This is a genomic window from Kosakonia pseudosacchari (assembly GCF_015167415.1).
GTDB classification, from domain to species: Bacteria; Pseudomonadota; Gammaproteobacteria; order Enterobacterales; family Enterobacteriaceae; genus Kosakonia; species Kosakonia pseudosacchari.
Genome location: NZ_CP063425.1, coordinates 4376045 through 4433715, shown reverse-complemented (window position 1 = coordinate 4433715; position 57671 = coordinate 4376045). Strand labels below are relative to the sequence as shown.

Genomic DNA, 57671 nt, shown 5'->3' with positions numbered 1-57671 from the left:
GAAAAACAGCAAATGATGGATCATGAGGTCAGAACGGAAGGCGGATTTCGTCTTTATACGGATAAGGATCTGCAACGGCTCAAATTTATTCGCCATGCCCGGCAATTAGGATTTACCCTCGATTCCATCCGCGAACTATTGTCGATCCGTATTGATCCGGAACACCATACCTGCCAGGAGTCGAAAAGTATTGTACAGGCTCGCCTGAGCGAGGTTGAAGCTCGCATCGAAGAGTTACAGTCCATGCGTCGCTCGTTGCAAAAACTGAACGATGCATGTTGTGGTACAGCGCATAGCAGCGTTTATTGTTCTATTCTTGAGGCGCTTGAACAAGGAGCGAGTGGTAATCCAAATGCAACGGTCTGTTGATCTTCTGCGTCGAGAGATCTACACTCCTTGCCGTTTTAATACACAATCTGGAGAAATTATGAGCCGCTATCAGCATAAGAAAGGGCAGATCAACGATAACGCGATTGAAGCTTTGTTACATGATCCGTTATTTCGTCAACGTATTGAGAAGAATAAGAAAGGGAAAGGAAGTTATCTACGCAAAAACAAACACGCGAAAAAGGGCTTTCAGGAGGCCAGTGGCAAGCAAGCGAATCGCTTATTTACCACTGGCCTTCTTGCATTTGCTTAACTGCGATTATTTTGCTCTTTCAGCAAGTCGCGAATTTCACTCAGCAGCAGTTCCTCTTTACTCGGTGCCGGTGGCGCTTTCGGTTCTTCTTCTTGCTTACGCTTCAGCTTATTGATCAGCTTAATCGCGATGAAGATCGCAAAAGCGACGATGATGAAGTCAAAGACGTTCTGAATAAACACGCCATAGTGCATGACAACAGCGGGAACGTCGCCTTGCGCGCCGCGTAGCGTCCATGCAAACGATTTAAAATCTATCCCGCCAATTAATAGCCCCAACGGCGGCATAATGATATCGGCAACCAATGACGACACAATTTTGCCGAAAGCTGCACCGATGATGACACCAACTGCCAAATCCACTACATTTCCGCGCATCGCAAATTCACGGAACTCTTTCAAAATACTCATATCCCTTCTCCATGTGCAGACTGTCGGATTAAGTCTAACAAATTACCGATCAATTTCCATTTGGGCAGGGCGATTGTAATGATTTCTTAAACCCTGATAAAAGCGGGGAATAATATGCGGGCGCATATCATTGCGCCCGGGTTATTACAGGAAGAATGGGCTTGGCTGGAATAAACGCTCGACGTCGGTAATATATTTTTTGTCCGTTAAAAACATAATCACATGATCGCCTTGCTCGATACGTAAATTATCATTGGCAATCATGACATCATTCCCACGTACTACAGCCCCGATGATTGTGCCGGGCGGCAATTTAATATCATCAATAACGCGGCCGACAACGCGGGATGTCGTTTCGTCTCCGTGCGCAACCGCTTCAATTGCCTCTGCGACACCGCGACGTAACGATGAAACGCCAACGATATCCGCTTTACGCACATGGCTAAGCAGAGCTGAAATAGTCGCCTGTTGCGGCGAAATGGCAATATCGATCACACTGCCCTGAACTAAATCGACATAAGCGCGACGCTGAATGAGCACCATCACTTTCTTGGCGCCCATCCGTTTGGCCAGCATTGCAGACATAATGTTGGCTTCGTCGTCATTGGTAACAGCGATAAAGAGATCCACCTGATCGATGTGCTCTTCGGCCAGTAATTCTTGATCTGAGGCGTCGCCATAAAAAACGATCGTATTTTGCAGCTTCTCGGCCAGTTCCGCAGCTCGTTGTTGATCGCGCTCGATCAACTTCACGCTGTAGTCTTTTTCCAACTGACGAGCCAGACCGGCGCCGATATTACCCCCGCCAACCAACATAATGCGTTTATACGGTTTTTCCAGCCGCTGAAGTTCACTCATAACGGCACGGATATGCTGCGATGCGGCAATAAAAAATACCTCATCGCCTGCTTCAACAATCGTTGATCCTTGCGGGCGAATAGGTCTGTCGTGGCGGAAAATAGCCGCAACGCGCGTATCGATATGCGGCATATGCTCACGCATGGTTGATAACGCATTTCCAACCAACGGGCCACCATAATACGCTTTCACCACCGCCAGACTGACTTTACCTTCAGCGAAATTCACGACCTGCAATGCGCCGGGATATTCAATGAGGCGGTAGATACTGTCGATAACCAATTGCTCTGGCGCGATCAGATGATCGATGGGAACGGCTTCTGAGTGAAAAAGCTTATCCGCGTCGCGAACGTAATCTGGCGAGCGAATGCGGGCGATACGGTTCGGGGTGTTAAACAGCGAATAAGCGACCTGGCAGGCAACCATATTGGTTTCATCTGAGCTGGTCACCGCAACCAGCATATCGGCATCGTCAGCGCCAGCTTCGCGTAGCACGCGGGGATGAGAACCGTGGCCTTGTACGACGCGGAGATCAAATTTGTCCTGCAAACTACGCAGACGATCGCCATTGGTATCAACAACGGTAATATCGTTATTCTCTCCGACCAGGTTCTCTGCCAGCGTTCCACCAACCTGCCCTGCACCCAGAATAATTATTTTCATCTGTTGTGACCCGTTGTTCTCATCACTGTTTGATTATCTTAGCGTAAAAGAAACCATCGCCTTCTTCCGCACCAGGCAGCTTCTGCAACCCAGGGTTTTCCGGCGTACCTGTTTCGCTCAGCTGCGCATCAGTTGTGCGTTTGAGAAAGGCGGCCACCTGCTGGCTGTTCTCTTCTGGCAAGATAGAGCATGTTGCATACACCAGCGTACCGCCTGGTTTCAAATGCGGCCAGATAGCATCCAGAATTTCAGACTGTAACTGCGCTAACTCTGGAATATCGCGATCGCGACGCAGCCATTTGATATCTGGATGGCGTCGAATAACACCCGTCGCTGAGCAAGGCGCATCCAGCAGGATACGATCGAATTGTTCATCACCGCACCATTGCTCCGGGAAACGCCCATCGCCCTGTTTTACCTGCGCTTTCATGCCCAGCCGTTTCAGGTTGTCGTAAACACGCGACAAGCGCTGGTCGTCGATATCTACCGCCAACACGTTGGTCTCTGGAGCGGCCTCGAGAATATGAGTGGTTTTGCCACCGGGTGCTGCACACAGATCGAGAATGAGTTCACCGTTTTTCGGCGTAAGGAAAGCAATGCAACCCTGAGCAGAAGCATCCTGTACGGTAACCCAACCTTCGACAAAACCCGGCAGAGCAGTGACGGGCGCCGGGCTCGCAAGGCGCACCGCATCGGGATAATCCGGATGCGGGAATCCTTGCAAACCGGCCTCTTCCAGCAATGTTAACCAGCTATCGCGTGAGTTATGCTGACGATTCACACGCAGCCACATCGGCGGTCGCTGATTGCTGGCTTCGACAATATGTTGCCATTGATGTGGGTAGGCTTTTTGCACACGGTTTAACAGCCATTTTGGGAACAGAAAATGATTTTCGCTTTGGGCGAACTCTGCCAGTAATTCTTCCTGCTGGCGCTGGAATTGACGCAATACGCCGTTAATCAAGCCCTTAAGCTGCGGGCGCTTAATGACCACCGCGCCTTCCACGGTTTCTGCCAGCGCAGCATGCGCAGGGATGCGCGTATGCAAAAGCTGATAAAAACCAACCATGATCAGATAGTGCACCGTGCGCTGTTTGCCCGTCATCGGGCGTGACATCAATTTATTGATGAGCCAATCGAGCTGTGGCAATACGCGCAAAACACCAAAGCACAGCTCTTGCAGCAGCGCTTTATCTTTGTCAGAAACTTTTTGTTGCAACGGCGGCAGGATATTGCTGAGCGATTGCCCGTGTTCTATGACCTGCTCAACTGCCTGCGCAGCCATGCTGCGTAAATTTATTTGTTTTTTCATCGCGATAAAAATGCCCGGCAAGCCGGGCTAAAAATACTCTCAGGCCAGATGGTTGCCAGGGACAAACCATTCCCGCCGCGAATTCAGCAGATCCTGCGCGCTCATGGCTTTCTTACCGGCAGGCTGCAGCGATTCAAGATTCAATATTCCGTCAGCAGTTGCAACCTGAATACCCGCTTTCGACACTTCTACGATCGTACCGGGTTTCTCTGTTGGCTTAGATGGAATAACCGACGCTTTCCAGACTTTCACCGGTTGCTCATCAACCGCAAACCAGCTCATTGGCCAGGGGTTGAAAGCACGAATGCATCGTTCAAGCTGAGCGGCGCTGAGCGACCAGTCCAGGCGTGCTTCTTCTTTGCTGAGCTTCTCTGCGTAAGTGACCTGCGTTTCGTCTTGCACCTGCGGTTGTGCTGTGCCCTGAGCAAGTTGTTGCAATGTCGCAATTAACCCCTGCGGACCGAGCTCTGCCAGTTTGTCATATAGTGTGGCGCTGGTATCTTCATCGGTAATCGGGCATGCGAGTTTAAACAGCATGTCGCCAGTATCCAGACCCACATCCATTTGCATGATAGTGACGCCCGTTTCCGTATCACCTGCCCATAGCGAGCGCTGAATAGGTGCCGCGCCGCGCCAGCGTGGTAGCAGTGAACCGTGAACATTAATGCAACCCAGGCGCGGCATGGCCAGCACTGCTTTTGGCAGGATCAGACCGTATGCCACCACCACCATCACATCGGCGTTAAGATTGGCAACCAATTGCTGGTTTTCCTCTGCACGTAACGATGCGGGTTGAAACACTGGCAGGCCTTTTTCTTCCGCCAGCACTTTTACTGGGCTTGGCATCAGTTTTTTACCGCGACCAGCAGGGCGGTCGGGCTGGGTAAAAACCCCTACAACTTGATGCTCAGAAGACAACAGCGCGTCAAGATGACGCGCTGCAAAATCCGGAGTGCCGGCGAAAATAATACGTAGAGAATCTGACACGTTTATCCTTTTCAGCCCGTTTTATGCGCGGGCGTTCATGCGATCCAGTTTTTCAACTTTCTGGCGAATGCGCTGACGTTTCATCGGCGACAGGTAATCAATAAACAACTTGCCGACCAGATGATCCATCTCATGCTGAATGCAGATTGCCAGAAGACCGTCGGCTTCCAGTTCGAACGTTTTTCCGTCACGATCCAGTGCGCGGATTTTTACTTTCTCTGCACGAGGCACCAGCGCACGTTGTTCCGGAATAGACAGGCAACCTTCTTCAATACCAGTTTCCCCGCTTTTTTCCAGCAGCTCAGGGTTAATCAACACGAGTTGCTCATCGCGATTTTCGGAAACATCAATCACGATGATGCGCTGGTGAATATCAACCTGTGTTGCTGCCAGGCCAATACCTTCTTCTGCGTACATCGTTTCAAACATATCATCAACGATACGTTGAATGTCCGCATTCACTTCTTTTACCGGCTCGGCGACTTTGCGAAGGCGCTCGTCCGGAATATGTAACACATGCAAAACTGCCATAAATATCCAGAGTCGTGTTCAGGAGTTGGTGAGAATATTACCTCTATTCTAGACAAATCCCCCCGCGATTGACAGCATCAGTGACCAATCGCAAGGATTGCTACAGCGGCTTATGGCAGGGGATAAAGGATGACGAGCACGGAGATTTGGCTGCGGTTGTTACAGGTGACCACACTGTGTGGCGATCAATGGCTGAATGCAGCGCGGTGGCTGGAACAAAACCAAAACGCATCCGTTGCTGAACTTCGACTCATCGGATTTACAGAAGCGCAGACGCAGCGCTTTTTCTCTCTTTCGGCAACTGAGCTTGAAAAGAGCCTTAACTGGCTTGCACAACCCGGAAATCATTTAATTGTTGCCAGCGATCCGGCGTATCCTGCTCCTTTGCGCGCTATTACGGATTACCCCGGCGCCATTTTTGTCAAAGGCAATCCAGCGGTACTGGCAACACAACAACTGGCCGTTGTCGGGAGCCGCGCACATTCATGGTATGGCGAGCGGTGGGGGCGGATTTTTTGTGAAGCGCTTGCACGTGCGGGGTTAACGATTACCAGTGGTATGGCGTTGGGGATCGATAGCGTGGCCCACCGGGCTGCTTTACAGGTTAATGGAAAAAGCATTGGTGTACTGGGGAATGGTCTCTACAGCCTCTATCCGCGCAAGCATGCTTCGCTTGCTGCGAAATTAATTGAAAGCGGTGGTGCATTAGTTTCCGAATTTCCCCTCGCGGCAACGCCGAAACCGGGTAATTTTCCACGCCGCAACCGCATCATCAGTGGGCTCAGCCGTGGAGTACTGGTTGTAGAAGCTGCTTTGCGTAGTGGTTCGCTGGTGACCGCGCGGATTGCGCTAGAACAAGGTCGGGATGTTTTTGCATTACCCGGTCCTATTGGTAGCCCCGGCAGTGAAGGACCGCACTGGTTAATCAAGCAAGGGGCAATACCGGTAACATCGGCTGATGAGATCCTCGAAAATTTGCAATATGGGCTGAATTGGTTGTCTGACATACGCGAAAATGCAATTTATTCTCCAGATCAAGAAGAGGTGGCATTGCCATTTCCTGAGCTCCTGGCTAACGTAGGAGATGAGGTAACACCTGTTGACGTCGTCGCTGAACGTGCCGGCCAACCTGTGCCAGTCATCGCCGCTCAATTGCTTGAACTGGAGTTAGCAGGATGGATCGCAGCTGTACCCGGCGGCTATGTCCGATTGAGGAGGGCAAGCCATGTTCGACGTACTAATGTACTTGTTTGAGACTTACATCCATAACGAAGCGGAATTGCGTGTGGATCAGGACAAACTGGAACGGGATCTTACCGACGCCGGATTTGATCGTGAAGACATCTACAATGCACTTTTGTGGCTGGAAAAGCTGGCTGATTATCAGGAAGGCCTCGCCGAACCGATGCAGCTTGCTTCTGATCCGCTTTCTGTTCGTATTTATACGGCTGAAGAGTGTGAAAGGCTGGATGCCAGTTGCCGGGGATTCTTGTTATTCCTGGAGCAGATTCAGGTGCTAAACCTCGAAACGCGAGAAATGGTGATTGAACGGGTGCTGGCGCTGGATACGGCAGAGTTCGAGTTAGAAGATCTGAAATGGGTCATTCTGATGGTTCTCTTCAATATCCCTGGGTGTGAAAACGCCTACCAGCAAATGGAAGAATTACTCTTTGAAGCGAATGAAGGTATGCTGCACTAATCATTTTTGCAGCTTCAAGAGTCGTTATGGCCAAATCAGCACTCTTTTCGGTGCGTAACAACGAGCCCTGCCCACAATGCGGGGCTGAACTTGTTATTCGTTCCGGGAAACACGGTCCGTTTCTCGGATGTTCTCACTATCCGGAATGCGATTATGTTCGCCCGCTGAAAAGCCAGGCGGATGGACATATTGTTAAAGTTCTGGACGGGCAACAGTGCCCTGTGTGCGGAGCCGCGCTAGTGCTGCGTCAGGGACGCTTCGGGATGTTCATTGGGTGCAGCCAGTATCCTGAATGCGAACATACCGAGCTGATTGATAAGCCCGACGATACCGCAATCACTTGCCCACAGTGTCGAAGCGGACACCTTGTTCAACGCCGCTCCCGATATGGCAAAACCTTTTATTCCTGCGATCGTTACCCTGATTGCCAATTCGTTATTAATTTCAAACCGGTAGCGGGTGAATGTCTTATATGCCACTACCCGCTACTTATCGAGAAAAAAACCGCGCAAGGCATGAAACGCTTCTGCGCAAGTAAACAATGTGGACAGCCGGTAACGGCGGAACAAACTCGTGAAGAATAACCTGCCAACAGATCCTATCGCTGCGGCGGTAGAGATCCTGAATAAAGAACACGTCATCGCTTATCCAACAGAAGCTGTTTTCGGTGTCGGCTGCGACCCGGACAGCGAGATTGCTGTTCATCGCTTGCTTGAACTAAAACAACGCCCGGTTGATAAAGGCCTTATCCTTATTGCTGCCAGTTTTGAACAACTAAAACCTTATATTGATGACAGCATGCTGACCGACGAGCAGCGCCAGACGATTTTTGACTGCTGGCCCGGACCGGTAACGTTTGTCTTCCCGGCAAAACCGAACACGCCGCGCTGGCTAACTGGGCGCTTTGACTCGCTGGCCGTGCGCGTGACCGACCATCAAACGGTGATTGCGCTGTGTGAGGCTTACGGAAAACCGCTGGTATCAACGAGCGCTAATTTATCGGGCTTGCCGCCTTGCAGAACAGCGCAGGAAGTTATTGACCAATTTGGTCCAGACTTCCCGGTCGTTGATGCCCCGACCGGAGGCCGGCAAAATCCTTCTGAAATTCGTGACGCTCTTACCGGCGAGCTTTTTCGCCAGGGGTAACTGTATGGAATCCTACGCGGTCTTTGGCAACCCTATTGCTCACAGCAAGTCTCCGTTTATCCATCAGCAATTTGCTCAGCAACTGGGTATTGAATATTCTTATGGTCGAGTTCTGGCTCCGGTGGATGGTTTTGTGCAGACTCTGGATGCTTTTTTTACCGCTGGTGGAAAAGGCGCGAATGTTACCGTGCCTTTTAAAGAGGAAGCATTTGCTCGTGCGAACGAACTCACAGAACGTGCCGCGATGGCTGGGGCGGTAAACACGCTTAAACGCCTTGAAGGTGGCCGTCTGCTCGGTGATAACACGGATGGGATTGGCTTGTTGAGCGATCTCGAACGCCTCTCTTTTATTAGCCCGGGGTTTCGCATTCTGCTTATCGGGGCGGGTGGGGCGGCGCGCGGCGTTATTCTTCCTTTACTGTCGCTGGATTGTGCCGTGACGGTTACCAACCGCGCTTTTTCTAAGGCGCAAACGCTGGCTAAGCTCTTTGCTCACACCGGTAGCATTGATGCTGTCGCTATGGATAATTTAGCGAGCCATGAGTTCGATTTGATTATTAACGCGACGTCCAGTGGTATAGGCGGGGAGATCCCCGCGTTACCGAATGCGCTTATCCATCCCGAGCTTTATTGCTATGACATGTTCTATCAGAAAGGAACGACGCCATTTCTGAGTTGGTGTGAAAATTCAGGTGCGAAAAAATGTGCGGATGGTTTAGGCATGCTGGTCGGGCAGGCTGCGCACGCGGTTTTGCTATGGCATGGTGTATTGCCAGATGTTGAACCAGTCATCAACCTGCTGAAACAGGAACTGGCAAAATGAATCAGGCCATTCAGTTTCCGGATCGCGAAGAGTGGGATGACGCGGCTGGTGCGGTCTGTTTTCCTGCGTTGGTTAATGGTATGCAAATTACGTGTGCCATTAAAGGAGAGATACTGGCAAAGCGCTTTGGTGGTGAAACATCGGAACACTACCTGGCGGTATTTCGTGAACATCGTTGGGATCTGGAAGAGGAGGCGGAACAGTTGATCCGCCAGCAAGAAGAGGATGATCAGGGAATAGTCTGGTTATCTTGATCCAGATATTCATCTTTCCATTTCACGTAATTTTGGGCTGAGTATTTCAACCCTTCAAGCTCCGCTTGCGTCAGGGGGCGGATCTGTTTTACCGGGCTGCCCAGATAAAGGTAGCCACTTTCCAGACGTTTATTTTGGGGAACCAGGCTTCCTGCGCCGATCATCACATTATCTTCAACAATAGCCCCGTCAAGTAAGATCGATCCCATGCCGACAAGTACACGGTTACCAATAACGCAGCCATGCAACATCACTTTATGCCCAACAGTAACATCTTCGCCAATGAGCAGCGGATCGCCTTCAGGGTTATAAGATGATTTGTGCGTGACATGGAGAACGCTGCCATCTTGAATGTTGCTGCGTGCGCCAATCTCAACATAATTCACATCACCGCGAATCACGACTAATGGCCAGATACCCACATCGTCAGCAATTCTGACGTCACCAATCACCACGCTGGTGGCGTCAATCATTACCCGCTGACCTATTTGGGGCCGCAGATCCTTATAAGGACGTAAAACGGTAGACATAATGACCTCTTCAAAAACAGACCGGGATAATGACTTTGATCGCAAGAAAGGCCTTCTGCAACCCTTTTACGCACCATTATTTGAGCAGATCGTACGGGATCACAGCGAAAAGAATGAAAAAACAGCAGTCAGAAAAAAAGATCGCAAAAAGACTTGTGCAAAAAATTGGGATCCCTATAATGCGCCTCCGTTGACCCGACAACGTGAATCACTTCACGAGATAGTCGGGGAAACGAAAGAGAAAAAATCCTGAAAATCAGGGTTGACTCTGAAAGAGGAAAGCGTAATATACGCCACCTCGCGACAGAGCGCTGAAGCGCGTCGCACCTGCTCTTTAACAATTTATCAGACAATCTGTGTGGGCACTCAGGGTGACTGGATTCTTGACGTCGCAAGACGAAAAATGAATACCAAGTCTCAGTGAGTGAACACGTAATTCATTACGAAGTTTAATTCATCGAGCATCAAACTTTTAAATTGAAGAGTTTGATCATGGCTCAGATTGAACGCTGGCGGCAGGCCTAACACATGCAAGTCGAACGGTAGCACAGAGAGCTTGCTCTCGGGTGACGAGTGGCGGACGGGTGAGTAATGTCTGGGAAACTGCCTGATGGAGGGGGATAACTACTGGAAACGGTAGCTAATACCGCATAACGTCGCAAGACCAAAGAGGGGGACCTTCGGGCCTCTTGCCATCAGATGTGCCCAGATGGGATTAGCTAGTAGGTGGGGTAACGGCTCACCTAGGCGACGATCCCTAGCTGGTCTGAGAGGATGACCAGCCACACTGGAACTGAGACACGGTCCAGACTCCTACGGGAGGCAGCAGTGGGGAATATTGCACAATGGGCGCAAGCCTGATGCAGCCATGCCGCGTGTATGAAGAAGGCCTTCGGGTTGTAAAGTACTTTCAGCGGGGAGGAAGGCGATACGGTTAATAACCGTGTTGATTGACGTTACCCGCAGAAGAAGCACCGGCTAACTCCGTGCCAGCAGCCGCGGTAATACGGAGGGTGCAAGCGTTAATCGGAATTACTGGGCGTAAAGCGCACGCAGGCGGTCTGTCAAGTCGGATGTGAAATCCCCGGGCTCAACCTGGGAACTGCATCCGAAACTGGCAGGCTTGAGTCTCGTAGAGGGAGGTAGAATTCCAGGTGTAGCGGTGAAATGCGTAGAGATCTGGAGGAATACCGGTGGCGAAGGCGGCCTCCTGGACGAAGACTGACGCTCAGGTGCGAAAGCGTGGGGAGCAAACAGGATTAGATACCCTGGTAGTCCACGCCGTAAACGATGTCTATTTGGAGGTTGTGCCCTTGAGGCGTGGCTTCCGGAGCTAACGCGTTAAATAGACCGCCTGGGGAGTACGGCCGCAAGGTTAAAACTCAAATGAATTGACGGGGGCCCGCACAAGCGGTGGAGCATGTGGTTTAATTCGATGCAACGCGAAGAACCTTACCTGGTCTTGACATCCACAGAACTTGCCAGAGATGGCTTGGTGCCTTCGGGAACTGTGAGACAGGTGCTGCATGGCTGTCGTCAGCTCGTGTTGTGAAATGTTGGGTTAAGTCCCGCAACGAGCGCAACCCTTATCCTTTGTTGCCAGCGGTTAGGCCGGGAACTCAAAGGAGACTGCCAGTGATAAACTGGAGGAAGGTGGGGATGACGTCAAGTCATCATGGCCCTTACGACCAGGGCTACACACGTGCTACAATGGCGCATACAAAGAGAAGCGACCTCGCGAGAGCAAGCGGACCTCATAAAGTGCGTCGTAGTCCGGATTGGAGTCTGCAACTCGACTCCATGAAGTCGGAATCGCTAGTAATCGTGGATCAGAATGCCACGGTGAATACGTTCCCGGGCCTTGTACACACCGCCCGTCACACCATGGGAGTGGGTTGCAAAAGAAGTAGGTAGCTTAACCTCCGGGAGGGCGCTTACCACTTTGTGATTCATGACTGGGGTGAAGTCGTAACAAGGTAACCGTAGGGGAACCTGCGGTTGGATCACCTCCTTACCTTAAAGAACCGTTCTCTGCAGTGTCCACACAGATTGTCTGATGAAATAACGAGCAGTAAAAATCTCTGCAGGCTTGTAGCTCAGGTGGTTAGAGCGCACCCCTGATAAGGGTGAGGTCGGTGGTTCAAGTCCACTCAGGCCTACCAAATTCATGCTGATACTGCGTTGTGGCAACGCTCACATACTGATGTATGCTTCGCGTCACCCCGCCTTGTCTCAGAATGAATTACGGGTATACGGGATTTAACTACGATGGGGCTATAGCTCAGCTGGGAGAGCGCCTGCTTTGCACGCAGGAGGTCTGCGGTTCGATCCCGCATAGCTCCACCATCTTTACTGCAGAAACCAAGAAAACTTCAGAGTACACATTCTGTGTGTGCTGCGAAGTTTTGCTCTTTAAAAATCTGGATCAAGCTGAAAATTGAAACACTGAACAGTGCGAACTGTTCTGTGAGTCTCTCAAATTTTTGCGACACGCGGATGTTTCACGAAACATCTTCGGGTTGTGAGGTTAAGCGACTAAGCGTACACGGTGGATGCCCTGGCAGTCAGAGGCGATGAAGGACGTGCTAATCTGCGAAAAGCGCCGGTAAGGTGATATGAACCGTTATAACCGGCGATGTCCGAATGGGGAAACCCAGTGTGACTCGTCACACTATCATTAACTGAATCCATAGGTTAATGAGGCGAACCGGGGGAACTGAAACATCTAAGTACCCCGAGGAAAAGAAATCAACCGAGATTCCCCCAGTAGCGGCGAGCGAACGGGGAGGAGCCCAGAGCCTGAATCAGCTTGTGTGTTAGTGGAAGCGTCTGGAAAGTCGCGCGATACAGGGTGACAGCCCCGTACACAAAAGCACACAGGCTGTGAGCTCGATGAGTAGGGCGGGACACGTGGTATCCTGTCTGAATATGGGGGGACCATCCTCCAAGGCTAAATACTCCTGACTGACCGATAGTGAACCAGTACCGTGAGGGAAAGGCGAAAAGAACCCCGGCGAGGGGAGTGAAAAAGAACCTGAAACCGTGTACGTACAAGCAGTGGGAGCATCCTTCGGGGTGTGACTGCGTACCTTTTGTATAATGGGTCAGCGACTTATATTCTGTAGCAAGGTTAACCGAATAGGGGAGCCGAAGGGAAACCGAGTCTTAACTGGGCGTTAAGTTGCAGGGTATAGACCCGAAACCCGGTGATCTAGCCATGGGCAGGTTGAAGGTTGGGTAACACTAACTGGAGGACCGAACCGACTAATGTTGAAAAATTAGCGGATGACCTGTGGCTGGGGGTGAAAGGCCAATCAAACCGGGAGATAGCTGGTTCTCCCCGAAAGCTATTTAGGTAGCGCCTCGTGAATTCATCTCCGGGGGTAGAGCACTGTTTCGGCTAGGGGGCCATCCCGGCTTACCAACCCGATGCAAACTACGAATACCGGAGAATGTTATCACGGGAGACACACGGCGGGTGCTAACGTCCGTCGTGAAGAGGGAAACAACCCAGACCGCCAGCTAAGGTCCCAAAGTCATGGTTAAGTGGGAAACGATGTGGGAAGGCCCAGACAGCCAGGATGTTGGCTTAGAAGCAGCCATCATTTAAAGAAAGCGTAATAGCTCACTGGTCGAGTCGGCCTGCGCGGAAGATGTAACGGGGCTAAACCATGCACCGAAGCTGCGGCAGCAACACTTATGTGTTGTTGGGTAGGGGAGCGTTCTGTAAGCCTGCGAAGGTGGCCTGTGAGGGTTGCTGGAGGTATCAGAAGTGCGAATGCTGACATAAGTAACGATAAAGCGGGTGAAAAGCCCGCTCGCCGGAAGACCAAGGGTTCCTGTCCAACGTTAATCGGGGCAGGGTGAGTCGACCCCTAAGGCGAGGCCGAAAGGCGTAGTCGATGGGAAACAGGTTAATATTCCTGTACTTGGTGTTACTGCGAAGGGGGGACGGAGAAGGCTATGTTAGCCGGGCGACGGTTGTCCCGGTTTAAGCGTGAAGGTGTGTGCTCCAGGCAAATCCGGAGTGCTTTAACACTGAGGCGTGATGACGAGGCACTACGGTGCTGAAGTAACAAATGCCCTGCTTCCAGGAAAAGCCTCTAAGCTCCAGGTAACACGAAATCGTACCCCAAACCGACACAGGTGGTCAGGTAGAGAATACCAAGGCGCTTGAGAGAACTCGGGTGAAGGAACTAGGCAAAATGGTGCCGTAACTTCGGGAGAAGGCACGCTGGTGCGTAGGTGAAGTGACTTGCTCATGGAGCTGAAACCAGTCGAAGATACCAGCTGGCTGCAACTGTTTATTAAAAACACAGCACTGTGCAAACACGAAAGTGGACGTATACGGTGTGACGCCTGCCCGGTGCCGGAAGGTTAATTGATGGGGTCATCCGTAAGGAGAAGCTCTTGATCGAAGCCCCGGTAAACGGCGGCCGTAACTATAACGGTCCTAAGGTAGCGAAATTCCTTGTCGGGTAAGTTCCGACCTGCACGAATGGCGTAATGATGGCCAGGCTGTCTCCACCCGAGACTCAGTGAAATTGAACTCGCTGTGAAGATGCAGTGTACCCGCGGCAAGACGGAAAGACCCCGTGAACCTTTACTATAGCTTGACACTGAACACTGGTCCTTGATGTGTAGGATAGGTGGGAGGCTTTGAAGCGTGGACGCCAGTCTGCGTGGAGCCGCCCTTGAAATACCACCCTTTAATGGCTGGTGTTCTAACGTGGACCCGTAATCCGGGTTGCGGACAGTGTCTGGTGGGTAGTTTGACTGGGGCGGTCTCCTCCTAAAGCGTAACGGAGGAGCACGAAGGTCAGCTAATCCTGGTCGGACATCAGGAGGTTAGTGCAATGGCATAAGCTGGCTTGACTGCGAGCGTGACGGCGCGAGCAGGTGCGAAAGCAGGTCATAGTGATCCGGTGGTTCTGAATGGAAGGGCCATCGCTCAACGGATAAAAGGTACTCCGGGGATAACAGGCTGATACCGCCCAAGAGTTCATATCGACGGCGGTGTTTGGCACCTCGATGTCGGCTCATCACATCCTGGGGCTGAAGTAGGTCCCAAGGGTATGGCTGTTCGCCATTTAAAGTGGTACGCGAGCTGGGTTTAGAACGTCGTGAGACAGTTCGGTCCCTATCTGCCGTGGGCGCTGGAGAATTGAGGGGGGCTGCTCCTAGTACGAGAGGACCGGAGTGGACGCATCACTGGTGTTCGGGTTGTCATGCCAATGGCACTGCCCGGTAGCTAAATGCGGAAGAGATAAGTGCTGAAAGCATCTAAGCACGAAACTTGCCCCGAGATGAGTTCTCCCTGAGCCTTTAAGGCTCCTGAAGGAACGTTGAAGACGACGACGTTGATAGGCCGGGTGTGTAAGCGCAGCGATGCGTTGAGCTAACCGGTACTAATGAACCGTGAGGCTTAACCTTACAACGCCGAAGGTGTTTTGGCGTGAGAGACAGAAAAGATTTTCAGCGTGATACAGATTACGTCAGAGTGTGAGAACGTTCTGACAGACAGAATTTGCCTGGCGGCACTAGCGCGGTGGTCCCACCTGACCCCATGCCGAACTCAGAAGTGAAACGCCGTAGCGCCGATGGTAGTGTGGGGTCTCCCCATGCGAGAGTAGGGAACTGCCAGGCATCAAATTTAGTGTGCTGATATGGCTCAGTTGGTAGAGCGCACCCTTGGTAAGGGTGAGGTCCCCAGTTCGACTCTGGGTATCAGCACCAGTTATAACGGTTAAAGTTCGGCATTTAGAAAAGAATTTGCCTGGCGGCACTAGCGCGGTGGTCCCACCTGACCCCATGCCGAACTCAGAAGTGAAACGCCGTAGCGCCGATGGTAGTGTGGGGTCTCCCCATGCGAGAGTAGGGAACTGCCAGGCATCAAATAAAGCAAAAGGCCCAGTCTTTCGACTGGGCCTTTTGCTTTTCTACTGCAACATCAAACTTGATGGTCGCACCGTAGTCATTTGCCTCTATAGCCAACAGCCTTTGAGCATGGACAGGGTTAAGTACCACAGCCCTTGAGAGCTAGTGATCAAGCCGTTCCTCTACAACAGCCAGACATCAAACACACTAAGTCAGAAGTGAAACGCGTCGTGCCGATAATAGTGTGAGGTCTCCCCCGCGATAGCAGGGAACGTCGAGCAAATAAGCAAGTACATAAGAAGCAAAGAACCACATGCATGCAAGGCAGTAATATTTGGCGTGTCCCTGAATTCTTAAAAATCGAACTTGGTCAGCTCAGTGAGATAGGCAGCCAAAGCAATAAGGCCAGCCCCCAACTTTTTGTTAAGCATGCTTGCACGAGGAGGTTTTACGTGGTCAATAAAAAAGGCCACTCGTATGAATGGCCTGTAAGAAATCATATAGAGATCAATGGATAACCTGCGACAAAAACGCACGAGTACGTTCTGATTTCGGATTCGCAAAGAACTCTTCCGGTGGTGCCTGTTCAACGATTTCACCCCGATCCATAAAGATCACGCGATCGGCAACGGTGCGCGCAAAACCCATTTCGTGGGTGACACACAACATCGTCATGCCGGATTGCGCTAGCCCAATCATGGTATCCAGCACCTCTTTTACCATCTCCGGATCCAGCGCTGAAGTTGGTTCATCAAACAGCATGATTTTAGGTTTCATACATAATGAACGGGCAATCGCTACACGTTGCTGCTGGCCACCGGAAATCTGCCCCGGAAACTTATGTGCATGCTCGGCAATGCGCACACGCTCAAGGTAATGCATCGCCAGCGCTTCAGCCTCTTTCCGGGGCATTTTGCGTACCCAAATCGGCGCCAGCGTACAGTTTTGCAGGACGGTCAGATGCGGGAAGAGATTAAAGTGCTGAAACACCATTCCCACTTCCTGGCGGATCTTTTCGATATTGCGGATATCTTCATTTAACTCTATACCGTCAACGACAATGCGCCCTTGTTGATGCTCTTCCAGATGGTTAATACAGCGGATCGTTGTCGACTTTCCAGAACCGGACGGGCCACAAAGCACAATGCGCTCGCCCTGTTTCACATTGAGGTTAATATCTTTCAGCACATGGAACTGACCGTACCATTTATTCACATTTTCGAGCGTAATCATCGCGTCGCCAGATTGCATAGTTGTATTACTCATGGGGATCCTCAGTGCGGTGTACGCCCGGTGTTAAAGCGCTTCTCCAGATACTGGCTATAGCGCGACATGCTAAAACAGAAAACCCAATAAACTAAGGCAGCAAAAACATAGCCTTCGGTGGACATCCCAAGCCATGCAGGATCGACCGTGGCTTGCTGTACGCTGCTGAACAGATCAAACAAGCCGATGATGATCACCAGACTCGTATCTTTGAACAGAGCAATGATGGTGTTCACAAGCCCAGGGATCACCAGCTTCAGCGCCTGCGGTAAAATCACCAGCCCTTGTGTTTTCCAGTATCCCAGCGCCAGAGATTCCGCCGCTTCATATTGCCCCTTCGGCAGTGCTTGTAAGCCACCACGCACCACTTCCGCCACGTAAGCGGACTGGAACAAGATCACACCGACCAGCGCACGGATCAGCTTATCAATACTGGTTCCTTCCGACATAAACAGCGGCAGCATCACTGAGGACATAAACAGCACGGTGATTAAGGGAACGCCGCGCCAGAACTCAATGAAAATGACCGATAACACGCGAACCACCGGCATTTTCGAACGGCGTCCAAGCGCCAGCAGAATCCCCAATGGTAATGCGCCAGCAATACCCACAGAGGCGATGATCAATGTCAGGGTCAAACCGCCCCACTGGCGGGTTTCAACCCGTTCCAGCCCCAGGAAGCCGCCAAATAACAACCACCACACAACAAGCGGATAAATAACCGCCCAGCACGCGATGTAGCGCCCGCGACGCGGCAGCGCCTTCCAGAACATCGGCGCGATAGAGAGCAGGCCAACAAGTAGCGCCACATTAATGCGCCAGCGTTGATCATGCGGGTAGAGGCCATACATAAACTGGCCAAAACGCTCGTGGATAAACACCCAGCACGCACCTGCTTTCGTACAATCGGCGCGCGTCGAACCAAACCAGTTCGCCTGAAACAGCGCCCAGTCCAGCAAAGGGGGAATCAACTCCCACATTAACCACAGACACAGAAGCGTCAGCAGCGAGTTAGACCAACTGGAGAACAGATTTTTTCGTACCCACACTATCGCGCCATTGCTTCCTGCGGGTGTCTGGCGCGTGGAGGGAGACAGAATGGCTTTTGTCATCAAGGTTCCTTAGCGCTCAATCAGGGCAATGCGGCGGTTATAGATATTCATCAGCAATGAAATCGACAGGCTGATGAGCAAGTAAACCGACATGGTAATAGCGATAGTTTCAATCGCCTGACCGGTCTGATTCAGCACCGTGCCGGCAAACAGCGACACCATATCCGGATAACCAATTGCCGCGGCAAGCGAGGAGTTTTTGGCGATATTCAGATACTGGCTGGTCAGCGGAGGGATAATCACGCGCAGCGCCTGCGGAATAATCACCTGCCGCAGCGTTACCGGATTAGGCAATCCGAGAGAACGTGCAGCTTCATGCTGCCCATAGGGCACTGACTGAATGCCTGAACGAATAATCTCGGCGATAAACGCAGAGGTGTAGACCGACAGCGCAATGGTGAGCGCGGCGAGTTCCGGGATCAGCACCATACCGCCCTGGAAGTTGAAGCCGCGCAGTTGCGGAACATCCCAGTGCAGCGCTGCGCCAAACACCCAGTGCGCGACCAGCGGCAGCAGAATAATCAATCCCAGCGCGGCAGGCCATGTGCGGCGTAACTGACCGGTTTTGATTTGATGCATTTTATTAAAGCGAAACAGACCAATGGAGATAGCCACTGCCACGATTATCGCACCCACGAACGCCAGCATGCCCTCGCCCATTTGCGGGGAGGGTATATACAGGCCCCGGTTGCTCAGAAACACCAGTTCCATTGCGTTGACCGCCTGGCGCGGGCCGGGTAGGTTACGCAGCACCGCGAAGTACCAGAAAAAGATCTGCAACAGCGGCGGGATATTACGGAACGTTTCGATATAAATGGTCGATAGCTTCCGCAGTAGCCAGTTTTCTGACAGACGAGCGAGTCCAAGGAAAAAACCGAGGAATGAGGCGAACACAATACACAGCGCTGAAACCAGCAGCGTATTAAGTAAACCTACAAGAAATACACGACCATAGGTGTCACCTTGTTCATAATCAATAAGATGCTGAACAATACCAAAACCAGCGGCGCGATCCAGAAAGGCAAAACCGGAAGTGATGCCGCGGTTATTCAGGTTAGTAACGGTGTTGTGTATCAAATAAATTGCGACAACGACCACGGCGACAATCGCAAGGATTTGAAACAGCCAGGCACGAACCGCAGGGTTAGAAAGGGAAATAGCACCTTTCACGGTTGGGCGGCGATGGGACATAGGAAAACCTCAGTAACCATGACTCTGGGCTGGGCGCCACGCAAGCGTAGCGCCCGTTACAGCACTTACGTATTAGCGCACTGGCGGAGCGTACTGGATACCGCCGTTATTCCAGAGGTTGTTCTGGCCGCGTTTGATTTTCAGCGGGCTTTCAGAACCGACGTTACGTTCAAAGATTTCTGAATAGTTACCGACTTTCTTAATGATGTTGTAAGCCCACTTGTTATCCAGCTTCAGGTCTTTACCGAAGTCTCCTTCTTTACCTAACAGGTGTGCCATATCCGGCGTTGCTGGGTTAGCGGCTTTCTCATCAACGTTTTTCGAGTTAACACCCATCTCTTCTGCGTTCAGCATGGCGAACAGCGTCCAGCGAACAATCGAGAACCAGTCATCATCACCACGGCGAACCACCGGCCCCAGCGGCTCTTTCGAGATCACTTCCGGCAATACGATCCACTCTTCCGGGTTGCTCAGTTTGATACGCAATGCATACAGCTGAGACTGGTCGGAAGCGAGCGTATCGCAACGGCCTGATTCCAGCGCTTTCGCGGATTCATCGGAACGGTCGAAGGTCACCGGCGTATATTTCATTTTGTTGGATTTAAAGTAATCCGCCACGTTCAGCTCAGTATCGGTGCCCGCCTGAATACAAACGGTTGCGCCGTCCAGTTCTTTAGCGCTTTTCAGGCCTGCTTTGTTGTGGGTCAGGAAGCCGATACCGTCGTAATAGGTTACGCCAGTGAATGACAGGCCCATGCCGCCATCGCGGGAAGAGGTCCAGGTGGTATTACGGGAGAGCATATCCACTTCGCCAGATTGCAGAGCGGTGAAACGCTCTTTGGCAGTCAGCGGGGTATATTTAACTTTCGTGTCGTCACCGAATACGGCAGCGGCAACGCCGCGGCAAACATCCACGTCGATACCGGTGAATTTACCGCTCGCGTCCGCGTAGGAAAAGCCAGGCAGACCGTCGCTGATACCGCATTGTACGAAACCTTTCTTTTTAACGGCATCCAGCGTTGCGCCTGCATGTGCCTGATTTGCGACAGCAAACAGTACACCGGCAGCGGCCAGGCTGGCGATCATCATCTTTTTCATAATGCATCCTGTGTGGCGAAAATTTATCGTTATATAAGGCGTTCGGGAAACGCCTGAACCTGTCTGTGGCGATGGCCATACTCTTTAAAGCAAAGGTAGTGCCAGTTTTGCGCGTGGCGTTATTTGGCTACCGTAGGCGCAATATTGAGAGTGTAGACAGGAAAAAATAAAACCATTGCCCCGTCATGGTGCAAAAATACAACCTGCGCCACAAAACAGAGCAAAAAGAGCATGCAATAAGAGGGCATTAACAGATAAGTTTCCTGCGTGAATATAAGCAATATATTGATTGGCATCGCTTTGTGAAATGGGTCACGCAAAAAAAGAGAAAAAACGGTGCGAGTGATAACCCGTCGGTTTAAATGAAACAAAGCGCGTGTTTGCTTTTTTATTTCTGCCTGTTAATGGGGCTGAAAATTTACTTATGCAAAATTAACTGCACCTAAATAAAGCAAAAGCGCGGCAAACCGCGCTTTTTATAACTATTTGGCTATTTAATACTATTTAGTCAGCGCTACGATACCGAGCGTCAGACCGGCAATCGCCGCTGCGCCGCCAGCAATGGCTCCGGCTGTTTCCCAGTTATCCTGTGTTGTGCCTTTCATACAGGTATTGGTATGTACCAGACGGCCTTGATCATCATACACCGGTACACAAGGAGAATCGTGGGCACAGCCAGCCAGAAACGTCGCCAGTAATGCCACGGAAATGAATTTTTTCATAATATTACCTCGAAATAATCACGATTCCCGATATCAATAATTGCGATACCTGTCCAGAACCGATAAATCATATTTTACCATTCGCCGGTGCAAATTCCCCGGTGCAATAATCTCAAATTATGTTCTTTGTAAAAATCATGAAGAGAAAACCGTGTTGCGGGTTAAATAGTGCAGAAAAGATGAAGAGTGAAATAAAAAAATTCGTTGCAATGCGTAAGAGCTTGATTAAATAGAGATGGCACATAACTTTATTTTTATAAGAATAGTCTAGTTTACTGACCGGGTAAAACAAAAGCGCCTGCAGGCGCTTTATTTAAATGGATCCCACTTCAGGAAAGCGCCTCGGGCGGAGGAAGTTTATTTCCGTAAGAAGTAATGGATTCCGCACTCACCGGTTTACCTAATAAATACCCCTGCAGCGTATTACAGCCCAGCTCGGTAAGAAATTTTTGTTGTTCTTCTGTTTCCACACCTTCCGCGACAACTTTTAAATTCAGCGTCCTGGCTAATGCCACGATGGCGGAGACGATAGTGGCATCTTCGCCTTCCCGGCTTAACTCACGAACAAACGCGCGATCAATCTTTAATTCGCAGGCCGGAAGGCGTTTCAGATACAGCAGGCTGGAGTAGCCTGTACCAAAATCATCGATTGAGGCTTTAACGCCCGCATCCGTCAGCGCCGTTAACACGCGCACGCTCTCATCCGGGTTGCTCATTGCTGTGGTTTCAGTTACTTCGAGGATTAACTTTTGCGGCGGCACGCCATGCTTTTTCAGCGCCTCCATAATCGTTTCCACCAGGGTGCTCTGCTCAAACTGCAGGGTGGAAAGGTTCACCGCCACTGACCAGTCAGGGAGCCCCATTTTGCGCCATTCGCCAAGCTGACGGCAGGCTTCATCCACTACCCAGTTACCCAGTGGCACAATCAGGCCGGTTTTCTCTGCCAGTGGCAAAAAAACATCCGGTGTGAGTACACCCTGGTAGGGGTGATGCCAGCGCAACAGCGCCTCAAAGCCGATAACCGGCCCCGCAGGGGCTTTAAATTTGGGCTGGTAAACCAGCCGGAACTCCTGGCGCTCCAGTGCCATCCAGAGATCGTTGAGCAGTTGCAATTGCGTTTGCGCCAGCGTGTTCATCGATGGCTGGAAAAAGTGGTAACCGTTACGGCCCATATGTTTGGTGTGATACATCGCCGCATCGGCGTTGAACATCAATTCCCGTTCGTTCTTGCCATCATGCGGATAAAGCGCAATACCGACGCTCAACGTCACCATCACGTCATAGGGATCGATAGTGAAGGGCTTATCAATCACCCGTACCAACGAACTGGCTAGCGTTGCCGCTTCATCTGGCGCGCTGACTTCAGCCAGCAGAACAAACTCGTCACCACCAATGCGCGCCAGCGTATATTGCCCTGTTAATTTTTGTGTCAGGCGATCGGTCACCGCGACCAGCAATTTATCGCCGACATCATGGCCCCAGGCATCGTTAACGGTTTTGAAACCATCAAGATCCATAAACATCAGCGCGAAGAAAGAGCCTTCGCGTTTCGCTTTGTTGATGGCCTGCTCAAGGCGGTCTTCCAGCAACACACGGTTAGGCAGACGCGTTAAGGTATCGTGCAACGCCAGCCGCGCCAGTTCGCGGTTCGCGGCCGCCAGTGACGTTGCCAGTAGCGAGGTTCGCGCTTGCAGACGCGCATCGAACATCGACACCAGTAGCGTAATGCCCAGCACCGAGAAGGCCATCATGCCGACCAATACGGCTAACCAGTTATTGTTAAAACCGTTATGCCCCATGGCATGTTGAGGAGGGATTTGAGCCGCCATCATGCCGGTGTAATGCATACCCGCAATAGCGATGCCCATCAAAATCGCCGCACCAAAACGCATCAGCGCAACCTGGGCGGCGTCATGACGTAAATGGAAGGTGAGCCACAGGGCGGCGAAAGAGGCGACTAGCGCGATTGCTAAAGATAAAGCGACCCAATGCAGATTCCAGATGATGGCCGGCGAGACCTGAAGCGCCGCCATGCCGGTATAGTGCATCGCCGCAATGCCCAGACCCATGACAATTGCGCCCGGGATCAGGCGGCGCAGATGCAGATGCGGGGCGCTCACCAGCCACAGCGCGAACAATGAAGCGCCAATCGCGATAGCCATTGAGAGGGCAGTGAGAATCGGTTCGTAGCGCATGTTCATAGACATGTTCATCGCCAGCATGCCGATAAAGTGCATCGCCCAGATGCCTATCCCCATTGCTACGCCGCCGCCGCTAAGCCAGACCCATGACGATCCCTGGCTGCTGGTGGAAACACGGCCAGCCATATTCAGGGCGGTATAAGAGGCCAAAATGGCTACGATAAAAGAAACAACAACAAGGATATAGTCGTATTGGCTATCCAGCATGGTGTCATCAACTCATTCACTAAGGGCGTTACGCATTACTACGATCGGACTGGCGAAAAGGGCTGAGACATTAGCATCGTATGGGGATGGCTCAAAATGATTTAAATCCCTGCTTTAATCAGGGTGATGGCTGCATTTTCGCGAATTTTCGCTACAAGCAATCACTTACAGATTATTACAGTTAACCAGTTTGAGCGGATTTACGGAGTTCATATTGCGGCACTTATCGATCTCGGTGGTCATATACTCAATCCAGTACATGATTAAGCTATCCAGCATGAGGATCGACAGGGCGAAAGCCACCAGCCACCAATACTTGCGAAACATTCCGTATCTCCCTTTCTTGCAACCATTTGTTGAAATATACACGACTCCGTAACCCCGGAATGACAGGGAAAGCGGGGTTTTTAGCGCTATTTCAGACAATAAAAAAGGCGCTTTCCCATGCCGGTTAGCGCCTTTTTATCAATACAACTCACTGATTAAAAATCAGTTCATGCCGTATTTTTTCAGTTTTTTACGCAGCGTACCGCGGTTGATGCCCATCATCAGCGCCGCGCGGGTCTGATTACCACGGGTGTATTGCATCACCATGTCCAACAGTGGCTGTTCTACTTCAGCCAGTACCAGCTCATACAGGTCATTAACATCCTGACCATTCAGTTGAGCAAAATAGTTCTTCAGTGCCTGTTTTACCGAGTCACGGAGCGGTTTTTGGGTTACCTGATCCTGAGAGTTAACGGTAGAAACGGTCAGTACGTCAGAATTTACGCGTTGTTCGAACATAGTTCTGTCAGCTCTTTATTTCTGTTTACGCAAAATTTTCGAAGTATGCCTCCAACGCCTCCAGCTGTTCGCTGGCATTCTCAATGGCGTTGAATGTGCGCCGAAACTGGTCATTCGGAGCGTGCTCCTGGAGATACCAGGAGACGTGTTTACGTGCGATTCGGTAACCTTTCGCCTGACCGTAAAAGTCATGCAGTTCCCGAACGTGCGCGCAAAGCAAGCGCTTAACCTCTGCCAAAGGCAGCGGGGCCAGCAGCTCCCCAGTGTCCAGATAATGCTGGATTTCCCGGAAGATCCAGGGTCTTCCCTGAGCTGCGCGGCCTATCATCAGGGCATCCGCCCCTGTATAGTCGAGCACAGCTCTGGCTTTAAGCGGGTCAGTAATGTCGCCATTCGCGATAACCGGAATGGAAACTTTCTGCTTAACTGCCCGAATACTGTCGTACTCAGCGTCTCCGTTGAACAAACAGGCGCGGGTGCGTCCATGAATGGTCAGAGCCTGAATACCACACTCTTCAGCCAGTTGGGCAATTTCTACGCAGTTACGGTGTTCTGGAGCCCAACCCGTGCGAATCTTCAGAGTGACAGGAACATCCACTGCATTAACTACCGAGGTCAGGATCGACTTCACCAGATCCGGGTATTGCAGCAGGGCGGAACCTGCAAGCTTGCGATTCACTTTTTTAGCCGGGCAACCCATATTGATATCAATAATTTGGGCGCCGCTTTCCACGTTAATACGTGCGGCTTCCGCCATTTCATCCGGGTCGCTGCCGGCAATTTGCACGGTGCGAATACCGGGTTCATCAATGTGCACCATCCGCAGTCGGGACTTGTCGCTTTCCCACACTTGCGGGTTAGAAGACATCATCTCGGATACGGTTAAACCGGCTCCCATCTCGTAGCACAACGTCCGGAATGGTCTGTCAGTAATGCCAGCCATGGGCGCTGCGATCAGGCGATTTCTGAGCTGGTGATGTCCGATGCGCATGAGTTAAGAAATGACCATACTGTGACTGCAAGGCGGCGTATATTACGCATTTTTTGCACGAGATGAAAGGCCAAACTTTGAGCAATCCTCTGTTGTAGATCAAGGAATAGCCAGTCCACCAGAGCAATAAACCTATTAAATCATGTTTTTCATAGGGTTATGTAAAAGATAAAAATTTCACATAACGCATAAATTCGCACAAGTTATCGTTTTTTCATCGGTGATAAGCGGCTGAACTGCTGTTTTTTCAGACAAAAAAGACGGTTTTTGCGAAGCTACTCGCAATTTTTTGATCGACCTTCTGGCTGCTTTTTTCGACAGTTCAGCACGCGGGCTCCGCGAAACGTGGCCCGCAGGCCGCGTTCCGTTTTACCTTTTCTGTCCCGTAATACGGCACCACTCTTCTTTCTCGACCACCGGGTCAAGAGTAAAGAGTTCGGCATAGGCTTCGCATACGCTCTCTGCCTGGCTGGCAAGGATACCAGAGAGCCCCAGTAAACCGCCCTCGACGGGCAATACGCTGATTAACGGCGCCAGTTCACGCAACGGGCCAGCCAGAATATTGGCGACCACCACATCGGCTTTCATCGCGTCTGGCTGGTCTTTCGGCAAGTACAACTCGAGACGTTCGGAAACACCGTTGCGCTCGGCGTTATCACGGCTGGCCTGAATGGCTTGCGGATCAATATCAATCCCGATCGCTTTCGCCGCACCCAGTTTCAGCGCGGCAATCGCGAGGATCCCGGAGCCGCAGCCAAAATCGATCACCGTTTTGCCGACAAGATCCAGACCATCGAGCCATTGCAGGCACAACGAGGTGGTGGGGTGCGTGCCAGTGCCGAAGGCCAGACCCGGATCGAGCATCACATTTACCGCATTCGCATCCGGCACGTCGCGCCAGCTCGGGCAGATCCACAGGCGTTCGCCAAAGCGCATCGGGTGGAAGTTATCCATCCATTCGCGCTCCCAGTCTTTATCTTCCAGTTGCTCAATTTTGTGGGCAAAACCTTCGCCGAGCAGCGGGTGAAGCGCGAGTTGGGCAACAACGTCCGCCATCTCGGTTTCTGCATCGAACAGGCCTATAACGTCGGTATCACCCCACAGGCGGGTTTCACCCGGCAGCGGTTCAAACACGGGCGTGTCGTGCGTGTCCTGGAAGGTAATGGACACCGCGCCCGCTTCCATCAGAGCATCGCTCAGATCTTCCGCATTCGCGCCGGTGGTGTTCAGTTTCAGTTGGATCCAAGGCATGGCATAACTCTTTATTCATTAACAGAAATAGTCGGGGCCTGCGGCGCGGGTTGACCGAAACGGTTCCCGACAACGAAGGCCAGCAAACTTAACAGCAGCGAGGGCACAATCGGATGGAAGCCCAGGTACTGAATATTAAAGGTGGCGAGCGCGGCATACAGCGCGCCGCCAACAATCATGGCGCTGAGCGCGCCGGCGGAATTAGCGCGATCCCAGTAAAGACCCAGCACCAACGGCCACAGGAATACCGCCTCCAGCCCGCCAAACGCCAGCAGGTTCAGCCAGATGATCATCTCTGGCGGACGCCATGCGGCCAGCATCATCAAAATGCCGAGCACCAGCGTGGTGACGGTGGAAATGCGTTTTAAGCGTGGCTCATGACGAATTTTAGTCGGCTGCGCGCTTAACCACAGATCTTTGATGATCGTTGCGGAAGCCTGCAGCAGATGCGCGTTGACGTTGGACATGATCGCGGCCATAGGTGCGGCGAGGAACAACCCTGCGGCCCACGGTGGCAACACTTCGACCATCAGCGTGGGAATGACCTGATCCGGCACCGACAGATTCGGCAGCACTGCTCGACCCAGCGCGCCCGCCAGGTGCATTCCCAGCATCAACAGTGCGATGACGATGGTGCCGATAATGATCCCACGGTGCACCGACTTGCTGTCTTTATACGAAATACAGCGCACAGCGGTATGCGGCAGACCGATAACGCCAAAACAGACCAGTACCCAAAACGAGGTCATAAACGCCGGGGAGAGAATATCGCTCGCGCCGTGCGGACTCACCAGTTTCGGATCGATATGCTGCAAGGTGTCAACGGCGTTATGTAAACCGCCCGCCGCATGGATCACGCCGACCAGCAACACCAGCGTACCGATCAGCATCACCAGACCTTGCATCGTGTCGTTCAACACACTGGCGCGAAAACCGCCAAACGCTGTGTACAGCGCAATGGTAATGCCGAAGATCAGCAGGCCAGATTCGTATTTGATGCCGGCCGCCGTCTCCAGCAGACGCGCGCCGCCGATAAACTGCACGGCAATTGCGCCGACAAAGGCCACCAGCAGACTGACGCTGGCAATCCACACCACCGCGCGGCTCTGGTAGCGAGCCATCAGCATGTCGTTGAGGGTAATCGCATTGTAGCGACGCGCCAGAATCGCGAATTTCTTGCCAAGAATGCCCAGCGACAACCAAATGGTAGGAACCTGGATCATCGCCAGCAGTACCCAACCAAGGCCGAATTTGTACGCGGCTCCCGGCCCGCCAATAAACGAACTGGCGCTGACATAAGTGGCGGTCAGCGTCATCGCCAGCACGAATCCACCCATGGAACGACTACCGAGGAAATACTCGCTCAGGAAAGTACCGCTGCTACGCTGGCGCATCGCATAGAAAGAGAGGCCGAAGACGACGATCAGGTAGATTATCAGTACGGCGATAATTTCAGTTTGCATCGTTATCCTCCAGAGAGATATCACGGAAGATAAAACGCACCATCGCCCAGCAGAGTAAAACAAACACCAGTGGCGTAAGCAGGCAGGCCAGTTCAAACCAACGCGGCAGCCCGGTGAAGCCCTGCTCTGTACCCGGTAGGTAAGCACACACTAACCAGGCGGCAAGATAAAGAAGGGTCAGCCACAGCGCCCAGCGGGCTTCTTTGTGAGCCTGAACAAAACGGTTGTCCATTTTTGTCCCTTGTAAATGAAGAAAGCGGGGATTGTACCCTATGGGCAAGTTGAGGGGAGAGAAAAACAAAAAAGGCCGGAAGATCCGGCCTTTTGCGCTGATTGCAGATTATTTTTCCTGCAAACCGAGTTTTTTCTCCAGATAGTGGATGTTGGTGCCACCATGCTGGAAGTTCTCGTCGCTCATAATACGCATCTGCAGATCAACGTTGGTTTTGATACCGTCGATAATCAGTTCCTGCAACGCATTCTTCATGCGCGCAATCGCCACATCGCGGCTCTCACCGTAGCAGATAAGCTTGCCAATCATTGAATCGTAATACGGCGGTACAGTGTAACCGGCGTAAATATGCGATTCCCAACGCACACCAAACCCACCAGGGGCATGGAAGCGGGTGATTTTGCCCGGGCTGGGCAGGAAGGTGTTCGGATCTTCGGCGTTAATACGGCATTCCACCGCATGGCCTTTCACCATCACTTCTTCTTGCTTAATGGACAGCGGCTGACCGGCAGCGATACGCAGCTGTTCTTTGATCAGGTCAACGCCGGTAATCATTTCGGTAACCGGGTGTTCAACCTGAATACGGGTGTTCATCTCGATGAAGTAGAACTCGCCGTTTTCGAACAGGAACTCAAACGTACCCGCTCCGCGATAGCCGATGTCGACACAGGCTTTCGCACAACGCTCGCCGATATAGCGACGCAGTTCCGGGGTGATGCCCGGTGCCGGTGCTTCTTCGACCACTTTCTGGTGACGGCGCTGCATGGAGCAGTCGCGCTCTGCCAGATAGATAGCGTTGCCCTGACCATCAGCCAGCACCTGGATCTCGACGTGGCGAGGATTTTCCAGGTATTTTTCCATGTACACCATGTCGTTGTTGAAAGCGGCTTTCGCTTCCGCACGCGTCATGCTGATGGACTGCGCCAGGTCGGCGTCTTTGCGCACAACGCGCATACCGCGACCGCCGCCGCCGCCGGAGGCTTTGATGATAACCGGGTAACCAATGCGTTTAGCATGGGCGCGGTTGGCATCCATATCGTCGCCCAGCGGGCCGTCAGAACCCGGAACGGTCGGTACGCCTGCTTTCTTCATGGCGGTGATTGCCGACACTTTGTCGCCCATCAGGCGGATGGTGTCAGCTTTCGGGCCGATGAAGATAAAGCCAGAGCGCTCAACTTGCTCAGCAAAGTTGGCATTCTCAGAGAGGAAGCCATAACCCGGGTGAATCGCCACTGCGCCGGTGATTTCGGCGGCGGAGATAATCGCCGGGATATTCAGATAGCTTTTTACTGATGGCGCAGGACCGATACATACGGTCTCGTCAGCCAGCAGTACGTGTTTTAAATCGCGATCCGCAGTCGAGTGCACGGCGACAGTCTTGATGCCCAGTTCTTTACAGGCACGAAGAATACGCAGTGCAATCTCGCCGCGGTTAGCGATAACAATTTTATCCAGCATGTGCGCCTCGTTTACTCGATGACGACCAGCGGCTCGTCAAATTCAACCGGTTGGCCACTTTCAACCAGAATGGCTTTCACCACGCCTGATTTATCGGCTTCGATCTGGTTCATCATTTTCATGGCTTCAACGATGCACAGGGTATCGCCCACGTTAACTTTCTGGCCGATTTCGATAAACGCTTTCGCGTCCGGGCTCGGGGTGCGATAGAAGGTTCCGACCATCGGGGAACGTACGATGTGACCACTGATTTCCGCTGCGGCTGCAGGGGCTTCCGGCGCTGCGGTAGGTGCGACAGCGTTAGACAGGGCTGGCTGCTGTTGCATCATCGGCGCAGCATAAGCCTGCTGCATAACCGGGAAGCCAGCATTCGGCGCGCTGCGGCTGATGCGCACAGACTCTTCGCCTTCAGAAATTTCCAGTTCGGAGATGCCTGATTCTTCAACCAGCTCGATCAGTTTCTTAATCTTACGAATATCCATGAGTGGGTTCCGTACTCTTGTTTAGTGTGATTGTGACAGGCGTTTTACCGCCGTCTGTAAAGCGTATGAATAACCTTCCGCGCCCAGCCCGCAAATAACGCCCTCGGCGATATCTGACAGATACGAGTGGTGGCGGAATGGCTCCCGCGCATGCACGTTGGTGAGGTGGATCTCGATAAACGGGATACCGACCGCCAACAATGCGTCGCGGATAGCAACACTGGTGTGCGTAAACGCGGCCGGATTGATCAGGATAAAGTCCATAATGTCTTTTGCCTGATGAATACGGTCGATGATTGCGTACTCCGCGTTTGACTGAAAATGCGCCAGTTCCACATCAAGCGCTGCCGCTTCGGTGCTCAAACCGTTAACAATCTCGCTAAGCGTAAGCGTGCCGTACTTATCCGGCTCACGGGTGCCAAGCATGTTTAGGTTCGGTCCGTTCAAAACTAATATGTGGAACTTGCCAGCCATTGTGCCGCTATCTCCTGCGATTCTCGGGTAAAAAACAAAATATACCTTCGATTCGCGATTGTCACCTTTTCAGAGGCTAAAAACCCCTGTCAGGAAAACCAAAGTCGCACATTATAACGATTTCGTAGCAATTGGCAGCTAAATACTGGTCTTATCAGGGAAGATTATCAACCACCGCCCGGAATCTGGCGGTGAATGATAGTAGATCTGCGGAGAACTGCACACAATGAGCGTATTAACGCCACCATTGGCGAAACTTCTTATAACGCCACGCTAACAGCCCAATCGCGGCAGCAGCGTACAGGATCGGTTGCGGTGACAAGATTTTCACCGACCAAAGGTAGTGAATCGGCGCGAGGATCGCCACCAGATAGACGAAATTGTGTAATTGTTGCCAGCGTTTGCCCAGCTTGCGCTGCGCCCATTGCGTTGAAGTCAACGCTAATGCCAGCAAAATCAGCCAACTTACCGCACCCAGCGTTAAATAAGGGCGCATTACCAACTCTTGTCCTAATAATGAAAGATTATTGATCCCCAGTTCCAGCAAGGTGTAGCTGGTCAGGTGCAGCGTCGCCCAGGCAAAGCACCACAGCCCCAGCAAACGTCGGGTTCTGATCAATAAAGGTTGTTTCGCGTAGCGTGCGAGCGGTGCTATCAGCAAACTGGCGAGCAGGAATTTTAGCGCCATTCTGCCCGTAAAATGCTGGATGTCTTTCGCCGGATCGGCGCTGAAATAGCCCTGGTTCGCCGCCCAGAAAAGCCACAGTAAAGGCAGCAGACCCGCCAGATGCAATGCGACTTTTAACCATGTCACCTGTTTTGCCGTTAAGCGCACTCAGAAATTCTCCCGCAGATCTAACCCGTGATAAAGCGAAGCCACCTCTTCAGCGTAGCCATTAAACAGCAGCGTTGGCTGACGTTTTACATCCAGCGCGCCGCCGGATCCAATAAAACGTTCCGTTGCTTGTGACCAGCGAGGGTGATCGACATGCGGGTTCACATTGGCATAGAAACCATATTCGTCGGGTGCGGCAAGGTTCCAGGTGGTCGGTGGCCGTTTACTGGTGAGCTTGATACTGACTATCGATTTGATGCCTTTAAAACCATATTTCCACGGTACAGTCAGGCGGATCGGCGCGCCGTTTTGCGGCGGTAGCGCTTTGCCATACACCCCGACAGTAAGCAGCGTTAGTGGGTGCATCGCTTCATCTATACGCAGCGCTTCAACATAGGGGTACTGGAGGCCACCGCCAATAAAGCGATCTTTTTGCCCCGGCATCTGATCCGGTGCGTAAAGGGTCTGGAAAGCGACATATTTGGCGTTGCTGGTGGGTTCAACTAGCGCCAGCAGTTTATGCAGCGGGAATCCGATCCACGGCACCACCATGGACCAGGCCTCAACGCAGCGCATCCGGTAGATTCGCTCTTCCAGCGGGAAACGCGAGGTCAGCGCCGCGTGATCGAGCGTCAACGGTTTCGCCACTTCACCGTCAATGGTCAATGTCCAGGGATCGGTTTTCATTCCCCCGGCGTTGGCGGCAGGATCGGCTTTATCGAGGCCAAATTCATAGAAATTGTTATAGCCGGTGACTTTCTCTTCCGGTGTCAGCGGGAGAGAGGCTTTCCACTGCGCAGGTTGCGTAAAATCGAGCGGTTTTCCCGATGGCGCCTTTGGCCGGTCATGGCCTTTAAACCAGTCCAACAGATCGGCCCGCGCGCCGGGTGCCAGGGTCAATGCCGAGGCGCTAATTCCCAGCATTTTCAGCACCTGGCGGCGCTGTAACATAAAAACGGATTCCGCAGTGACATCGGCTTCGGTTAGTTTTTTCTTCATCACATCCTCCGTTAGTCTCTCGTCAAGCATGGTGTAAGCGCAGCGTGAGCGCGAGCACGAGTGTGTTACCAAACATTGTAAATAGTCAGGTTAAGACATTTTTCAGGCTTATTGATTGTTGGCAAAAAATTTCTGAGGGCTATACTCGCAGGGATGAAACGCAGTGCCAGTTTTCCCCGCCGCCTGCACGCTATCCCGGGACGCGGGTAGACATCAAAGTTAGTACTTACTTCAATGACGTAACCCTGAGCGGTATCGTTTCGTTCTTTATACAAGCGGAGTTAACACAAGGATGCGATTAACGACGAAATTTTCAGCTTTTGTGACGCTACTGACAGGGTTGGCGTTTTTCGTCACCCTGATTGGGTGCTCACTGAGCTTCTATAACGCTATTCAAAACAAGGTTGCCAATCGTGTGGAAGCGGTGGCGGCAATTATTGATACGCGCCTGGTCTCAACGCCGGTTTCCCGGCTGTTGCCGCAGCTCAATGAATTGATGGTGCCGGTAGACATTATCGAGATTCAGATTAAGCAAGGCCGGCGCACAGTGCTCAGTTATGCGCATAACGGAAGTTATCGCCCGGCGGGCAGCAACTATCAATATCGGGAACTGCATATTCCCTCCCTGAAAAATCCCGGTTTCACCTTCACGCTGGTTTATCAGGATCCCATGGCGAATTACTTTCGTTCGCTGTTAACTACCGCGCCGCTGACGGTGGCGATCGGTTTTATGATCGTGATCCTCTTTCTCTCCGTTCGCTGGTTACGGCGACAGCTTTCCGGGCAGGAACTGCTGGAGACGCGCGCGACGCGGATCCTCAACGGCGAGCGTGGGCCACAGGTTCGCGGCAGCATCTATGAGTGGCCATCCCGCACCAGTAGTGCGCTGGATGTGTTGCTGACCGATATCCAGTTTGCCAGCGATCAACGTAGCCGCATGGATACGCTTATTCGCTCCTACGCCGCGCAGGACAAGCGGACGGGCCTGAATAACCGCCTGTTTTTTGATAATCAGCTCGCCACGCTGCTGGAAGATCAGGAAAAAGTGGGCTCGCACGGTGTAGTGATGATGATCCGTTTGCCGGACTTTGATCTGCTGCGGGATAGCGGTGGAACCACCACCGAAGAGTATCTCTTTACGCTCATTAACCTGCTTTCTACCTTTATTATGCGTTATCCCGGTGCGTTACTGGCTCGCTACCATCGCAGCGACTTCGCCGTGCTGCTGCCGCATCGCACATTAAAGGAAGCGGAGAGCATCGCCGGGCAGATCCTGAAAGCGGTGGACGGGTTACCCCCGAATAAAACGCTGACCCGCGAAGACATTATGCACATTGGTATTTGTGCCTGGCGTAGCGGGCAAGCTGGTGTGCAAGTCATGGAGCATGCCGAAGCCGCAGCGCGCAACGCGGTGTTACAGGGCGGAAACAGTTGGTCAGTGTACGACGACACATTACCGGAACAAGGGCGTGGAAATGTGCGCTGGCGAACGCTGATTGAGCAGATGCTGAGCCGCGGCGGGCCGCGCGTTTATCAGAAACCAGCGATTAACCGGGACGGCCAGGTTCATCACCGCGAGCTGATGTGCCGCATTTTCGACGGCGAACAAGAAGTGATTGCCGAAGAGTATATGCCCATGGTGCAGCAGTTTGGTCTGGCTGAAGAGTATGACCGCCTGCAGGTGACGCGTCTGATTCCCTTTATGGGTTTTTGGCCGGAAGAAAACCTCGCCATGCAAATAACCGTGGAATCATTGATCCGCCCCCGTTTTCAACGCTGGCTACGCGATATATTAATGCAGTGCGAAAAATCTCAACGTAAACGGATTATTTTTGAACTTGCTGAGGCGGATGTTTGTCAACATATCAGCCGGTTACAGTCGGTGGTGCGTTTAATCAACGCATTAGGCGCCCGCGTAGTGGTCAATCAGGCGGGTCTGACGTTGGTGAGCACCAGTTGGATTAAAGCGTTGGATGTTGAGCTATTAAAGCTGCATCCGGGGCTGGTCAGGAACATTGAAAAGCGCACCGAAAACCAGCTTCTGGTGCAGAGCCTCGTGGAAGCGTGCAAAGGCACGCGAACGCGAGTTTTCGCAACCGGCGTTCGCTCTCGTGGCGAATGGCAGACGCTGGTGGAACGGGGTGTTGCGGGTGGGCAGGGCGATTTCATCGCGGCTTCCCAACCGCTCGATACCAATGTGAAAAAATATTCGCAAAGATACTCGGTTTGAACTGCTGTTTAAGTCGTTTTCACGTAGAATAACGCGCGCTGCCATGTTTGGGGGTGTGCGTGCCTGCCCGCCGGATTATCGCAGTGAACAAAGCCGGTTTGTCCTTATGAAAAACTGCAAACGCAACAGACTGGAAGATGGGCTTTTTTACTTCCAGGCAGATTCATGTCGTTTTGCAACAAAGGAAACAAACTGCACTAATTTTCACCGTAGCAGATGATTCTTATGCCTTGTCGCTGCTACGTGTGGTTGGTAAAGTAAGCGGATTTTGTTTCCGCCCCAGCTTTCAGGATTATCCCTTAGTATGTTGAAAAAATTTCGTGGCATGTTTTCCAATGACCTGTCCATTGACCTGGGTACCGCGAATACCCTGATTTATGTAAAAGGACAAGGCATCGTACTGAATGAGCCTTCCGTGGTGGCCATTCGCCAGGATCGTGCCGGTTCACCGAAAAGTGTAGCCGCAGTCGGTCATGAAGCGAAACAGATGCTTGGCCGTACGCCGGGCAATATCGCGGCCATCCGCCCGATGAAAGACGGCGTCATCGCCGACTTCTTCGTGACCGAAAAAATGCTTCAGCACTTTATCAAACAAGTGCACAGCAACAGCTTTATGCGTCCGAGTCCGCGCGTTCTGGTTTGTGTGCCGGTTGGCGCCACTCAGGTTGAACGCCGCGCAATTCGTGAATCCGCACAGGGCGCTGGTGCTCGTGAAGTATTCCTGATTGAAGAGCCGATGGCGGCCGCAATCGGCGCTGGCTTACCGGTTTCTGAAGCGACCGGTTCAATGGTGGTGGATATCGGTGGTGGTACCACTGAAGTTGCCGTTATCTCCCTGAACGGCGTGGTGTACTCCTCTTCTGTTCGTATCGGCGGTGACCGCTTCGATGAAGCGATCATTAATTACGTTCGTCGTAACTACGGCTCCCTGATTGGTGAAGCGACCGCTGAGCGTATCAAACACGAAATTGGCTCTGCTTACCCGGGCGATGAAGTGCGTGAAATCGAAGTGCGTGGCCGTAACCTGGCTGAAGGTGTTCCGCGTGGCTTCACGCTGAATTCTAACGAAATTCTGGAAGCGCTGCAGGAACCGCTGACCGGCATCGTGAGCGCCGTTATGGTTGCGCTGGAACAGTGCCCGCCAGAACTGGCTTCTGATATCTCCGAGCGCGGTATGGTTTTGACCGGTGGTGGCGCGCTGCTGCGCAACCTTGACCGCCTGTTGATGGAAGAAACGGGTATTCCAGTTGTAGTTGCAGAAGATCCCCTGACTTGCGTAGCGCGCGGCGGCGGCAAGGCGCTGGAAATGATCGACATGCACGGCGGCGACTTGTTCAGCGAAGAATAGTCCGCGTCAGATGCGAAGCGGATAGTCGCTTCGCATCTGTCTGGCCTGAGAATACGCAAAGCCTATGAAGCCAATTTTTAGCCGTGGCCCGTCACTGCAGATTCGCCTTTTCCTGGCGGTTGTGGTGGCGCTCGGAGTCATTATTGCCGACAGCCGCCTCGGTACGTTCAGTCAAATCAGAACGTACATGGATACTGCCGTCAGCCCTTTCTATTTTATTTCCAATGGTCCCCGCGAATTATTAGATAACGTTTCCCAAACGTTGGCCTCGCGCGACCAGCTTGAGCTTGAAAACCGGGCATTGCGTCAGGAACTGCTGCTAAAAAACAGTGAGCTGTTGATGTTAGGGCAGTACAAGCAGGAGAATGCGCGCCTGCGTGAACTGCTGGGCTCGCCGCTGCGTCAGGATGAGCAGAAAATGGTGACCCAGGTGATCTCGACGGTTAACGATCCTTACAGCGACCAGGTGGTTATCGACAAAGGCAGCGCGAACGGCGTGTATGAAGGCCAGCCGGTGATCAGCGATAAAGGCGTTGTCGGCCAGGTGGTTGCGGTAGCTAAACTGACCAGCCGCGTACTGTTGATTTGCGATGCCACACACGCGCTACCGATTCAGGTGCTGCGTAACGATATCCGCGTGATTGCCGCCGGTAACGGCTGCACAGACGATCTGCAACTCGAACATTTACCGGCGAATACGGATATTCGTGTTGGTGATGTGCTGGTGACGTCAGGTCTGGGCGGGCGTTTCCCGGAAGGATATCCGGTTGCGGTGGTCTCGTCGGTAAAACTGGATACGCAGCGGGCTTACACCGTGATTCAGGCGCGTCCAACCGCGGGCCTGCAACGTTTGCGTTATCTGCTGCTGCTGTGGGGCGCGGATCGTAACGGCACTAACCCAAGAACACCGGAAGATGTGCATCGTGTGGCGAACGAACGTCTGCTGCAAATGATGCCGCAAGTCCTTCCTTCTCCTGATGCGATGGGGCCGCCTGCGCCAATGCCCGCTCCGGCGACTGGCATTACGCAGCCGCCGCCGCAAGTCTCTCCGGGAGGGCAATAGTGGCAAGTTATCGTAGCCAGGGGCGCTGGGTTATCTGGCTCTCGTTTTTAATTGCACTGTTGCTTCAAATCATGCCCTGGCCGGATGAGATCATCGTCTACCGGCCAAACTGGGTGTTGCTCATTTTGCTTTACTGGATCCTCGCGCTGCCGCACCGCGTAAATGTTGGCACGGGTTTCGCGATGGGTGCCATACTGGATCTGATTAGCGGATCCACCCTCGGTGTACGCGCGCTGTCGTTAAGTATCGTCGCCTATCTGGTCGCACTGAAATTTCAGTTGTTCCGTAATCTGGCGCTCTGGCAACAGGCGCTGGTGGTGATGCTGTTGTCGCTGGCGACAGAAGTGATTGTCTTCTGGGCAGAGTTTCTGGTGATTAACGTTTCATTTAAACCAGAGATTTTCTGGAGCAGCCTGGTGAATGGCGTGCTCTGGCCGTGGCTCTTCCTGTTAATGCGTAAGATCCGTCAGCAGTTTGCGGTGCAATAAGGCTTTTATGACAGATATCTGGCTTGCTTCCGGTTCTCCTCGTCGCCAGGAGTTGCTCACACAACTGGGCGTCACTTTCACGCGTATTGTTCCGGGTATTGAGGAACAGCGTCAGGCGCAGGAGAGCGCCCGCCAGTATGTGTTACGCCTCGCGCGTGAAAAAGCGCAGGCCGGTGTGGCGATGGCCACAAGCGATCTGCCCGTGCTGGGCGCGGACACGATCGTTATATTTAATGGTGAAGTGCTTGAAAAACCAAAAGACTCCTCGCATGCTGCCAGTATGTTGCGCCTGCTTTCCGGGCAAACACATCAGGTAATGACGGCGGTTGCGCTGGCGGATAGCCAGCATGTGCTCGATTGTCTGGTGGAAACTGAAGTGACATTCAGAGTGTTATCGGAAAAGGATATCGCCGATTACGTCGCCAGCGGGGAACCGCTGGATAAAGCCGGTGCTTATGGCATTCAGGGGCTGGGTGGCTGTTTCGTGAGAAAAATAAACGGTAGTTATCATGCCGTTGTGGGTTTACCGCTGGTGGAAACCTGGGAATTGCTGAGCAATTTTAACGCACTGCGCGAGGGAAAAGATAATCATGACGGCTGAATTGTTGGTCAACGTTACTCCATCGGAAACACGCGTCGCTTATATTGACGGCGGCATCCTGCAAGAAATTCACATCGAGCGCGAAGCACGGCGCGGGATAGTAGGCAATATCTACAAAGGTCGGGTCAGCCGGGTTCTGCCGGGCATGCAGGCGGCTTTTGTAGATATTGGTCTGGAAAAGGCGGCGTTTCTTCACGCCTCCGACATTATGCCGCACACCGAATGCGTTGCCGGGGAAGAGCAAAAAAACTTCACCGTGCGCGACATCTCCGAACTGGTCCGTCAGGGGCAGGATTTAATGGTGCAGGTGGTAAAAGATCCGCTGGGTACTAAAGGCGCGCGCCTTACCACGGATATCACGCTGCCATCCCGTTACCTGGTCTTTATGCCGGGCGCTTCGCATGTCGGCGTTTCCCAGCGTATCGAGAGTGAAGCCGAGCGCGAACGCCTCAAACAGGTTGTTGCGGCGTATTGCGACGAGCAGGGCGGTTTTATCATTCGCACTGCGGCTGAAGGCGTGTGCGAAGAGGATCTCGCCTCCGATGCGGCGTACCTCAAGCGCGTCTGGACGAAGGTGATGGAGCGTAAAAAGCGCCAACAAAGCCGCTGCAAACTGTACGGCGAACTGGCGCTGGCGCAGCGTGTGCTGCGCGATTTCGCCGACGCTCACCTGGATCGTATCCGTGTAGACTCGCGTCTGACGTTTGAAGCGCTGCTGGAGTTCACGGCGGAATACATTCCGGAGATGACCAGCAAGCTCGAACACTACAGCGGTCGCCAGCCGATTTTCGATCTTTACGATGTGGAGAACGAAATTCAGCGCGCGCTGGAGCGCAAAGTGGAGCTGAAGTCCGGCGGCTATTTGATCATCGATCAAACCGAAGCGATGACCACCGTTGATATCAACACCGGTGCGTTTGTCGGCCATCGCAATCTCGACGACACCATCTTCAACACCAACATTGAAGCCACGCAGGCCATTGCCCGCCAGCTGCGCTTACGCAATCTGGGCGGCATTATCATCATCGATTTTATCGATATGAATAATGACGATCACCGCCGTCGCGTGCTGCACTCGCTGGAGCAAGCGTTGAGCAAAGATCGGGTCAAGACCAGCATTAACGGTTTCTCCCAGTTGGGTCTGGTCGAGATGACGCGCAAACGCACGCGCGAAAGCGTGGAACATGTCCTCTGCAATGAATGCCCCACCTGTCATGGCCGCGGCACCGTTAAAACGGTGGAAACTGTGTGCTATGAAATCATGCGCGAGATCGTTCGCGTGCATCATGCCTATGATTCCGATCGTTTCCTGGTTTACGCTTCCCCGGCGGTGGCGGAAGCCCTGAAAGGTGAAGAGTCGCACGCGCTGGCGGAGGTGGAAATCTTCGTTGGTAAGCAGGTAAAAGTGCAAATCGAGCCGCTCTATAATCAGGAGCAGTTTGACGTCGTAATGATGTAATTCGCAGCGTGCTGCGACACGAGCGAGTCTGGGTTTGGATGACAAGGAGAGAGGCGTGAGGCGACTGCCGGGGATATTGCTGCTTACAGGCGCGACGCTGATTGTTATCGCGGCGCTGCTGGTAAGTGGGCTGCGCCTTGTTCTGCCACATCTGGATAGCTGGCGCGGGCAAATCCTGGCGCAAATCACCGCGCAAACCGGCGTTCCCGTCTCGGCCAGCCAGATACAGGCGCGCTGGGAGAATTTCGGCCCTGAACTGGATGTGCGCGACATTAGCGCGACGCTGCCCGATGGCGGCGACCTGTCGGTCAAACGCGTGACGCTGGCGCTGGATGTCTGGCAAAGCCTGCTGCACATGCGCTGGCAGTTCCGCAATCTCACCTTTTACCAGCTGGTCGCGCACAGTAATACCCCGCTACAACGCAATGACACCGGCGAACCTATCACCACGGATCGCATCAGCGATCTGTTTTTGCGCCAGTTCGATCACTTTGATCTGCGCGACAGCCGCATCAGCTTCTTAACGCTCTCCGGACAACGCGCAGAGCTGGCTATCCCGCAACTTACCTGGCTTAACGGCAGCGATCGTCACCGTGCGGAAGGGCAAGTCAGCCTGTCGAGCCTCACCGGTCAGCACGGCATTATGCAGGTGCGCATGGATCTGCGTGACGACAATGGGCTGTTGAACAATGGGCGGGTGTGGTTGCAGGCGGACGACATTGATGTCAAACCCTGGCTCGCCAAATGGATGCAGGATAAGGTCGCGCTGGATTCTGCGCGCTTCAGTCTTGAAGGCTGGATGACATTAAGCAAAGGCGTAGTGGAAAGTGGCGACGTATGGCTGAAAAAAGGCGGCGCCAGCTGGCAGGGCAATAATACGCAGCACCGCATGACGGTGGATAACCTGACCGCACATGTCTCTCGTCAGCAGCAGGGCTGGCAGTTTGATGTACCGGTAACGCGTATCGCAATTGATGATCATCCCTGGCCGCAGGGCGCGCTGAGTTTTGCCTGGGTTCTGGCGCAGGAAGTGGGCGGTGCCAGCAGCGTGCGCAGCGATGAACTGCGCGTTCGTGCCAGTAACCTTGAGCTCAGTGGCTTAGAGGGGCTGCTGCCGATTGCGCAGAAAATCTCCCCGGAGCTGTACGACATCTGGCATACCATGCAGCCTCGCGGCAAGCTGGAACAGCTGGCGCTGGATATCCCTTTGCAGGCGACTGAAAAAACGCGCTTCCACGCGCAGTGGCAGGATATTGCCTGGCAACAGTGGGAATTGCTGCCCGGTGTTGAACACCTTAGTGGAACGCTTGCCGGCAGCCTGGATAATGGGCGCTTAACTGCCGATATTGCACAGGCGAAGATGCCGTATAAGACGGTATTCCCCGAACCGCTGGAGATTGAAAAAGGCGTTGCCACGCTGAACTGGCAGAATAACGAACACGGCTTCCAGCTGGACGGGCGCAATATCGACGTTCAGGCGAATGCCCTGCGTGCGCGCGGTGATTTCCGTTATCTCCAGCCGCAAGGTGATGAGCCCTGGTTAGGTATCCTGGCTGGCATCAATGTGACGGATGCAGGCCAGGCCTGGCGCTACTTCCCGGAAAATTTGATGGGCAAAGAGCTGGTGGCGTACCTGAGCTCGTCGATCAAAGGCGGGCAGACGCAAGATGCCACGCTGCTGTTTGGCGGTAATCCGAAGCTCTTCCCGTTTAAGCACAATGAAGGCCAGTTTGAAGTCGCGGTGCCGCTGCGCAACGCGACCTTTGCTTTCCAGCCGGACTGGCCAGCGCTGCAAAACCTCGATATCGATCTCGACTTTCTCAACGACGGCTTGTGGATGAAAAGCAGTAAAGTGGCGCTGGGCGGTGTCACAGCCAGCAATCTGACTGCCAACATCCCGGATTACGTTAAAGAGAAACTGCTGATTGATGCCGACATTAACGGTCCGGGCAAAGCCGTAGGGCCCTATTTCAAAGAGACACCGCTGCACGATACGCTGGGCAGCGCGCTGGATGAGCTGCAAATCGATGGTGATGTAAGCGCTCGCTTACATCTTGATATTCCGCTGGACGGGGCGCAGACCGTCGCCAAAGGCGATGTGGCGCTGAACAACAACAGCCTGTTTATCAAGCCACTTAACAGCACACTGAAGAACCTCAGCGGCAAATTCAGTTTCGAGAACGGTACGCTGAAAAGTGAACCATTACAGGCAACCTGGTTTAACCAACCGGTAAACCTCGATTTCTCCACCACCGAGGGAGATAAAGCTTATCAGGTGGCGGTGAATCTCAACGGGAACTGGCAACCGGCAAAAACCGGCGTTTTACCTCCGCAACTTAATGATGCGCTGCGCGGCAGCATCGCATGGAAAGGCGATGTCGGCGTAGAGTTGCCGCACCGTGGCGGTACCACTTATAAGGTTAATATTGATGGCGATCTGGGCAACCTTGCCAGCACGTTACCGCCGCCGCTGGATAAACCCGCAGGCAAAGCGCTGCCGCTGAAGGTGAAGGTAGAAGGAAACCTGCACAGTTTCGAGTTAACCGGGAATGCTGGTGGTAACAACCATTTCAATAGCCGCTGGTTGCTGAATAATAAGCTGACGCTCGATCGCGGGATCTGGACTTCGGATAGCCGAACACTACCGCCGCTGCCGGAGCAAGCCGGGCTTGAACTCAACTTGCCGGCAATGAACGGCGCTCAGTGGCTGGGCCTGTTCAGACAGGGCGTGGCAAATAATGTCAGCAGTGCAACCACCTTCCCGCAGAGCATTACGCTGCGTACGCCAGCTCTGACGCTGGGCGGGCAGCAGTGGAATAATCTCAGCATCGTTTCACAGCCGCAAGATGCAGGTTCGACCATCGAAGCGCAAGGGCGTGAAATCAGCGGTACGTTGACGATCCATGATAATGCGCCGTGGCAGGCCGCGATTCGCTACCTCTACTACAACCCGTCGAACACGGCACCGAACGATGATGACATCTCTTCTCCTTCAACGCTGTTGCGCGGTCAGACGCGAGTGGACTTTACCGGCTGGCCGGATTTGCAATTGCGCTGTGCGGAGTGCTGGCTGTGGGGGCAAAAATATGGTCGCATCGATGGCGATTTCGCCATTCAGGGCGATACGTTGACGCTGGCAAATGGCCTGGTGGACAGCGGCACTGCGCGGCTCACCGCCGACGGTGAATGGGTTAACCGTGAAGGCGCAGAACGTACCTCGCTGAAAGGGGTGCTGCGCGGCGAGAAAATTGATTCCGCAATGGGCTTCTTTGGCATACCGACGCCGGTGCGTGATTCGTCGTTTGATATTAATTATGACCTGCACTGGCGCAGCACACCGTGGCAACCGCAGGAAGAGTCACTTAATGGCATCCTGCGTACGCGTCTTGGCAAAGGCAAAATTACCGATATCAGCACCGGCCATGCCGGGCAGTTGCTACGCCTGTTCAGCGTCGACTCGCTGTGGCGTAAATTGCGTTTTGACTTCAGCGATACCTTCAGCAGTGAGGGGTTCTGGTTTGATTCCATCCGCAGCACCGCGTGGATCAAAGACGGTGTGCTGCATACCGACGATACGCTGGTGGACGGTCTGGAAGCGGATATCGCCATGAAAGGCTCGGTGAATTTGGTGCGCCGCGAGCTGGATATGGAAGCGGTGGTTGCGCCAGAAATTTCCGCGACTGTCGGTGTTGCGGCGGCCTTTGCCGTTAACCCGATTGTCGGTGCGGCGGTGTTTGCCGCCAGCAAAGTGCTGGGGCCACTGTGGAACAAAGTCTCGATTTTGCGCTACCGCATTACCGGCCCGGTTGATCAGCCGCAAATCAACGAAGTCCTGCGCCAGCCGCGTACGGACAAAAAGCAATGATTTGACGGCATCGGCGAATTGCCTCAAGCTCCTTGTATCGCACTTTTTATTGCCCGCTGTGGCGGCAACGACGAGAAAAAATGATGAGTCTTAATCTGGTAAGTGAACAACTTCTGGCAGCGAACGGCCTGAGCCATCAGGATCTGTTTGCTATTCTCGGTCAACTGACCGCGCGTCGTCTTGATTACGGCGATCTCTATTTCCAGTCGAGCTATCACGAATCCTGGGTTTTAGAAGACAGCATCATTAAAGATGGCTCTTACAATATCGACCAGGGCGTGGGCGTACGTGCCGTCAGCGGCGAGAAAACCGGTTTTGCTTATGCGGACCAAATCAGCCTGCTGGCGCTGGAACAGAGCGCGCAAGCCGCGCGTACCATCGTGCGGGAAGAGGGCGATGGCAAAGTGAAAACGCTGGGCGCGGTTGAGCATCAAAGCCTTTATACCAGCATCGATCCGCTGCAAAGCATGAGCCGTGAAGAGAAGCTCGATATTCTGCGTCGCGTGGATAAAACCGCGCGCGCGGCGGATAAACGCGTACAGGAAGTGACCGCCAGTCTGACTGGCGTTTACGAACTCATTCTGGTGGCGGCGACCGATGGCACGCTGGCGGCGGATGTTCGCCCGCTGGTGCGGCTTTCCGTGAGCGTACAGGTTGAAGACGATGGTAAACGCGAGCGCGGTTCCAGCGGCGGCGGCGGTCGTTTTGGTTATGACTGGTTCTTGCAGGATGTGGATGGCGACGTCCGCGCGGATGCGTGGGCGAAAGAAGCCGTGCGCATGGCGCTGGTAAACCTTTCTGCCGTTGCCGCGCCTGCGGGCACGCTGCCGGTGGTGCTGGGCGCGGGCTGGCCGGGCGTGCTGCTGCACGAAGCGGTTGGTCATGGGCTGGAAGGCGACTTCAATCGCCGCGGAACATCGGTATTTAGCGGTCAGATGGGGCAACTGGTGGCATCAGAACTGTGTACCGTTGTGGACGATGGCACCATCGCCGATCGTCGCGGTTCGGTGGCGATTGATGATGAAGGAACGCCTGGCCAGTACAACGTGCTTATCGAAAATGGCGTGTTGAAAGGCTATATGCAGGACAAACTGAATGCGCGTCTGATGGGCGTTAAGCCGACAGGTAATGGGCGTCGCGAATCTTACGCGCATCTGCCGATGCCGCGTATGACCAACACCTATATGCTCGCGGGCAAATCAACACCGCAGGAGATTATCGAATCTGTCGACTACGGTATCTACGCCCCGAATTTTGGCGGCGGCCAGGTAGATATTACTTCCGGTAAATTTGTTTTCTCCACTTCTGAGGCGTACCTGATTGAAAAAGGGAAGGTCACTAAAGCGGTAAAAGGCGCAACGCTGATTGGCTCCGGTATTGAAGCGATGCAGCAGATCTCCATGGTGGGTAACGATCTGAAGCTGGATAACGGCGTTGGTGTATGCGGCAAAGAGGGGCAGAGCCTGCCGGTGGGTGTCGGTCAACCGACGCTGAAAGTCGATAACCTGACCGTCGGTGGTACGGCTTAACGCTTTTCTCACCCTCTTCGCAAGAAGAGGGTGACTCCTTCACACGCTGCGTCCCTGCATGCCCTGATACACCTTTGCCACTTCAATAAAGTACTCCGTCAGATAGTTAATACACACCTGCACTTTTAGCGGCAGCTTATCTTTTTCGGTATAGAGCGCGTAAACCGGGCGAGGATCGGACTGGTAGCGCGGCAGCAGGATCTCAAGTTGACCGCTGTTGATCTCGTCGATCACCCACATTAATGGCACGAAGGCGATCCCGGCTCCGGCGGTCAGCCAGCGCGTGAGCGTCATCGGATCGTTAGTGACAAACCGCCCTTGTGGGATAAGCCGCGTGGCGATCCCTTCAGGTGCCACCAGCTCAAATTCGTTATCCGGACGCACGCTGTATTCCAGCCAGGAGTGGTTCACCATATCGGCTGGTTTTTCAGGAATGCCGTACTGAGCGAGGTAGCTTTTAGCCGCGCAAACCACCATTGGCATTGCGCCAAGGCGGCGGGAGAAGAGGCTGGAATCCTGCAGTGCGCCAACGCGGATCACCAGATCCAGACCGTCAGCAATCAGATCCGGCGCCGGTATCCCGGTGACGAGATTTACCGACAAACCCGGATGCTCTTTGAGCATATCGGCGGTCATTTTTGCCAGCACATTTTGCGCCATGGTTGAAGAACTGCCAATGCGCAGCGTACCGATTGGGGTGTTGTTAAAGGCGTAAAGCTGCTCGTGAACGTCCTGTACTTCATGCAGCATCCGGCGGCAGCCCTGGTAGTAAATCTTGCCCGCTTCGGTGAGGCCCAGACTGCGCGTGCTGCGGTTTAGCAGCTTTACCTGCAACTCATCTTCAAGTTTGGCGACGGTCTGGCTGATGGAGGAAACACTCATTTGTAGCTGTCGGGCGGCGGCGGTAAACGAACCTAATTCCACCACTTTGGCAAACACCGACATGCGTTTTAGTCGTTCCATTATTCACTCTGAGTTAAAAGTGATTTAGATCACATAATATAGATAACAGCATAACAGTTACGTTAATATACTATCTATTAAGAATATTCACGTCACTCTCGCCTGGCTCTCCTTGCCCTTACTCCTGCGGTGACGTTAGAACGAATTGTCACCTGCACGCACTCTAATCAAGGTCAACATGAGTCTGTTTCCCGTCATCGTGGTGTTCGGTTTGTCGTTCCCACCGATTTTTTTCGAATTAATTTTGTCACTGGCGATCTTCTGGCTGGTGCGCCGTGTGCTGGTCCCCACCGGGATCTATGACTTCGTCTGGCACCCGGCGCTGTTTAACACTGCGCTGTATTGCTGCCTTTTTTACCTGCTGTCGCGCCTGTTTGTTTGAGGTAGAAGTGAAAACACTAACAAGAAATATCTCTCGCACCGCTATCACTATGGTGCTGGTCATCCTGGCGTTCGTCGCGATTTTCCGCGCCTGGGTTTATTACACTGAATCGCCCTGGACGCGCGACGCGCGCTTTAGTGCCGACGTCGTGGCTATCGCGCCAGATGTCACTGGCCTTGTCACCGCCGTCAATGTGCATGACAACCAACTGGTGAAAGAGGGCCAGGTACTGTTCACCATCGATCAACCGCGTTACCAAAAAGCGCTGGCTGAGGATGAAGCAGACGTTGCCTATTACGAAGCGCTGGTGGCGGAAAAACGCCGTGAAGCCGGGCGTCGTAATCAACTGGGTGTTCAGGCCATGTCGCGTGAAGAGATCGACCAGGCCAACAACACCCTGCAAACCGAGCTGCATCAATTAGCCAAAGCACAAGCAGCCCGCGATCTGGCGAAGCTGGATCTGGAGCGCACTATCATTCGTGCGCCGGCCGATGGTTGGATCACGAACCTGAATGTCTACGCCGGTGAGTTTATTACCCGGGGTTCCACCGCGGTGGCGCTGGTGAAACAACACACGTTCTACGTGCTGGCGTATATGGAAGAGACCAAGCTGGAAGGCGTGCGTCCCGGTTATCGCGCGGAGATCACCCCGCTTGGCAGCAATCTGGTATTAAAAGGCACGGTGGACAGCATCGCCGCAGGCGTCACGAACGCCAGCAGCAGTAATGACAGCAAAGGCATGGCGACCATCGATTCCAACCTTGAATGGGTGCGGCTGGCGCAGCGTGTGCCGGTACGTATTCGTCTCGACAAACAACCAGGCAATCTGTGGCCGGCGGGCACCACCGCGACGGTGGTGGTGATGGGAAAATCCGATCGTGATGAAAGCCAGGATTCGTTCTTTCGCAAAATGGCGCATCGCCTGCGTGAGCTGGGGTAATCGCTATGGGGCTGTTATCCATTGCCAGCCAGCATTTGCGTTTTGCTTTCAAGCTGGCCTTTGCCGTGGTGCTGGCACTGTTTGTTGGCTTTCACTTTCAGCTTGAAACCCCGCGCTGGGCGGTATTAACCGCGGCGATTGTCGCGGCGGGACCCGCTTTTGCCGCCGGTGGCGAGCCTTATTCCGGGGCGATTCGCTACCGGGGAATGTTGCGTATTGTCGGCACCTTTATCGGCTGTATTGCCGGGCTGGCCATCATCATCATGCTGATCCGCACCCCGCTTCTGATGTTAATGGTGTGCTGTATTTGGGCCGGATTTTGTACCTGGGTCTCGTCGCTGGTGCGTGTTGAAAACTCTTACGCCTGGGGGCTGGCGGGTTATACCGCGTTGATTATTGTTGTCACTATTCAGACGGAACCCCTGCTGGCACCGCAATATGCCGTTGAGCGGTGCAGTGAAATCGTGGTGGGCATTCTCTGCGCCATTGTCGCCGATCTGCTCTTTTCTCCGCGCTCCGTCAAACAGGAAATTGACCGCGAGCTGGATAGCCTGCTGCTGGCCCACTATCAACTGATGCAGTTGTGTATTAAGCATGGCGATAGCGAAGAGGTGGACAACGCCTGGGCTGCGCTGGTGCGCCGTACCACTGCACTTGAAGGGATGCGCAGCAATCTGAATATTGAGTCTTCCCGTTGGGGGCGCGCAAACCGCCGTCTGAAAGCGATCAATACCCTGTCGCTGACGCTGATCACCCAGGCGTGTGAAACGTACCTGATTCAGAACACTCGCCCGGAGCTTATCACTGATACGTTTCGCGAGTTGTTTGCCGAGCCGGTCGAGAACGTGCAGGAGATGCACAAGCAGTTAAAAAGAATGCGTCGGGTTATCGCCTGGACCGGTGAGCGGGAAACGCCGGTCACGATTTATAGCTGGGTGGGTGCGGCGACCCGCTATCTGCTGCTGAAACGCGGTGTTATTGGCAACGCGAAAATCAGCGCCGTTGAAGAAGAGGTTCTGCAGGGCGAAGTGGTGGTGAAAGTGGAATCAGCCGAACGCCACCATGCGATGGTTAACTTCTGGCGCACCACGCTTTCTTGCATGCTGGGCACGTTGTTCTGGCTGTGGACTGGCTGGACTTCCGGCAGCGGTTCGATGGTAATGATCGCGGTAGTCACGTCGCTGGCGATGCGTCTGCCGAACCCGAAAATGGTGGCGAAAGACTTTATCTACGGCATGTTATGGGCGCTGCCGATTGGTTCGTTCTATTACCTGGTTATCCTGCCATCGACGCAACAAAGCATGCTGCTGCTGTGTATTAGCCTGGCGGTACTGGCGTTCTTTATCGGTATTGAAGTGCAAAAACGGCGGCTGGGTTCAATGGCGACACTGGCGGGCACCATTAATATTCTGGTGCTTGATAACCCGATGACCTTTAAATTCAGCCAGTTTTTGGATAACGCGCTGGGACAACTGGTTGGCGTGGTTCTGGCGATGGTTGTGCTTTTGCTGGTGCGCGATAACTCGCAAGCGCGCACCGGGCGCATGCTGTTGAACCAGTTTGTTTCCGCTGCCGTTTCGGCAATGACCACCAATACTGCACGTCGCAAAGAGAACCATTTGCCCGCACTGTATCAACAGCTTTTCTTGCTGCTGAATAAATTCCCGGGTGATATCGCCAAGTTCCGCCTCGCGCTGACGTTGATTATTGCGCATCAGCGCCTGCGGGATGCACCGGTGCCAATCAATGATGATCTGTCGGCGTTTCATCGCCAGTTACGACGTACGGCGTCACAAGTAATATCGGCGGGCAGCGACACGAAACGTCGACGTTACTTCACCCAGTTGCTGGAAGAGCTGGATATCTACCAGCACAAGCTACACCACTGGAACGCACCGCCGCAGGTTACCGAGCCGGTACACCGGCTAACCGGCATGTTGCACAAATACCAACATGCGCTGACCAGCAGTTAATGCCAAACCGACGCCAAAAGCGTCGGTTTTTTTATGGCTATACTTTCTAAGAGTTTTTATAAACCGCAGATCAGGAGGACAAATGACAACGCAGTCACTGCAGGACAATGCGCTTTTTCAGACCGGCTATCTGGTTGATGGGGTCTGGAAAACGCTGGATACCACATTTGACGTTCTGAATCCGGCTACGGGTGAAACTATCGCGAAAGTTGCCAAAGCAGGCAAGAAAGAGACAGAAGAAGCCATTGCTGCCGCGACGCGCGCTTTTCCCGCATGGCGGGCGAAAACCGCGAAAGAGCGTTCGACCATTTTGTATCGCTGGTATGAGTTGATTATCGAAAACAAAAGTTGGCTGGGGCGATTGATGACCACCGAGCAGGGCAAACCATTGAAAGAAGCGGAAGGCGAAGTTGACTATGCCGCCAGCTTTATTCAGTGGTTTGCTGAGCAGGCGAAACGCGCTAACGGTGAAATTATCCCGCCCATCAAGCCCGGCTCACGCATTCTGGCGACGCGAGAGCCCATTGGCGTAGTGGCCGCGATTACGCCGTGGAATTTCCCAATGGCGATGTTGACCCGCAAGCTTGGACCCGCGCTGGCGGCAGGCTGTACCGGCGTTATTAAACCGGCAAATAACACACCGCTTAGCGCGTTTGCTTTGCTGGCGCTGGCGAAAAAAGCTGGTGTGCCGGACGGTGTGCTGAATGCCGTTGCCGGAAATACGTCTGAAATCAGCGATGCGATCATGGCCAGCCATGAAGTGCGCAAAATCTCGTTTACCGGCTCGACGGCGGTGGGGAAAACGCTGGTGCGCAACGCGGCTGAAACCATGAAAAAAGTGTCGATGGAGCTGGGAGGAAATGCGCCTTATATCGTGTTTGAGGATGCCGACATTGACGCGGCGGTGCAGGGCGCTATCGCCAATAAATTCCGTAATGCGGGGCAGGTGTGCGTCAGTGTTAACCGCTTCTATATCCATGAATCGGTCTACGAGACCTTTACGCAAAAACTGACGCAGGCTGTTAATGCATTAAAAGTGGGGAATGGTCTGGATGAGGGCGTGGTTGTCGGACCGCTTATTGAACGCGCCGCGGTGGACAAAGTGCGCGAGCATGTCGACGATGCCGTCTCCAAAGGAGCGAAAGTATTGGCCGGTGGCAAACCACACAGCCTCGGCGGAAACTTCTGGCAGCCAACGGTGCTGGGGGATTGCAGCGATGGCATGAAGCTGGCGCAGGAGGAGACGTTTGGCCCGGTAGCCGCCTGTTTCCGTTTCACCAGCGAAGAGGAGGTGGTGCAACGCGCCAACGCAACACCGTTTGGTCTGGCCGCCTATTTCTATACGCAGAACCTGCAGCGGGTATTTCGCGTTTCGCAGGCGATTGAAAGCGGCATGATCGGCATTAACGAATGTGCGGTATCAACGGAGCTGGGACCGTTTGGCGGGGTGAAAGAGTCCGGCCTTGGCCGGGAAGGTTCGGTGCTGGGGCTGGAAGAGTTTCTGGAAGTGAAAACTCTGCACCTTGGGGGATTGTAATCATGCTGGCGGCGTCTTGCCGCCCTGTTGGGCTGATGGCGGAAAATGAATATCTACACTTTCGATTTTAAACATATCGACGATCAAAGTGCTTTCTACCGCGAGTTTAGCCGCCAGTTCGCTATTGAGCGCGAGAAAGTTCACGATCTGGATTCCCTGTGGGACACAGTGATGGATGGCGCGCTGCCTTTGCCGCTGGAAATTGAATTTATTCATCTACCGGAAAAACAGCGCCGTCGTTTTGGCGCGTTGATTCTGCTCTTTGATGAAGCGGAAGAGGAGCTGGAAGGCGAGTTGCGTTTTAATGTGCGGTGAGCGAAGGCAAAAAAAAGCCCCTGACAGGCAGGGGCAAGTCGTCGGACAAGACGACGAGGGTTTATTTATACAGTTCAGCCGTAACGTGGGTGCTATCACCCGTACGCGCTTCAATAATACGGTAGCTGCTCGCGCCAGCCTGATCGGCTTTAGCAGAGAGCTCCTGGCGAATGTCCATCGGGACGCCCGCTCGTTGGGAAATCGAAACACTGCCCATAGATTGCAGGTTGCTGGCTTGTTCACTGTTAACTAACGTTGCGGCGCTCGCGCCGAAAGCGATCAGGGATGCAAGGCCAAGGGATGCGATGATGATATTACGTTTCATTGTCTGTCTCCTTTAGAGAGGCTCAACGGCGAGAAGGGTTGAACAGCTATTTTTGTGCCTGGTGCCGTTGAGTGACGAATTCATAGGGTTATCGGTAAAACTTATTTGTACAGCTCTGCGGTTGCGTGCCACTGGTCGCCGCTACGTGCTTCAATGATGCGGTAAGCTGACGCACCTTGTTCTTCCGCTTTTTTGCTCAGTTGCGCGTTCATGTCCATCGGTGATGCGGTTACAGCACCGATCGAAACGGTACCCAGTGACTGGCGAGATTGCGCCTGTTCCGCGTTGATGGAATCCGCCGCGAAAGCGCCAAATGACAGGGCTGAAAGGACACTCAGTGTTGCAACGGTAGATTTGATATTCATGTCTATTACCTCGTCGTATTCTTTTCTTTAAATTTTTCGGAAGGTCTTGTTTCGTGACCCTCATCACAAAATCAAGTATACACTAGTCACGCTAATAATTAATACCAAGCTAATTATAACTATGATGAATGGGAATATGATTTGCGGTTTTATATTGCTGAAAGGCATAAAAAACAGCGTTCAGGTAAGAATTTAGTTAACGTTAGTTAAGAAAATCATATGGATAGATGAATTTGATTTTTTGTGCGGTGGTATACGCTGGGAAAGGGAAGGGAAACCATAAATCGCACTAACTGCTAAGTTAGCAGCAGGTGAAAAGTCGAATTGTGCAGCAAAAAGCCGAACATTCCCCCGCGAGCGAAGCCGGGGGAGAGGGGCTAATTACAGTTCCTGTTCGAACAGTACCAGAATAGCTTCATAGAGGTCTTTAACCGTGAAGCCTTTGGCTGGTGTGGTGAAAATCGTGTCATCCCCGGCGATGGTACCAAGGATGCCTTCCGCTTTGCCCAGAGAGTCCAGCAGGCGCGCAATCAGCTGCGCCGCGCCGGGACTGGTGTGGATCACCACGACGGCATCATTGTAATCAATATCCAGCACCAGGTTTTTCAGCGGGCTGGAGGTGGTGGGAACCCCGAGTTCTATCGGCAGGCAGTAGACCATTTCCATTTTCGCGTTGCGCGTGCGCACCGCGCCGAATTTGGTCAGCATGCGAGAGACTTTAGACTGATTGATATTGTCGAAGCCCTCTTCCTGCAGAGCCTGAACAATTTCTCCCTGAGAACTGAATTTCTCTTCTTTAAGAAGCGCCTTAAACGCTTTAACTAATTCTTCTTGTTTTGCCGAGCTTCGCATAAGTCACCCGTAATATGGCCGTGAAAACAACATTATTATGCATATTGATGAATTTTTATGCAAATATTCTCGCGAGGGAATTTCTGAAAACTGCTGAGAAGGCGCGAAGTTTATCAAATCCTGTGATGAAGCACAGCCACATGTGTCTTACGTCGCAAATAAGATTAAAAAGTAAATTAAATGTTATAAAGTTGATGTTATTTTGGTGAATATCGCAGCTATATTATAGACTCTGAGTGTTAGTTGCTTAGCTTGCCGATCTGACGGTCATATCCATCCTTATATAAGATCTTAACAGTGGGCTGCGCCGCACTATTTTGGCGCGTTTACTGTCATAATTACCAGGGTGGATTAAGGTCGCCGCAACGGAGTAACAAAATATTTAGCTAACCATAATAAGGAGTTTAGGATGAAAGTCGCAGTCCTCGGCGCGGCCGGCGGTATCGGTCAAGCGCTCGCCCTACTACTGAAAACACAACTGCCTTCAGGTTCAGAACTCTCCCTGTATGATATTGCGCCTGTAACCCCTGGGGTTGCCGTTGACCTCAGCCATATTCCTACCGCTGTCACCATTAAAGGCTTCTCCGGCGATGATGCGACGCCTGCGCTGGAAGGCGCCGATGTGGTGCTGATTTCCGCAGGTGTGGCGCGTAAACCGGGTATGGATCGCTCCGACCTGTTTAACGTCAACGCCGGTATCGTGAAAAACCTGGTCGCTCAGGTGGCGAAAACCGCGCCGAAAGCCTGTATTGGCATCATCACTAACCCGGTGAATACGACAGTCGCGATTGCCGCTGAAGTGCTGAAAAAAGCCGGTGTATACGATAAGAACAAGCTGTTTGGCGTGACGACGCTGGACATCATCCGTTCCAACACCTTCGTGGCAGAGTTAAAAGGCAAACAGCCGACAGATATCGAAGTTCCGGTTATCGGTGGCCACTCTGGTGTGACAATCCTGCCGCTGCTGTCGCAGATCCCGGGTGTCACTTTCAGCGAGCAGGAAGTGGCCGATCTGACAAAACGTATTCAGAATGCCGGTACCGAAGTGGTGGAGGCGAAAGCGGGTGGCGGTTCAGCAACGCTTTCCATGGGCCAGGCCGCCGCACGTTTTGGTTTGTCGCTGGTGCGCGCGCTGCAGGGCGAGCAAGGCGTTGTTGAGTGCGCTTATGTGGAAGGTGACGGCGAATACGCGCGTTTCTTCTCGCAGCCGCTGCTGCTGGGTAAAAACGGTATTGAGGAGCGCCATGCTATCGGTAAGCTCAGCGCGTTTGAGCAGCAATCGCTGGAAGGCATGCTGGATACGCTGAAAAAAGATATTCAGCTTGGCGTGGATTTCGTTAACCGTTAAGCCTTGCTGTCCTGCAAGCGCAGGAAGAAAAAACCGGAGCCTGTTGCTCCGGTTTTTTTATGAAACTCAGTTGGTCGCCGGGTATTCCTGAATCGTGACCTTGAAGGTGAGTTTCTTGTCGTCGCGCATGACCTCGACCGGAATTTCAGACCCTGGCCGGATTTCCGCCACTTGATCCATGGTTTCGAGGGCGGAAACAGCCGGTTTTCCGTTCACCGAGGTGATCACATCATTGACCTGAATCCCCGCGCGCGCCGCCGGGCCATCCGGCGAGACTTCGTTAACGACAATCCCCTGGATCGGGTCGATACCGCCGCCCTGGGTGTGCAACGGCGCGATCTCCCGGCCGCCAATGCCGATATAGCCACGGATCACGCGGCCATCGCGGATCAACTTATCCATGATTTTGGTCGCCAGCTGGAAAGGAATGGCGAACCCGATACCTTCCGGCGTTTCACCGTCATTACTTTTATCAAATGACAGGGTGTTGATACCCATCAGTTCGCCCAGCGAATTCACCAGCGCGCCGCCGGAGTTACCATGGTTAATGGAAGCATCGGTCTGCAAAAAGTTTTGCCGTCCGCTGGGATTCAAACCAATACGACCCGTGGCGCTGATAATCCCCTGGGTCGTTGTCTGACCAAGGTTATACGGGTTGCCGATCGCCAGTACCACATCGCCGATATGCGGTGTGCGCTTTGTGTTGATGGGGATCACCGGCAAGCCGCCGTTAGCATTAATCTTCAATACCGCAAGGTCGGTTAACGTATCCGAGCCCACCAGTAACGCTTCAAACACCCGGCCATCCTGCAGCGCGACAATGATTTGGTCCGCATCGTTAATCACGTGTTTGTTGGTGATGATATAGCCGCGTTGATCCATGATGACGCCGGAACCGAGCGTACGAATTTCGAGACGATCATGGGTGGAGCTATTCAGGCTACGGTTATAGACGTTCACGACCGCAGGCGCTGCGCGACGAACTGCCGGGTTATAGCTGGCAGGCGTTTCATCGGCGCTGTCGATTTGCGGCGTCGCGAGCGGAATGTTTTTACGCAGCGAAGGCATGGCGACGATGATCAGACCACCGACAACCAAACCGATTGCCACGGAACGTAAAAGCTTCACATACATGATGGGATAGTCATTAAAAGGAGAACGGCAGCAGCATAACATGAGTTATCCGGACATCACACGCAGGCGGTGATGTCCGGCGATAGAATTACTTAGCGCAGCAGCAGATAGATACTGTCGTTGCCCCGCACGATATGCAGCGCCATCACGGAAGGTTTCGCTTCCAGCACTTTGCGCATTTCAGCAATCGACTGTACGCGATCCCGGTTAACGCCAATGATCACATCATCTTTGTGCAGGCCAGCCTGCGCGGCGGCGCTGCCTTTTTCCACATTGCCGACGGTGATGCCTTTGGTGCCATCTTTCAGCTGACCGTCGCTCAGTTCCGCGCCTTGCAGCGACGGAGAGATCAGCTCGGCGCTGGCAGAAGAGGAGGTGCTTTTATCAAGCGTCACTTCGACATCCAGTGGTTTGCCGTCGCGCAATATCCCCAACTTCACCTTCGCTCCCGGTTCTGTGGTCGCAATACGCGAACGCAGTTCGGCGAAGCTGCTCAATGGTTTACCATTCAGGCTAACAATCACATCACCCGATTTGATCCCCGCTTTTGCCGACCCCGAATTCGGCAGCACTTCACTGACAAAGGCGCCGCGCTGCACGTTCAGGTTAAAGGCTTTGGCGATATCCGCGCTCATTTCGGTGCCTTTAATACCCAACAGGCCGCGTTTGATTTCACCAAACTGGATTAACTGGCGGGAGAGGGTTTGCGCCATGTTACTGGGGATCGCAAAGCCGATGCCGACGCTGCCTCCGCCCGGTGCGAGTATCGCCGTGTTAATGCCGATAAGTTCGCCGTTCAGGTTGAGCAGCGCGCCGCCGGAGTTGCCACGGTTAATGGAAGCATCGGTCTGGATAAAGTTTTCCAGCCCTTCAAGGTTCAGGCCGCTGCGGCCCAGGGCAGAAACAATCCCGGATGTGGCGGTTTGACCCAGGCCGAACGGGTTGCCGACGGCAATAACGAAATCGCCGACGCGCAGCTGATCGGAATCGGCGATGGCAATTTGTGTCAGATTGCTCGCATTTTGTAATTGCAGCAGCGCGATGTCGCTCTGGTCGTCCCCGCCAATCAATTTGGCTTCGAATTCACGCCCGTCATTCAACTGCACATTGATTTTTTGTGCCTGGTTAATCACGTGGTTATTAGTCAGCACGTAACCTTTAGCGGCATCAATAATCACCCCGGAACCCAGGCCTTCGAACGGTTGTGGTTGCTGCTGGGGTTGATCCGGCATCTCTTCGCCGAAATATTTTTTCAGTTCTTCAGGGACTTTCTGGCCTTGTACCGCCGTGCCTTCTACCTGCACGCTGACAACCGCCGGCAGAACTTTTTCCAGCACGGGCGCGAGGCTTGGTAACGCGCCCTGACCAGGGACTTGTGACGGCATTGCCGCAACGGTCTGAAAGGGTGCCGAGAGAGTTAACCCGACACTTAACGCAAATGCACTCAACAGCTGGGTTTGTTTCTTCATTGATGCTGGCTCTCGTAACCTGAAGTGGAAGGAATGACGCCCCAAAACAGTTTGATGTTATTGAAATTTCAACCGCGTAACAATGAGGTGAATGACTAAATAATAGCTGCGATGCGCAAGAAGGGACGGGCGCAAGGAGCGCGCCCGTAAATATTTCAGAAGTGTTCGATTATTTACGGCTGGCGCCGCCGCGCAGCAGGCCAGAAGCACCTTCAGAATAGTCGCGCGGGATCTGCACCGGCGCCTGATCGTTGCTGGCTTCGGATTCGGCCAGACGGTTGCGGAACGGGTTCTCTTCCGCGGACATTTCCGGCAGCAGGCTGGTAGAGCTTTTCGCCATATGCTGATAAAGCTGGCGGTAATCGTGCGCCATGTTATCCAGCAGCTCAGCGCTGCGGGCAAAGTGGCTTACCAGCTCTTCGCGATACTCTTCGAGTTCCGCTTTGTTTTTTTCCAGCTCGTACTGCAAGGCCTGCTGTTGGCGCAATTTGCGGTTTCCGAAACGCATACCCACGGCACCAATAATAATGCCGACAACCAACCCAATTAGCGCATATTCCCAGGTCATGAACTTCTCCCGTTGTTTTTTGATTCCGTAGGGTGTGGGCTGCAAGCTCCTGCCTGCGCCTGATTGTGCCACTATAACCGCTAATCGTGCAGAAGTGGAATCCTGACGCAGCATCGCGTAGTGTAGAACGGCCTTTTTTTCGTCAACCCTGTGGGGGCGGATCGATTTTCAAGGAATAACAACAACACCATGCAGAGCCTTTCCCCAACATCGCGATATTTAAATGCCCTGAACGAGGGTAGCCATCAACCGGATGATGTGCAAAAAGAAGCCGTCTCGCGGCTGGATGTCATTTACCAGGCATTAATTAACCGCAGAGAACCCGCCGCGCTGCAAAGCGGCGGTTTGATGGCGAAGCTTGGCAAGCTGCTCGGCAAACCTGAGCGGAAAGAAGCCGCACCTGTACGTGGCCTCTATAT

At 53.1% G+C, this 57671-nt stretch carries 54 protein-coding genes, 3 tRNA genes and 4 rRNA genes (2 of these 61 running past the window's edge); 31 read left to right on the top strand and 30 right to left on the bottom strand.

Features of this window, described 5'->3' with window-relative positions; translation table 11 throughout:
- Both zntR and IP581_RS21040 read left to right on the top strand, forming a co-directional pair.
- Nucleotides 1–369, top strand: partial view of a Zn(2+)-responsive transcriptional regulator gene (gene zntR, locus IP581_RS21045; RefSeq protein ID WP_193821290.1) — the 3' portion only. 63 nt of this gene lie to the left of the window's left edge; 369 of the gene's 432 nt are visible here — the last part of the coding sequence; its start codon lies off the left edge, out of view; its stop codon occupies nt 367–369.
- A 58-nt stretch (nt 370–427) separates the two neighbouring features.
- Entirely contained in the window at nt 428–640 is a 213-nt protein-coding gene (locus tag IP581_RS21040) for an alternative ribosome-rescue factor A (protein ID WP_086868543.1), read from the top strand.
- Here the strand turns inward: IP581_RS21040 and mscL are convergent.
- From mscL to def, 5 genes are all read right to left on the bottom strand, one after another.
- Entirely contained in the window at nt 637–1050 is a 414-nt protein-coding gene (gene mscL, locus IP581_RS21035) for a large-conductance mechanosensitive channel protein MscL (RefSeq protein ID WP_193821289.1), read from the bottom strand. The two genes, IP581_RS21040 and mscL, sit on opposite strands and share 4 nt — an antisense overlap.
- Nucleotides 1051–1194: 144 nt before the next feature.
- The gene (gene trkA, locus IP581_RS21030; protein WP_193821288.1) at nt 1195–2571 is read right to left on the bottom strand and encodes a Trk system potassium transporter TrkA; all 1377 of its coding nucleotides are present in this window, start codon (nt 2569–2571) and stop codon (nt 1195–1197) included.
- Nucleotides 2572–2593: 22 nt separating this feature from the next.
- Entirely contained in the window at nt 2594–3883 is a 1290-nt protein-coding gene (rsmB, locus tag IP581_RS21025; RefSeq protein WP_193821287.1) for a 16S rRNA (cytosine(967)-C(5))-methyltransferase RsmB, read from the bottom strand.
- A 39-nt stretch (nt 3884–3922) separates the two neighbouring features.
- The gene (gene fmt, locus IP581_RS21020) at nt 3923–4870 is read right to left on the bottom strand and encodes a methionyl-tRNA formyltransferase (protein WP_193821286.1); all 948 of its coding nucleotides are present in this window, start codon (nt 4868–4870) and stop codon (nt 3923–3925) included.
- A 21-nt stretch (nt 4871–4891) separates the two neighbouring features.
- Nucleotides 4892–5401, bottom strand: a complete 510-nt coding sequence (gene def / locus IP581_RS21015) for a peptide deformylase (protein WP_007369833.1) — start codon at nt 5399–5401, stop codon at nt 4892–4894.
- 129 nt (nt 5402–5530) lie between these two features.
- Here def and dprA point away from each other — a divergent pair, with 129 nt between their 5' ends.
- The 6 genes from dprA to IP581_RS20985 are packed head-to-tail and all read left to right on the top strand — an operon-like array spanning nt 5531 to nt 9323.
- Entirely contained in the window at nt 5531–6655 is a 1125-nt protein-coding gene (dprA, locus tag IP581_RS21010) for a DNA-protecting protein DprA (RefSeq protein ID WP_193821285.1), read from the top strand.
- On the top strand, nt 6627–7100 hold the full coding sequence (smg, locus tag IP581_RS21005; protein WP_017460081.1) for a DUF494 family protein Smg: 474 nt from the start codon (nt 6627–6629) through the stop codon (nt 7098–7100). Before dprA ends, smg begins: the two co-directional genes overlap by 29 nt.
- 26 nt (nt 7101–7126) lie before the next feature.
- Entirely contained in the window at nt 7127–7684 is a 558-nt protein-coding gene (locus tag IP581_RS21000) for a DNA topoisomerase family protein (RefSeq protein WP_086868555.1), read from the top strand.
- Complete coding sequence (gene tsaC, locus IP581_RS20995) at nt 7674–8246, top strand: L-threonylcarbamoyladenylate synthase type 1 TsaC (RefSeq protein WP_086868557.1); 573 nt, start codon at nt 7674–7676, stop codon at nt 8244–8246. The genes IP581_RS21000 and tsaC overlap by 11 nt, the downstream gene beginning before the upstream one ends.
- Before the next feature lie 4 nt (nt 8247–8250).
- Nucleotides 8251–9069, top strand: coding sequence for a shikimate dehydrogenase (gene aroE / locus IP581_RS20990; RefSeq protein ID WP_193821284.1), 819 nt, complete (start codon nt 8251–8253; stop codon nt 9067–9069).
- Nucleotides 9066–9323 carry a DUF1488 family protein gene (locus IP581_RS20985; protein WP_065369492.1) on the top strand — a complete coding sequence of 86 codons (258 nt, stop codon included), beginning with the start codon at nt 9066–9068 and terminating at the stop codon, nt 9321–9323. Before aroE ends, IP581_RS20985 begins: the two co-directional genes overlap by 4 nt.
- Here the strand turns inward: IP581_RS20985 and IP581_RS20980 are convergent.
- Nucleotides 9299–9853, bottom strand: a complete 555-nt coding sequence (locus tag IP581_RS20980; protein WP_097399967.1) for a gamma carbonic anhydrase family protein — start codon at nt 9851–9853, stop codon at nt 9299–9301. The two genes, IP581_RS20985 and IP581_RS20980, sit on opposite strands and share 25 nt — an antisense overlap.
- A 1-nt stretch (nt 9854) precedes the next feature.
- Between IP581_RS20980 and IP581_RS20975 the strand changes: the two genes are divergently transcribed.
- From IP581_RS20975 to rrf (IP581_RS20940), 8 genes are all read left to right on the top strand, one after another.
- Complete coding sequence (locus IP581_RS20975; RefSeq protein WP_143468229.1) at nt 9855–10106, top strand: hypothetical protein; 252 nt, start codon at nt 9855–9857, stop codon at nt 10104–10106.
- A 221-nt stretch (nt 10107–10327) separates the two neighbouring features.
- Nucleotides 10328–11867, top strand: a 16S ribosomal RNA gene (locus IP581_RS20970).
- A 71-nt stretch (nt 11868–11938) separates the two neighbouring features.
- A tRNA-Ile gene (locus IP581_RS20965) sits at nt 11939–12015 on the top strand.
- A gap of 108 nt (nt 12016–12123) precedes the next feature.
- Nucleotides 12124–12199 (top strand) — tRNA-Ala (locus IP581_RS20960).
- Nucleotides 12200–12378: 179 nt separating this feature from the next.
- Nucleotides 12379–15286 (top strand): 23S ribosomal RNA (locus IP581_RS20955).
- Between the two features lie 97 nt (nt 15287–15383).
- Nucleotides 15384–15499 (top strand): 5S ribosomal RNA (gene rrf, locus IP581_RS20950).
- A gap of 14 nt (nt 15500–15513) precedes the next feature.
- Nucleotides 15514–15589: transfer RNA gene (locus tag IP581_RS20945), tRNA-Thr, on the top strand.
- A 39-nt stretch (nt 15590–15628) separates the two neighbouring features.
- Nucleotides 15629–15744: ribosomal RNA gene (gene rrf / locus IP581_RS20940) — 5S ribosomal RNA — on the top strand.
- Together the 16S, 23S and 5S rRNA genes with 3 tRNA genes alongside form the textbook arrangement of a ribosomal RNA operon.
- Before the next feature lie 493 nt (nt 15745–16237).
- On the opposite strand, the gene IP581_RS20935 is transcribed toward rrf (IP581_RS20940), so the two are convergent.
- The 17 genes from IP581_RS20935 to msrP form a co-directional block, all read right to left on the bottom strand.
- Nucleotides 16238–16996 carry an amino acid ABC transporter ATP-binding protein gene (locus IP581_RS20935; RefSeq protein WP_086869996.1) on the bottom strand — a complete coding sequence of 253 codons (759 nt, stop codon included), beginning with the start codon at nt 16994–16996 and terminating at the stop codon, nt 16238–16240.
- Between the two features lie 8 nt (nt 16997–17004).
- The gene (locus IP581_RS20930; RefSeq protein ID WP_065369489.1) at nt 17005–18108 is read right to left on the bottom strand and encodes an amino acid ABC transporter permease; all 1104 of its coding nucleotides are present in this window, start codon (nt 18106–18108) and stop codon (nt 17005–17007) included.
- A gap of 9 nt (nt 18109–18117) precedes the next feature.
- Complete coding sequence (locus IP581_RS20925) at nt 18118–19299, bottom strand: amino acid ABC transporter permease (protein WP_193821283.1); 1182 nt, start codon at nt 19297–19299, stop codon at nt 18118–18120.
- A gap of 72 nt (nt 19300–19371) precedes the next feature.
- On the bottom strand, nt 19372–20397 hold the full coding sequence (locus IP581_RS20920; RefSeq protein WP_193821282.1) for an amino acid ABC transporter substrate-binding protein: 1026 nt from the start codon (nt 20395–20397) through the stop codon (nt 19372–19374).
- A 500-nt stretch (nt 20398–20897) separates the two neighbouring features.
- Nucleotides 20898–21119, bottom strand: coding sequence for a lipoprotein (locus IP581_RS20915; RefSeq protein WP_017457276.1), 222 nt, complete (start codon nt 21117–21119; stop codon nt 20898–20900).
- A gap of 329 nt (nt 21120–21448) precedes the next feature.
- Nucleotides 21449–23527: a putative bifunctional diguanylate cyclase/phosphodiesterase gene (locus tag IP581_RS20910; RefSeq protein WP_193821281.1), complete on the bottom strand. Its 2079-nt coding sequence runs from the start codon at nt 23525–23527 to the stop codon at nt 21449–21451.
- 165 nt (nt 23528–23692) lie between these two features.
- Entirely contained in the window at nt 23693–23854 is a 162-nt protein-coding gene (locus IP581_RS20905) for a DUF2556 family protein (protein WP_017457278.1), read from the bottom strand.
- 162 nt (nt 23855–24016) lie between these two features.
- A complete protein-coding gene (gene fis, locus IP581_RS20900; protein WP_000462905.1) occupies nt 24017–24313 on the bottom strand; it encodes a DNA-binding transcriptional regulator Fis in 297 nt (98 codons plus the stop codon).
- A gap of 25 nt (nt 24314–24338) precedes the next feature.
- The gene (gene dusB / locus IP581_RS20895) at nt 24339–25304 is read right to left on the bottom strand and encodes a tRNA dihydrouridine synthase DusB (RefSeq protein ID WP_044489505.1); all 966 of its coding nucleotides are present in this window, start codon (nt 25302–25304) and stop codon (nt 24339–24341) included.
- A 369-nt stretch (nt 25305–25673) separates the two neighbouring features.
- Entirely contained in the window at nt 25674–26555 is an 882-nt protein-coding gene (prmA, locus tag IP581_RS20890) for a 50S ribosomal protein L11 methyltransferase (protein WP_193821280.1), read from the bottom strand.
- A gap of 11 nt (nt 26556–26566) precedes the next feature.
- On the bottom strand, nt 26567–28018 hold the full coding sequence (gene panF, locus IP581_RS20885; protein WP_097400700.1) for a sodium/pantothenate symporter: 1452 nt from the start codon (nt 28016–28018) through the stop codon (nt 26567–26569).
- A complete protein-coding gene (locus tag IP581_RS20880; protein WP_017457282.1) occupies nt 28008–28250 on the bottom strand; it encodes a YhdT family protein in 243 nt (80 codons plus the stop codon). Before IP581_RS20880 ends, panF begins: the two co-directional genes overlap by 11 nt.
- A gap of 108 nt (nt 28251–28358) precedes the next feature.
- Entirely contained in the window at nt 28359–29708 is a 1350-nt protein-coding gene (gene accC / locus IP581_RS20875; protein WP_086870009.1) for an acetyl-CoA carboxylase biotin carboxylase subunit, read from the bottom strand.
- An 11-nt stretch (nt 29709–29719) separates the two neighbouring features.
- Nucleotides 29720–30190 (bottom strand): acetyl-CoA carboxylase biotin carboxyl carrier protein, encoded by a 471-nt coding sequence (gene accB / locus IP581_RS20870; protein ID WP_017457284.1) that lies wholly within the window; start codon nt 30188–30190, stop codon nt 29720–29722.
- Nucleotides 30191–30211: 21 nt separating this feature from the next.
- Nucleotides 30212–30664, bottom strand: a complete 453-nt coding sequence (aroQ, locus tag IP581_RS20865; protein WP_086870011.1) for a type II 3-dehydroquinate dehydratase — start codon at nt 30662–30664, stop codon at nt 30212–30214.
- Between the two features lie 235 nt (nt 30665–30899).
- Entirely contained in the window at nt 30900–31499 is a 600-nt protein-coding gene (gene msrQ / locus IP581_RS20860; RefSeq protein ID WP_193821279.1) for a protein-methionine-sulfoxide reductase heme-binding subunit MsrQ, read from the bottom strand.
- Nucleotides 31500–32501, bottom strand: a complete 1002-nt coding sequence (msrP, locus tag IP581_RS20855) for a protein-methionine-sulfoxide reductase catalytic subunit MsrP (RefSeq protein ID WP_097400701.1) — start codon at nt 32499–32501, stop codon at nt 31500–31502.
- A 289-nt stretch (nt 32502–32790) separates the two neighbouring features.
- Between msrP and csrD the strand changes: the two genes are divergently transcribed.
- The 8 genes from csrD to tldD all read left to right on the top strand — a co-directional run bounded on the left by csrD (nt 32791) and on the right by tldD (nt 45081).
- Nucleotides 32791–34728, top strand: coding sequence for an RNase E specificity factor CsrD (gene csrD, locus IP581_RS20850; protein ID WP_017457288.1), 1938 nt, complete (start codon nt 32791–32793; stop codon nt 34726–34728).
- Between the two features lie 304 nt (nt 34729–35032).
- The gene (gene mreB, locus IP581_RS20845; RefSeq protein ID WP_006818047.1) at nt 35033–36076 is read left to right on the top strand and encodes a rod shape-determining protein MreB; all 1044 of its coding nucleotides are present in this window, start codon (nt 35033–35035) and stop codon (nt 36074–36076) included.
- 64 nt (nt 36077–36140) lie between these two features.
- The gene (mreC, locus tag IP581_RS20840; RefSeq protein ID WP_017457289.1) at nt 36141–37139 is read left to right on the top strand and encodes a rod shape-determining protein MreC; all 999 of its coding nucleotides are present in this window, start codon (nt 36141–36143) and stop codon (nt 37137–37139) included.
- Entirely contained in the window at nt 37139–37627 is a 489-nt protein-coding gene (mreD, locus tag IP581_RS20835) for a rod shape-determining protein MreD (protein WP_017457290.1), read from the top strand. Before mreC ends, mreD begins: the two co-directional genes overlap by 1 nt.
- A gap of 7 nt (nt 37628–37634) precedes the next feature.
- The gene (locus IP581_RS20830) at nt 37635–38228 is read left to right on the top strand and encodes a Maf family protein (protein ID WP_193821278.1); all 594 of its coding nucleotides are present in this window, start codon (nt 37635–37637) and stop codon (nt 38226–38228) included.
- Nucleotides 38218–39687 carry a ribonuclease G gene (gene rng, locus IP581_RS20825; RefSeq protein WP_017457292.1) on the top strand — a complete coding sequence of 490 codons (1470 nt, stop codon included), beginning with the start codon at nt 38218–38220 and terminating at the stop codon, nt 39685–39687. Before IP581_RS20830 ends, rng begins: the two co-directional genes overlap by 11 nt.
- 55 nt (nt 39688–39742) lie before the next feature.
- On the top strand, nt 39743–43552 hold the full coding sequence (gene yhdP, locus IP581_RS20820) for an AsmA2 domain-containing protein YhdP (RefSeq protein WP_193821277.1): 3810 nt from the start codon (nt 39743–39745) through the stop codon (nt 43550–43552).
- An 83-nt stretch (nt 43553–43635) separates the two neighbouring features.
- Nucleotides 43636–45081, top strand: coding sequence for a metalloprotease TldD (tldD, locus tag IP581_RS20815; protein ID WP_044489503.1), 1446 nt, complete (start codon nt 43636–43638; stop codon nt 45079–45081).
- A 39-nt stretch (nt 45082–45120) separates the two neighbouring features.
- On the opposite strand, the gene aaeR is transcribed toward tldD, so the two are convergent.
- Nucleotides 45121–46044: an HTH-type transcriptional activator AaeR gene (gene aaeR, locus IP581_RS20810; protein ID WP_017457295.1), complete on the bottom strand. Its 924-nt coding sequence runs from the start codon at nt 46042–46044 to the stop codon at nt 45121–45123.
- A 178-nt stretch (nt 46045–46222) separates the two neighbouring features.
- On the opposite strand from aaeR, the gene aaeX reads away from it, so the two are divergent.
- The 5 genes from aaeX to IP581_RS20785 all read left to right on the top strand — a co-directional run bounded on the left by aaeX (nt 46223) and on the right by IP581_RS20785 (nt 51191).
- A complete protein-coding gene (aaeX, locus tag IP581_RS20805) occupies nt 46223–46426 on the top strand; it encodes a p-hydroxybenzoic acid efflux pump operon protein AaeX (RefSeq protein WP_061492969.1) in 204 nt (67 codons plus the stop codon).
- Nucleotides 46427–46433: 7 nt separating this feature from the next.
- Entirely contained in the window at nt 46434–47366 is a 933-nt protein-coding gene (gene aaeA / locus IP581_RS20800) for a p-hydroxybenzoic acid efflux pump subunit AaeA (RefSeq protein ID WP_097400703.1), read from the top strand.
- 5 nt (nt 47367–47371) lie between these two features.
- Nucleotides 47372–49339 (top strand): p-hydroxybenzoic acid efflux pump subunit AaeB, encoded by a 1968-nt coding sequence (aaeB, locus tag IP581_RS20795; RefSeq protein WP_193821276.1) that lies wholly within the window; start codon nt 47372–47374, stop codon nt 49337–49339.
- An 82-nt stretch (nt 49340–49421) separates the two neighbouring features.
- On the top strand, nt 49422–50876 hold the full coding sequence (locus IP581_RS20790; protein ID WP_193821275.1) for an NAD-dependent succinate-semialdehyde dehydrogenase: 1455 nt from the start codon (nt 49422–49424) through the stop codon (nt 50874–50876).
- Nucleotides 50877–50921: 45 nt separating this feature from the next.
- Entirely contained in the window at nt 50922–51191 is a 270-nt protein-coding gene (locus IP581_RS20785; RefSeq protein ID WP_017457300.1) for a barstar family protein, read from the top strand.
- A gap of 61 nt (nt 51192–51252) precedes the next feature.
- Here IP581_RS20785 and yhcN (IP581_RS20780) read toward each other — a convergent pair whose 3' ends face one another.
- The 3 genes from yhcN (IP581_RS20780) to argR all read right to left on the bottom strand — a co-directional run bounded on the left by yhcN (IP581_RS20780) (nt 51253) and on the right by argR (nt 52733).
- Nucleotides 51253–51516, bottom strand: coding sequence for a peroxide/acid stress response protein YhcN (gene yhcN / locus IP581_RS20780; RefSeq protein ID WP_086870032.1), 264 nt, complete (start codon nt 51514–51516; stop codon nt 51253–51255).
- A gap of 101 nt (nt 51517–51617) precedes the next feature.
- Entirely contained in the window at nt 51618–51881 is a 264-nt protein-coding gene (gene yhcN, locus IP581_RS20775) for a peroxide/acid stress response protein YhcN (RefSeq protein WP_193821274.1), read from the bottom strand.
- A gap of 381 nt (nt 51882–52262) precedes the next feature.
- Nucleotides 52263–52733 carry a transcriptional regulator ArgR gene (gene argR / locus IP581_RS20770; RefSeq protein WP_017457303.1) on the bottom strand — a complete coding sequence of 157 codons (471 nt, stop codon included), beginning with the start codon at nt 52731–52733 and terminating at the stop codon, nt 52263–52265.
- A 409-nt stretch (nt 52734–53142) separates the two neighbouring features.
- Here argR and mdh point away from each other — a divergent pair, with 409 nt between their 5' ends.
- Nucleotides 53143–54081: a malate dehydrogenase gene (gene mdh / locus IP581_RS20765; RefSeq protein ID WP_086870036.1), complete on the top strand. Its 939-nt coding sequence runs from the start codon at nt 53143–53145 to the stop codon at nt 54079–54081.
- A 66-nt stretch (nt 54082–54147) separates the two neighbouring features.
- On the opposite strand, the gene degS is transcribed toward mdh, so the two are convergent.
- From degS to zapG, 3 genes are all read right to left on the bottom strand, one after another.
- Nucleotides 54148–55215 (bottom strand): outer membrane-stress sensor serine endopeptidase DegS, encoded by a 1068-nt coding sequence (degS, locus tag IP581_RS20760; RefSeq protein WP_017457305.1) that lies wholly within the window; start codon nt 55213–55215, stop codon nt 54148–54150.
- Between the two features lie 92 nt (nt 55216–55307).
- Complete coding sequence (gene degQ / locus IP581_RS20755) at nt 55308–56684, bottom strand: serine endoprotease DegQ (RefSeq protein ID WP_193821273.1); 1377 nt, start codon at nt 56682–56684, stop codon at nt 55308–55310.
- Nucleotides 56685–56853: 169 nt separating this feature from the next.
- Nucleotides 56854–57252: a Z-ring associated protein ZapG gene (gene zapG / locus IP581_RS20750; RefSeq protein ID WP_065369473.1), complete on the bottom strand. Its 399-nt coding sequence runs from the start codon at nt 57250–57252 to the stop codon at nt 56854–56856.
- Nucleotides 57253–57441: 189 nt separating this feature from the next.
- On the opposite strand from zapG, the gene zapE reads away from it, so the two are divergent.
- On the top strand, nt 57442–57671 hold the 5' end (the start) of the coding sequence (zapE, locus tag IP581_RS20745) for a cell division protein ZapE (RefSeq protein WP_193821272.1). It continues 898 nt past the right edge of the window; the window shows 230 of its 1128 coding nt (coding positions 1–230); its start codon is at nt 57442–57444; its stop codon lies beyond the right edge, outside the window.

What these genes read in the sequence shown, in the direction of transcription:
- IP581_RS21040 (WP_086868543.1), top strand. Translation starts at nt 428, where the DNA reads ATGAGCCGCTATCAGCATAAGAAAGGGCAGATCAACGATAACGCGATT.
- mscL (WP_193821289.1), bottom strand. Translation starts at nt 1,050, where the DNA reads ATGAGTATTTTGAAAGAGTTCCGTGAATTTGCGATGCGCGGAAATGTA.
- trkA (WP_193821288.1), bottom strand. Translation starts at nt 2,571, where the DNA reads ATGAAAATAATTATTCTGGGTGCAGGGCAGGTTGGTGGAACGCTGGCA.
- rsmB (WP_193821287.1), bottom strand. Translation starts at nt 3,883, where the DNA reads ATGAAAAAACAAATAAATTTACGCAGCATGGCTGCGCAGGCAGTTGAG.
- def (WP_007369833.1), bottom strand. Translation starts at nt 5,401, where the DNA reads ATGGCAGTTTTGCATGTGTTACATATTCCGGACGAGCGCCTTCGCAAA.
- dprA (WP_193821285.1), top strand. Translation starts at nt 5,531, where the DNA reads ATGACGAGCACGGAGATTTGGCTGCGGTTGTTACAGGTGACCACACTG.
- smg (WP_017460081.1), top strand. Translation starts at nt 6,627, where the DNA reads ATGTTCGACGTACTAATGTACTTGTTTGAGACTTACATCCATAACGAA.
- IP581_RS21000 (WP_086868555.1), top strand. Translation starts at nt 7,127, where the DNA reads ATGGCCAAATCAGCACTCTTTTCGGTGCGTAACAACGAGCCCTGCCCA.
- aroE (WP_193821284.1), top strand. Translation starts at nt 8,251, where the DNA reads ATGGAATCCTACGCGGTCTTTGGCAACCCTATTGCTCACAGCAAGTCT.
- IP581_RS20985 (WP_065369492.1), top strand. Translation starts at nt 9,066, where the DNA reads ATGAATCAGGCCATTCAGTTTCCGGATCGCGAAGAGTGGGATGACGCG.
- IP581_RS20980 (WP_097399967.1), bottom strand. Translation starts at nt 9,853, where the DNA reads ATGTCTACCGTTTTACGTCCTTATAAGGATCTGCGGCCCCAAATAGGT.
- IP581_RS20975 (WP_143468229.1), top strand. Translation starts at nt 9,855, where the DNA reads ATGACCTCTTCAAAAACAGACCGGGATAATGACTTTGATCGCAAGAAA.
- IP581_RS20935 (WP_086869996.1), bottom strand. Translation starts at nt 16,996, where the DNA reads ATGAGTAATACAACTATGCAATCTGGCGACGCGATGATTACGCTCGAA.
- IP581_RS20930 (WP_065369489.1), bottom strand. Translation starts at nt 18,108, where the DNA reads ATGACAAAAGCCATTCTGTCTCCCTCCACGCGCCAGACACCCGCAGGA.
- IP581_RS20925 (WP_193821283.1), bottom strand. Translation starts at nt 19,299, where the DNA reads ATGTCCCATCGCCGCCCAACCGTGAAAGGTGCTATTTCCCTTTCTAAC.
- IP581_RS20920 (WP_193821282.1), bottom strand. Translation starts at nt 20,397, where the DNA reads ATGAAAAAGATGATGATCGCCAGCCTGGCCGCTGCCGGTGTACTGTTT.
- IP581_RS20915 (WP_017457276.1), bottom strand. Translation starts at nt 21,119, where the DNA reads ATGAAAAAATTCATTTCCGTGGCATTACTGGCGACGTTTCTGGCTGGC.
- IP581_RS20910 (WP_193821281.1), bottom strand. Translation starts at nt 23,527, where the DNA reads ATGCTGGATAGCCAATACGACTATATCCTTGTTGTTGTTTCTTTTATC.
- IP581_RS20905 (WP_017457278.1), bottom strand. Translation starts at nt 23,854, where the DNA reads ATGTTTCGCAAGTATTGGTGGCTGGTGGCTTTCGCCCTGTCGATCCTC.
- fis (WP_000462905.1), bottom strand. Translation starts at nt 24,313, where the DNA reads ATGTTCGAACAACGCGTAAATTCTGACGTACTGACCGTTTCTACCGTT.
- dusB (WP_044489505.1), bottom strand. Translation starts at nt 25,304, where the DNA reads ATGCGCATCGGACATCACCAGCTCAGAAATCGCCTGATCGCAGCGCCC.
- prmA (WP_193821280.1), bottom strand. Translation starts at nt 26,555, where the DNA reads ATGCCTTGGATCCAACTGAAACTGAACACCACCGGCGCGAATGCGGAA.
- panF (WP_097400700.1), bottom strand. Translation starts at nt 28,018, where the DNA reads ATGCAAACTGAAATTATCGCCGTACTGATAATCTACCTGATCGTCGTC.
- IP581_RS20880 (WP_017457282.1), bottom strand. Translation starts at nt 28,250, where the DNA reads ATGGACAACCGTTTTGTTCAGGCTCACAAAGAAGCCCGCTGGGCGCTG.
- accC (WP_086870009.1), bottom strand. Translation starts at nt 29,708, where the DNA reads ATGCTGGATAAAATTGTTATCGCTAACCGCGGCGAGATTGCACTGCGT.
- accB (WP_017457284.1), bottom strand. Translation starts at nt 30,190, where the DNA reads ATGGATATTCGTAAGATTAAGAAACTGATCGAGCTGGTTGAAGAATCA.
- aroQ (WP_086870011.1), bottom strand. Translation starts at nt 30,664, where the DNA reads ATGGCTGGCAAGTTCCACATATTAGTTTTGAACGGACCGAACCTAAAC.
- csrD (WP_017457288.1), top strand. Translation starts at nt 32,791, where the DNA reads ATGCGATTAACGACGAAATTTTCAGCTTTTGTGACGCTACTGACAGGG.
- mreB (WP_006818047.1), top strand. Translation starts at nt 35,033, where the DNA reads ATGTTGAAAAAATTTCGTGGCATGTTTTCCAATGACCTGTCCATTGAC.
- mreC (WP_017457289.1), top strand. Translation starts at nt 36,141, where the DNA reads ATGAAGCCAATTTTTAGCCGTGGCCCGTCACTGCAGATTCGCCTTTTC.
- IP581_RS20830 (WP_193821278.1), top strand. Translation starts at nt 37,635, where the DNA reads ATGACAGATATCTGGCTTGCTTCCGGTTCTCCTCGTCGCCAGGAGTTG.
- rng (WP_017457292.1), top strand. Translation starts at nt 38,218, where the DNA reads ATGACGGCTGAATTGTTGGTCAACGTTACTCCATCGGAAACACGCGTC.
- tldD (WP_044489503.1), top strand. Translation starts at nt 43,636, where the DNA reads ATGAGTCTTAATCTGGTAAGTGAACAACTTCTGGCAGCGAACGGCCTG.
- aaeR (WP_017457295.1), bottom strand. Translation starts at nt 46,044, where the DNA reads ATGGAACGACTAAAACGCATGTCGGTGTTTGCCAAAGTGGTGGAATTA.
- aaeX (WP_061492969.1), top strand. Translation starts at nt 46,223, where the DNA reads ATGAGTCTGTTTCCCGTCATCGTGGTGTTCGGTTTGTCGTTCCCACCG.
- aaeB (WP_193821276.1), top strand. Translation starts at nt 47,372, where the DNA reads ATGGGGCTGTTATCCATTGCCAGCCAGCATTTGCGTTTTGCTTTCAAG.
- IP581_RS20790 (WP_193821275.1), top strand. Translation starts at nt 49,422, where the DNA reads ATGACAACGCAGTCACTGCAGGACAATGCGCTTTTTCAGACCGGCTAT.
- IP581_RS20785 (WP_017457300.1), top strand. Translation starts at nt 50,922, where the DNA reads ATGAATATCTACACTTTCGATTTTAAACATATCGACGATCAAAGTGCT.
- yhcN (WP_086870032.1), bottom strand. Translation starts at nt 51,516, where the DNA reads ATGAAACGTAATATCATCATCGCATCCCTTGGCCTTGCATCCCTGATC.
- yhcN (WP_193821274.1), bottom strand. Translation starts at nt 51,881, where the DNA reads ATGAATATCAAATCTACCGTTGCAACACTGAGTGTCCTTTCAGCCCTG.
- argR (WP_017457303.1), bottom strand. Translation starts at nt 52,733, where the DNA reads ATGCGAAGCTCGGCAAAACAAGAAGAATTAGTTAAAGCGTTTAAGGCG.
- mdh (WP_086870036.1), top strand. Translation starts at nt 53,143, where the DNA reads ATGAAAGTCGCAGTCCTCGGCGCGGCCGGCGGTATCGGTCAAGCGCTC.
- degS (WP_017457305.1), bottom strand. Translation starts at nt 55,215, where the DNA reads ATGTATGTGAAGCTTTTACGTTCCGTGGCAATCGGTTTGGTTGTCGGT.
- degQ (WP_193821273.1), bottom strand. Translation starts at nt 56,684, where the DNA reads ATGAAGAAACAAACCCAGCTGTTGAGTGCATTTGCGTTAAGTGTCGGG.
- zapG (WP_065369473.1), bottom strand. Translation starts at nt 57,252, where the DNA reads ATGACCTGGGAATATGCGCTAATTGGGTTGGTTGTCGGCATTATTATT.